The organism is Pseudomonas sp. SJZ078 (assembly GCF_007828255.1).
GTDB lineage: Bacteria > Pseudomonadota > Gammaproteobacteria > Pseudomonadales > Pseudomonadaceae > Aquipseudomonas.
In genome coordinates this window covers 57672-115342 of sequence record NZ_VIUG01000011.1, presented here as the reverse complement: position 1 = coordinate 115342, position 57671 = coordinate 57672, and the positions used below count along the sequence as shown (strand labels likewise).

39 protein-coding genes and 1 pseudogene (2 of these 40 cut by a window edge) are annotated in these 57671 nt (G+C 60.8%); 16 read left to right on the top strand and 24 right to left on the bottom strand.

Translation table 11 applies throughout. From position 1 onward, the window contains the following. From FBY02_RS12865 to glnE, 8 genes are all read right to left on the bottom strand, one after another. Nucleotides 1-835, bottom strand: partial view of a lipopolysaccharide kinase InaA family protein gene (locus tag FBY02_RS12865; RefSeq protein ID WP_144928068.1) — the 5' portion only. Its footprint begins 617 nt before the window's first position; 835 of the gene's 1452 nt are visible here — the first part of the coding sequence; it begins with the start codon at nt 833-835; the stop codon falls past the left edge of the window. Next, nucleotides 835-1587: a lipopolysaccharide kinase InaA family protein gene (locus FBY02_RS12860; protein WP_144928065.1), complete on the bottom strand. Its 753-nt coding sequence runs from the start codon at nt 1585-1587 to the stop codon at nt 835-837. Before FBY02_RS12860 ends, FBY02_RS12865 begins: the two co-directional genes overlap by 1 nt. Next, the gene (locus tag FBY02_RS12855) at nt 1584-2318 is read right to left on the bottom strand and encodes a lipopolysaccharide kinase InaA family protein (RefSeq protein WP_144928062.1); all 735 of its coding nucleotides are present in this window, start codon (nt 2316-2318) and stop codon (nt 1584-1586) included. Before FBY02_RS12855 ends, FBY02_RS12860 begins: the two co-directional genes overlap by 4 nt. Further along, complete coding sequence (gene rfaP, locus FBY02_RS12850; RefSeq protein ID WP_144928059.1) at nt 2318-3124, bottom strand: lipopolysaccharide core heptose(I) kinase RfaP; 807 nt, start codon at nt 3122-3124, stop codon at nt 2318-2320. The genes FBY02_RS12855 and rfaP overlap by 1 nt, the downstream gene beginning before the upstream one ends. Further along, nucleotides 3124-4245: a glycosyltransferase family 4 protein gene (locus tag FBY02_RS12845; RefSeq protein WP_055127181.1), complete on the bottom strand. Its 1122-nt coding sequence runs from the start codon at nt 4243-4245 to the stop codon at nt 3124-3126. The genes rfaP and FBY02_RS12845 overlap by 1 nt, the downstream gene beginning before the upstream one ends. Further along, on the bottom strand, nt 4245-5303 hold the full coding sequence (gene waaC, locus FBY02_RS12840) for a lipopolysaccharide heptosyltransferase I (protein ID WP_144928169.1): 1059 nt from the start codon (nt 5301-5303) through the stop codon (nt 4245-4247). The genes FBY02_RS12845 and waaC overlap by 1 nt, the downstream gene beginning before the upstream one ends. A 1-nt stretch (nt 5304) precedes the next feature. Then, complete coding sequence (gene waaF, locus FBY02_RS12835; RefSeq protein WP_144928056.1) at nt 5305-6339, bottom strand: lipopolysaccharide heptosyltransferase II; 1035 nt, start codon at nt 6337-6339, stop codon at nt 5305-5307. Between the two features lie 295 nt (nt 6340-6634). Further along, a complete protein-coding gene (gene glnE / locus FBY02_RS12825; RefSeq protein ID WP_144928050.1) occupies nt 6635-9574 on the bottom strand; it encodes a bifunctional [glutamate--ammonia ligase]-adenylyl-L-tyrosine phosphorylase/[glutamate--ammonia-ligase] adenylyltransferase in 2940 nt (979 codons plus the stop codon). Between the two features lie 383 nt (nt 9575-9957). On the opposite strand from glnE, the gene aceE reads away from it, so the two are divergent. The 5 genes from aceE (at nt 9958) to msrA (ending at nt 19522) form a co-directional block, all read left to right on the top strand. Further along, nucleotides 9958-12603 (top strand): pyruvate dehydrogenase (acetyl-transferring), homodimeric type, encoded by a 2646-nt coding sequence (gene aceE, locus FBY02_RS12820; RefSeq protein WP_144928048.1) that lies wholly within the window; start codon nt 9958-9960, stop codon nt 12601-12603. 11 nt (nt 12604-12614) lie between these two features. Further along, entirely contained in the window at nt 12615-14246 is a 1632-nt protein-coding gene (aceF, locus tag FBY02_RS12815; RefSeq protein ID WP_144928045.1) for a dihydrolipoyllysine-residue acetyltransferase, read from the top strand. Nucleotides 14247-14506: 260 nt separating this feature from the next. Beyond that, nucleotides 14507-15886: an alkaline phosphatase D family protein gene (locus tag FBY02_RS12810; RefSeq protein WP_144928042.1), complete on the top strand. Its 1380-nt coding sequence runs from the start codon at nt 14507-14509 to the stop codon at nt 15884-15886. A 193-nt stretch (nt 15887-16079) separates the two neighbouring features. Further along, nucleotides 16080-18773 carry a bifunctional diguanylate cyclase/phosphodiesterase gene (locus FBY02_RS12805; protein ID WP_144928039.1) on the top strand — a complete coding sequence of 898 codons (2694 nt, stop codon included), beginning with the start codon at nt 16080-16082 and terminating at the stop codon, nt 18771-18773. Between the two features lie 101 nt (nt 18774-18874). Then, nucleotides 18875-19522, top strand: coding sequence for a peptide-methionine (S)-S-oxide reductase MsrA (msrA, locus tag FBY02_RS12800; RefSeq protein WP_144928167.1), 648 nt, complete (start codon nt 18875-18877; stop codon nt 19520-19522). Between the two features lie 150 nt (nt 19523-19672). On the opposite strand, the gene FBY02_RS12795 is transcribed toward msrA, so the two are convergent. The 3 genes from FBY02_RS12795 to FBY02_RS12785 form a co-directional block, all read right to left on the bottom strand. Beyond that, nucleotides 19673-20512 (bottom strand): 23S rRNA (adenine(2030)-N(6))-methyltransferase RlmJ, encoded by an 840-nt coding sequence (locus FBY02_RS12795; RefSeq protein ID WP_055127175.1) that lies wholly within the window; start codon nt 20510-20512, stop codon nt 19673-19675. 84 nt (nt 20513-20596) lie between these two features. Next, complete coding sequence (locus tag FBY02_RS12790; RefSeq protein WP_178111841.1) at nt 20597-21328, bottom strand: DUF4123 domain-containing protein; 732 nt, start codon at nt 21326-21328, stop codon at nt 20597-20599. After that, a complete protein-coding gene (locus FBY02_RS12785; protein WP_144928037.1) occupies nt 21325-23382 on the bottom strand; it encodes a type VI secretion system tip protein VgrG in 2058 nt (685 codons plus the stop codon). Before FBY02_RS12785 ends, FBY02_RS12790 begins: the two co-directional genes overlap by 4 nt. 262 nt (nt 23383-23644) lie before the next feature. Between FBY02_RS12785 and FBY02_RS12780 the strand changes: the two genes are divergently transcribed. Continuing rightward, a complete protein-coding gene (locus FBY02_RS12780; protein ID WP_144928034.1) occupies nt 23645-24139 on the top strand; it encodes a DUF2165 family protein in 495 nt (164 codons plus the stop codon). A 146-nt stretch (nt 24140-24285) separates the two neighbouring features. On the opposite strand, the gene putP is transcribed toward FBY02_RS12780, so the two are convergent. After that, complete coding sequence (gene putP / locus FBY02_RS12775; protein ID WP_144928031.1) at nt 24286-25770, bottom strand: sodium/proline symporter PutP; 1485 nt, start codon at nt 25768-25770, stop codon at nt 24286-24288. A 457-nt stretch (nt 25771-26227) separates the two neighbouring features. Between putP and putA the strand changes: the two genes are divergently transcribed. Next, nucleotides 26228-30181 (top strand): trifunctional transcriptional regulator/proline dehydrogenase/L-glutamate gamma-semialdehyde dehydrogenase, encoded by a 3954-nt coding sequence (gene putA, locus FBY02_RS12770; RefSeq protein ID WP_144928028.1) that lies wholly within the window; start codon nt 26228-26230, stop codon nt 30179-30181. Between the two features lie 173 nt (nt 30182-30354). After that, nucleotides 30355-32157: an acyl-CoA dehydrogenase gene (locus FBY02_RS12765; protein WP_144928025.1), complete on the top strand. Its 1803-nt coding sequence runs from the start codon at nt 30355-30357 to the stop codon at nt 32155-32157. 165 nt (nt 32158-32322) lie between these two features. Here the strand turns inward: FBY02_RS12765 and FBY02_RS12755 are convergent, their stop codons facing one another. Continuing rightward, entirely contained in the window at nt 32323-32625 is a 303-nt protein-coding gene (locus tag FBY02_RS12755) for a cell division protein ZapA (protein WP_144928022.1), read from the bottom strand. Then, entirely contained in the window at nt 32622-32852 is a 231-nt protein-coding gene (locus tag FBY02_RS12750) for a hypothetical protein (protein ID WP_144928019.1), read from the bottom strand. Before FBY02_RS12750 ends, FBY02_RS12755 begins: the two co-directional genes overlap by 4 nt. A 257-nt stretch (nt 32853-33109) precedes the next feature. Between FBY02_RS12750 and FBY02_RS12745 the strand changes: the two genes are divergently transcribed. Further along, entirely contained in the window at nt 33110-34735 is a 1626-nt protein-coding gene (locus FBY02_RS12745) for a methyl-accepting chemotaxis protein (protein ID WP_144928016.1), read from the top strand. Nucleotides 34736-34885: 150 nt separating this feature from the next. On the opposite strand, the gene FBY02_RS12740 is transcribed toward FBY02_RS12745, so the two are convergent. From FBY02_RS12740 to FBY02_RS12715, 6 genes are all read right to left on the bottom strand, one after another. Next, on the bottom strand, nt 34886-35092 hold the full coding sequence (locus FBY02_RS12740) for a hypothetical protein (protein ID WP_306085249.1): 207 nt from the start codon (nt 35090-35092) through the stop codon (nt 34886-34888). A gap of 67 nt (nt 35093-35159) precedes the next feature. After that, nucleotides 35160-35501 (bottom strand): DUF6124 family protein, encoded by a 342-nt coding sequence (locus tag FBY02_RS12735; protein WP_144928013.1) that lies wholly within the window; start codon nt 35499-35501, stop codon nt 35160-35162. Nucleotides 35502-35914: 413 nt separating this feature from the next. Beyond that, complete coding sequence (locus FBY02_RS12730; protein ID WP_144928010.1) at nt 35915-36358, bottom strand: hypothetical protein; 444 nt, start codon at nt 36356-36358, stop codon at nt 35915-35917. A 192-nt stretch (nt 36359-36550) separates the two neighbouring features. Then, nucleotides 36551-37027: a hypothetical protein gene (locus tag FBY02_RS12725; protein WP_144928007.1), complete on the bottom strand. Its 477-nt coding sequence runs from the start codon at nt 37025-37027 to the stop codon at nt 36551-36553. Next, the gene (locus FBY02_RS12720) at nt 37020-44369 is read right to left on the bottom strand and encodes a DUF637 domain-containing protein (protein ID WP_144928004.1); all 7350 of its coding nucleotides are present in this window, start codon (nt 44367-44369) and stop codon (nt 37020-37022) included. Before FBY02_RS12720 ends, FBY02_RS12725 begins: the two co-directional genes overlap by 8 nt. Before the next feature lie 23 nt (nt 44370-44392). Further along, a complete protein-coding gene (locus FBY02_RS12715) occupies nt 44393-46099 on the bottom strand; it encodes a ShlB/FhaC/HecB family hemolysin secretion/activation protein (RefSeq protein WP_144928002.1) in 1707 nt (568 codons plus the stop codon). Nucleotides 46100-46400: 301 nt separating this feature from the next. Here FBY02_RS12715 and FBY02_RS12710 point away from each other — a divergent pair, with 301 nt between their 5' ends. From FBY02_RS12710 to selO, 3 genes are read left to right on the top strand one after another with little or no spacing between them, the layout of a single operon-like run. Further along, nucleotides 46401-48143 carry a potassium/proton antiporter gene (locus FBY02_RS12710; RefSeq protein WP_144927999.1) on the top strand — a complete coding sequence of 581 codons (1743 nt, stop codon included), beginning with the start codon at nt 46401-46403 and terminating at the stop codon, nt 48141-48143. Nucleotides 48144-48179: 36 nt separating this feature from the next. Continuing rightward, nucleotides 48180-51542, top strand: a complete 3363-nt coding sequence (mscK, locus tag FBY02_RS12705) for a mechanosensitive channel MscK (RefSeq protein ID WP_144927996.1) — start codon at nt 48180-48182, stop codon at nt 51540-51542. A 36-nt stretch (nt 51543-51578) separates the two neighbouring features. Further along, the gene (gene selO, locus FBY02_RS12700) at nt 51579-53042 is read left to right on the top strand and encodes a protein adenylyltransferase SelO (RefSeq protein WP_144927993.1); all 1464 of its coding nucleotides are present in this window, start codon (nt 51579-51581) and stop codon (nt 53040-53042) included. 18 nt (nt 53043-53060) lie between these two features. On the opposite strand, the gene FBY02_RS12695 is transcribed toward selO, so the two are convergent. The 3 genes and pseudogenes from FBY02_RS12695 to FBY02_RS12685 all read right to left on the bottom strand — a co-directional run bounded on the left by FBY02_RS12695 (nt 53061) and on the right by FBY02_RS12685 (nt 54199). Then, nucleotides 53061-53462, bottom strand: coding sequence for a type II toxin-antitoxin system HigA family antitoxin (locus tag FBY02_RS12695; protein ID WP_144927990.1), 402 nt, complete (start codon nt 53460-53462; stop codon nt 53061-53063). Then, nucleotides 53459-53753 (bottom strand): annotated as a pseudogene (locus FBY02_RS12690) (type II toxin-antitoxin system HigB family toxin). The gene FBY02_RS12695 and the pseudogene FBY02_RS12690 overlap by 4 nt, the downstream one beginning before the upstream one ends. Nucleotides 53754-53920: 167 nt before the next feature. Further along, complete coding sequence (locus FBY02_RS12685; protein WP_144927987.1) at nt 53921-54199, bottom strand: hypothetical protein; 279 nt, start codon at nt 54197-54199, stop codon at nt 53921-53923. Nucleotides 54200-54345: 146 nt separating this feature from the next. On the opposite strand from FBY02_RS12685, the gene trxC reads away from it, so the two are divergent. Further along, nucleotides 54346-54780, top strand: coding sequence for a thioredoxin TrxC (trxC, locus tag FBY02_RS12680; protein WP_144927984.1), 435 nt, complete (start codon nt 54346-54348; stop codon nt 54778-54780). A 119-nt stretch (nt 54781-54899) separates the two neighbouring features. Here trxC and FBY02_RS12675 read toward each other — a convergent pair whose 3' ends face one another. Next, nucleotides 54900-55670, bottom strand: coding sequence for a ParA family protein (locus tag FBY02_RS12675; protein ID WP_144927981.1), 771 nt, complete (start codon nt 55668-55670; stop codon nt 54900-54902). A gap of 347 nt (nt 55671-56017) precedes the next feature. Here FBY02_RS12675 and FBY02_RS12670 point away from each other — a divergent pair, with 347 nt between their 5' ends. The 3 genes in view from FBY02_RS12670 to FBY02_RS12660 are tightly spaced (each overlapping or abutting the next) and all read left to right on the top strand, a layout consistent with a single transcriptional unit that may run on beyond the window. Next, nucleotides 56018-56746, top strand: a complete 729-nt coding sequence (locus FBY02_RS12670) for a beta-ketoacyl synthase chain length factor (RefSeq protein ID WP_144927978.1) — start codon at nt 56018-56020, stop codon at nt 56744-56746. Then, on the top strand, nt 56722-57531 hold the full coding sequence (locus FBY02_RS12665) for a 1-acyl-sn-glycerol-3-phosphate acyltransferase (RefSeq protein WP_144927975.1): 810 nt from the start codon (nt 56722-56724) through the stop codon (nt 57529-57531). Before FBY02_RS12670 ends, FBY02_RS12665 begins: the two co-directional genes overlap by 25 nt. Beyond that, nucleotides 57512-57671: the 5' portion of a phosphopantetheine-binding protein gene (locus FBY02_RS12660; protein WP_024779865.1), read on the top strand. 98 nt of this gene lie beyond the right edge of the window; only the first 160 of its 258 coding nucleotides appear in the window; it begins with the start codon at nt 57512-57514; the stop codon falls past the right edge of the window. Before FBY02_RS12665 ends, FBY02_RS12660 begins: the two co-directional genes overlap by 20 nt.

The window sequence follows — 57671 nt, the reverse complement described above, 5'->3', positions numbered from 1 at the left end:
CCAGCACCGGCACCATGGCCGCTTCTTCGTCACGCCGGATCGCCCGCAAGCCGAACGGCCCACGTTGCACACTGAACAGGCTGCATTCGCGCCCGACCTTCTCCATGAAGTCCTTCAAACGCCAGGTGTGCACCTTGTCGATCTGCTTTTGCAGCGCCTCCATGGGCAGCGCGTGCTCGGAGTTGGCCAGCAGATAATGCACCAGCAACTCTTCGGTGAACGGGGCTATGGACTTGGGTAACTGGGCGAAAAACACCCCAAGATTTTCCAGCACTTTCTGTCGCGACAATGGTTGCCCCGGCGTCTCGGCACGGATGCCGGCACCGTCGATCAAATAGAGTTCACCGTCGTGGCGAAGCAGGTTGTCCAAGTGCAAGTCTTCCTGCCACAAGCCTTTGCCATGCAGTTGCGCGACGGCCCCCAAGGCCTCGGCCAGCACCGCCGTTTGCTCATCAGCCAGCAGAGGCAGGTGCTCAACCTGTTTCCAGGCATCTCCCAGGCTTTCGGCGCCTTCGAGAAACTCGAACAGCAACCAGCCGCCCTCGCCATCTTTCAGGCCGTCGGCCAACAACATCGGCGTCGTCAAACCCTGTTCCGCCAGCAGGCGCACGCCTTGCAGCTCGCGCTGGAAATGCCGGGCTGCCTTGCTACCGACCAGCAATTTGGCCAGCACCGGCCGACCACGCCAGATGCCCGCCCCGACATAGCGCTGCCCCGGCAACACCCGTAACAGCGACAGCAACTGCAATTGCGCCGGGCCGGCGGCGTCGGCCAGCTCCAGGCTCAATGGCAGGCTGGGGCTTCGGCCGGCATTTTTCAATTCGGACAAATGCATCAACGAGCTTCCTTGTGACTGCGCCGGGCGACCAGGCGGGTCAACCAGCGATCGACCAGAACGGCGTCCGGTGGCTGGTCCAGATAGATAGCCAACAACTGGCGAACCTCGCTTTCATTCCAGACTGACGCGCGACGCAGCAAAGGCTCAAGATCCTTGACCCTGTCGCGCTGACCGAACAGCAGCGGGCGGGTCTTCTCCAGGTCGATCAACTGCGCCTGATAACCCTTGGCAGTTGCTTGCAGAAAGATGTGCTTGGGGTAAAAGCAACCATGAACCTGATGCATGCCGTGCAGGCGCCGCGCCAATAGACCGCAGGCTTCCAGGACGGTAGAACGCTGTGCCACCGTCAGCTGCGGCCAGTCTTGCAACAGCGAGTCCAGGTCATCCCAGCCATCCAGGGCCCGCGTCAGCAGGATCGCCCGCACTTCGCCGTCGATCTTGCGCTGGCCGTAGAACACCGCTTGCAGGGCCGGAATCCCCAACTGGCGATAACGGCTGATGTTGCGAAACTCCCGGGAAAAACTCGGCTCACCGAAGGGGTGGGATAAGGTTCGCGTCAGGTAATTGCTCTGGCGCTTGAGGTAATAGCCCCGCCCTTCCAGTTCCAGCCGGAACACGCTGCTCCAGCCGTCTCCCGAGGTATTGGGTTCGTCCACCGCGTCCAGTTGCCGAGCCCACAAGGCGTCGAAACTGTCCAGCCCGTGGCGCTCCAGCAATGGCCGGTCTTCAGCGGCCAGGAAATCAGTCATTCACGTCCCTCGAAAAATCTCACCACGTGACGAATGCGTTTCTTGTCGCACGTATCGAGTCGGTCGCGCTGGCGGTATTGCAGGTAGAAACGCAGGCGCTGGGTGGCCGACAAGTGATACTTGGCGACTTTGTCCAGGCACGCCAGGTCCTTGGTGATGCGGTACTTGAGCCAGAAGCCACGCCAGAAATCACCGTTCGGGCAGTCGATCAGGAACAGCCGCGACTGGTCGTCGACCAGTAGATTTCGCCATTTCAGGTCGTTATGGGTGAAACGGTGTTCATGCATGGTCCGGGTGTAGCCGGCCAGTTGCCGACTCACTCCATCGACCCAGGCGCGGTCAGCCAGCCGCAGGTCGTGATGCTCGGCCAGGGCCGAGAGGTCTTCGGTATGGGGCAGTTCGCGGGTGATCAACGCTCCCCGTGCATAGGCCGCGCCGTGACGTTCCAGGCCCCATGCCACGACCTCGGCCGTGGGAATGCCCCACTTGGCGAAACGCTTGAGGTTCTGCCATTCGGACTTGACCCGCGGCTTGCCCAGGTAACGGCGCAAGCCTTTGCCAGCCCCGACGTAGCGCTTGACGTAATAGTTCACACCATTGCGCTGTACCCGGATCACCTCCGACAATGGGTCACGGGTCAGGCGCTCCCCTTGCAGGGCAAACACCGCGTCGAGACTGCCGAAATCCTGCGCCAGCTCGGCGTAGGCCGGTTCCAGTGTCCAGCCCGACATCAGAGCGCATCCCCGTATCGTTGTTTACGGGCATAGAGCTTGTTGGCCTTGGCTTCGAGCCAACTCAACAAGGTGGCCTCCTGCACCAGGATCCGGCGCAGCGGCTGCTGGAAATAGCCCTTCAGGAAGCGCAGCTTGTCGCGACGGGTCAGACCGATATCCAGTGCCGAGAAATACAGCGCAGCCAAGTCTTTGTTGCGCCAGCGGGTGGTGATGGCCGGACGGGTCTGGGCGCGGTGCAGGTCGATCACCGAGAGCTTGAAATCCTCTGGGGTCACCGGTTTGTCGGTGTGCAGCAGAAAATGGCAGATGTAGCAGTCGCGATGGTTGACCCCGGCGCGGTGCATCATGCCGGTCATGCGTGCTACTTCGGCGATCAGAGCCCGCTTGAGTGCCGGTTGCGGCGGATGCTTGACCCAGTCGATGCTGAAGTCTTCAAGGCTGATGGTCGGCGCCAGTTCTTCGGTGACGATGAAAGAATGCTGGTCCGCCGGATTCTGGCCCTTTTCGCCATACGCAACGGCGGTCATGGTCGGCACGCCGACTTCCTGCAGGCGCTGGATGGCTTTCCACTCCTGCCCCGCACCGAGGACAGGCAGCTTGGCGGTGACCAGGTTCTTGACGATCTCGCCCCAACCGATGCCCCGGTGGATCTTCACGAAAAAGCCGCGCCCGTCCACCTCCGTGCGCAAGGTGCGCCGGGCTTCCAGTTCACGATAGACCTCGCCCTTGAGCGCTTCGACTTCAGCGAACGCATCGCGCCCGGCCCAAAGGCTCTTGAACGGTTCGGCCAGCATCAATTTCATTACGGGTGCTCCGCCAATATCACATCGGCCGCGTGCTGCGGCATGCTGTAGAGGTCAGCCGTTTCAGCGAAGGCCAGACCATTGCGGCTCCAGGCCGCCCGCGCATCGGCATCCCCCAGCATTCGCTCCAGGTACTCGGTGAGCTGCGCCTGTTCGAACGGTTCGTCCAGCACCAGCCCACTGTCAGCCTCGGCAATGTAATGAGCGTACCCGCACACCGCGCTGACCAGGACCGGCAGCCCGGCCACCAGCGCTTCGAGCAGCACGGTGCCGGTATTCTCGTTGTACGCCGGATGGATCAACAGGTCGGCGCCCAGGAGGAACCGCGGGATATCGCTGCGCCCCTTGAGGAACCGCACGTTGTCACCGAGCCCCAACGCGGCGCTCTGCAATTGGAATACCTTGGGGTCATCCTGACCGATTACAAACAGCCGGGTACGTTTCTTCAGTTCGGCAGGCAGTGCGGCGAGCGCCTTCAGGCTGCGATCCACGCCCTTGGTCTTGAACCCGGAGCCGATCTGCACCAATAACAGATCGTCATCGGCCAGCTCGAACTCGGCACGGAACGCGGCACGGATCGCATCGGCATCGGCGGGTCGGCGACGGTCCTGGGCGATGCCCGGCGGCAACAGGTGGAAGCGCTCCAGCGGCGTGCCGTAATGCTTGATGAACAGCGGCTGCTGGACTTCGGAAATCATCAGCACGTCGGTCTTGGCATCCCTGGCGAACACCGCTCGCTCGTACTCGGCGAAATGCCGGTAGCGACCCCAGCGCCGATACAGGGAATTGCGCAGGGTCTGCGCCTTGTCCTCGAAACAACCGTCGGCGGCGTAATACACGTCCAGGCCAGGCATCTTGTTGAAGCCGATCAGACGGTCCACCGGGCGCTTGGCCAGGTCGGCTTCCATCCACGCACTGAGTTTCTCGTTGCGACGATGATTGAACAGCGCCTTGACCGGCGCCACCAGCACTTCGAAGCCCGGCGGGACGTCACCTTCCCAGATCAGCGTATAGACACGGATCTGATGACCACGCCGCTGGCATTCCAGGGCGATGCGCATGAAGTCACGCTGCAGGCCGCCGAAGGGAAAGTACTTATAAAGGACAAAAGCCAATTGCATCAGCGCGGCTCCTCAGCCAATAACGTGCTCAGGTGGCTGGCAACACGCTCGGGGTTCAGTCGCGTAAAGCACAAAGGCTGCTCGCGTTTCAGGTCAAACCGACGGGCATCTTCGGCGGTCGGCGGATAAGTGCATTGTTTCTGCATGCAGGGCGCGCAGGGGAAATCGCTGGCGAGATGGATCTGGCCCTTGCCATAGGCGCCGGTCAATACCGGGTTGGTGGGGCCGAGCAGCGAAATGGTCGGCACGTCCAGGGCGGCGGCCAGATGACCAAGGCCAGTGTCCACCGCCACACAGGCCTGGGCGCCGGCCAGCACCTTGCCCATCCCGCCCAGGTTCAGTTTGGGCAGCACCAGGGCGTTGCGCAGCCCTTTGGCGATACGTTCGGCCCGGGCTTTTTCCTGTGGGTTCCCCCACGGCAACTTCACTACCACGCCGAACTGGCCCATGCGCTCGGTGAGCTGGCGCCAATACAGCTCCGGCCAGTGCTTGGATTCCCAGGTCGTGCCATGCAGGAATACCACATAAGGATAGGCACGCGGCAACTCCACCAGACGATCGACATTCAAGCCATAGTTGCCCAGGCTCTGAGGCAAGTCGTAGCCCAGCGCCACGGCGAACAATTGTCGCACGCGCTCTACCGCATGCTGACCACGCGCCACCGCCAGGCGACGGGAATAGAAGCGCGCCGCCAGGGGTTCGCGAGCCGAATTCTTATCCAGGCCAGCCACCGGCGCCTTGACGTAGCGGGTCAGCCAGGCGCTTTTCAGCAAGCCCTGGGCATCGATCACCAGGTCATACCGTTCGGCACGCATGCTCTGTTTGAAGCGTCGCCACTCGCCGCTCTTGATGGTTTGCCAGAGGTGCTTGCGCCAGCGACGGATCGCCACCGGGATGACCTTGCCCACGGCCGGGTGCCAGGTCGGGATCTCGGCGAAACCTTCTTCCACCACCCAATCGAAGCGGATACCGGGAATCGCCCGCGCCGCGTCGGTCAACGCCGGCAGCGTGTGAACCACATCGCCCAGCGAAGAGGTCTTGATCAGCAATACCCGCAACTTACCGGACCTCCACGGGGGTGCCTTGCAAACGTGCCAGGGCATCGTTCACCAACGGCGGCATGAGCTGACGCAGGCAATTGTAATGACCGAAGCGGCAGGTACGGTCGAAGCACGGGCTACACTCGATGCCCAGGCGCACGACTTCGACCTTGTCGGCCAGCGGCGGCGTAAAGCCCGGCGAGGTGGAGCCGTAGACGGCCACCAACGGACGGTTCAGGGCCGCGGCCACGTGCATCAGCCCGGAATCGTTGGACACCACCGAATCGGCGCAGGACAACAGGTCGATAGCCTCCGCCAGGGAGGTGTCACCACTGAGGTTTACCGACTCTTCCCGCAGGCCCGGAATCAGCCGCGAGCGGATATCTTCGCCCACCGAGTGATCGTTTTTCGAACCGAACAACCAGACTTGCCAGCCTTCGCGGATCTTCGCTTCGGCCACCTGGGCGTAATGATCCGCCGGCCAACGCTTGGACTCACCGAACTCGGCACCGGGGCACAGTGCCAACACCGGGCGGTCCAGGCTCAGGCCGAACTTGGCCAGCGCCGCTTCGCGGGTCACCGGGTCAATCTGCAGATCGGGGCGTGGGTAGGGCTTGGGCAACTCGGCACCCGGCGCATAGGCCAGGGCCATGAAACGCTCGATCATCAGCGGATAGCGGTCTTTGTCCAGCGTGCGCACATCGTTGAGCAGGCCATAGCGGAACTCGCCGCGCCAGCCGGTACGCTTGGGGATGCCGGCGAAGAACGGCACCAATGCGGACTTCAACGAGTTGGGCAACAGGATCGCCTGGTCATATTGACCGGCCAAGGACTTGCCGATGCGTCGACGGGTCGCCAGCTCCAGCGCACCGTGACCGAGCGGAAAGCTCAAGGCTTTGCGTACTTGCGGCATGCGTTCCAGGATCGGCCGGCTCCACTCGGGCGCCAGGACGTCGATCTCGCATTGCGGGTGAAGCTGTTTCAGACACTGGAACAATGTCTGCGCCATCACCATGTCACCGACCCAACTGGGCCCAACGATCAGAATATTCATGTGCTTTCCAAAAACGATACGGGGAGGCCTACGCCTCCCCGCCTAAAACACTGCAACCCACTGTGGGAGCGGGCTTGCTCGCGAAAGGGCCATCACATCCAACATATGCGCTGCCTGACATTGCGCTATCGCGAGCAGGCTCGCTCCCACAAGGGCGCTTCATTCGTTCCAAACCCGGTGCTGCACCGCAAATCCAACTGTGGGAGCGAGCCTGCTCGCGATGAGGCCGGCACTCTCGACATCACTGCCGCCTGACACTCCGCTTTCGCGAGCAGGCTTGCTCCCACATCAATACTCAACTCAATCCCAGCTCACGCCAGATCCGCAGCACCTGTCGGCGCTCATCCACGAATTGATCGCCGGTGATCACCCCGGCCTCTTTTTGCAGGGCCTGGCGATGGGCGGCGGAGCGGTAGGCTTTATAAGCCTCGCGCAGCAGGGTGGCATCTTCGGGCGGCATCAGGCCAACCTCTTGCAACCCCTCCAGGATGCGGATGTTATCGGTGTAGCGCGCCAGCGAGGGGTGTTCCTCGGACCACGCCAGGGCCGCGTATTGCACCATAAATTCAATATCGACGATACCTCCCGCGTCCTGTTTGAGGTCGAAGGGCGCCGTGGCCTCGAAAGCGTTTGGTGCGGTCCCGGCGGCCGTGGCCTTGCTGCCAAGGTTGTCGCGCATCTTGGCCCGCATCTCACTGACCTCCTGGCGCAACGTTGGCAGGTCGCGTTTGCGTCCCAACACCTGGGCCCGGACTTTCTCGAAGGCCTGGCCCACATCCTGGCTACCCACCAACACTCGGGCCCGCACGAGCGCCTGGTGCTCCCAGGTCCAGGCTTCATTCTCCTGGTAGCGGGCAAATGCCCCAAGCGAACTGACCAGCAATCCCGACGCCCCCGACGGCCGCAGGCGCATGTCCACTTCATATAGCTGCCCGGAGTTGGTCTGGGCCGTCAGCAAATGGATGATCCGTTGGCCGAGCCGGGTAAAGAACTGCGCGCCGTCGATGGGTTTTGGCCCGTCGGTTTCCGCTTGGGGGTCGCCGTCATGGATGAACACCAGGTCCAGGTCGGAACCATGCCCCAATTCCAGGCCGCCGACTTTTCCATAACCGACAATAATGAAGCCCGGATCGCACAGGCTGCCGTTCGTGCGCAACGGTACGCCATGCTTGGCCGCCGTCTGGCGCCAGGCCAGGGCCAGGACTTGTTCGAGGATCGCCTCGGCCAGCCAGGTCAGGTAATCGCTGACCTTCATCAGCGGCAGGCTGCCGGCGATTTCCGACGCGGCCACCCGCAGCCGGTGCGCCAGTTTGAAATGCCGCAGGGCTTCCATCTGCTGCTCCAGGTCATCCTCCGGAATGCGCGTCAGGCGTTCGCGCAACTCCGCCGCCAGCTCTGGCGCCAAGGGCGGCTTGAATAAACGGCCTTCATTGAGCAACTCGTCCAGCAGCAAGGGGAAACGGGTGATCTGCTCAGCGATCCACGGGCTTGCCGCGCACAGCGTCAGCAAGCGCCGCAGGGCGCCGGGGTTTTCCGTCAGCAGCACCAGATAGGCCGAGCGACGGGCCACCGCCTCCACCAGGGGCAATACCCGCTCTAGCACCAGGTCTGGGTCGGCATGCTCCACCGCCTGGGCCAGCAGGCGCGGAATGAATGCATCCAGGCGCTCACGCCCCAGACGCTGCATGGCGCGCAGTTGCGGGCTGGTACGCAGCACGGCCAGCGCCTTCAGCGCCTTGGGCGCATCGACGAAACCACCCTCCTGCAACTGGCGGCACGCGGCCTCTTCATCCTGGCTGTCTTCCCACAACGGCAGCCATTCGCCGCCCACCACCACTTCGCTTTCGCCGCCCTCTTCCTCATCCGGATCGGCGATGACCTGGCCAAAATGCCAGGCCACCCGTCCACGCCAATACATCAATTGCTCGTGGAACGCCGCCCAGTCGGCAAAGCCCAGCATGAATGCAATGCGCGCCTGGTCCTGGGGACTGTCCGGCAGCATCTGGGTCTGGCGATCGGCAATGGCCTGGATTGCATGTTCGGTATAACGCAGGAATTCATAGCCCTGGCGCAGCTCGTCGATCACCTTGGCGGGCAGATAACCCTGGCCTTCCAGGGTGCCCAGTACTTTCAGCAGTGGCCGCTGTTGCAGGCTCAGGTCACGCCCGCCATGGATCAACTGGAATGCCTGGGCGATGAACTCCACTTCACGGATACCGCCCGCCCCCAGCTTGATATTGTCGGCCATGCCTTTGCGCCGCACTTCCTGCTGGATCAGCTGTTTCATGGTGCGCAGCGCTTCGATCGCGGAAAAATCCAGGTAACGGCGATAAACGAACGGACGCAACATATCGAGCAACTGTGCACCCGCCACCTGGTCGCCCGCCACCACCCGCGCCTTGATCATCGCGTAGCGTTCCCAGTCGCGCCCCTGGTCCTGATAATACTGCTCCAGGGCATTGAAGCTCAGCACCAGCGCACCGGCCGAGCCATAGGGACGCAGGCGCATGTCGACGCGGAACACGAAACCGTCGACGGTCATGGGATCCAGGGCCTTGATCAGGCGCTGGCCAACGCGGATGAAGAACTCCTGATTATCCAGAGGTCGCTTCACACCAACGGTTTCACCGCCCTCGGGGTAGGCGAAAATCAGGTCGATGTCCGAAGACAGGTTCAACTCCACCGCGCCCAGCTTGCCCATGCCCAGGATGACCATGTGCTGCGCGGCGCCGCTGCGCCGGCCGGTGGGCGTGCCGAATTGTTGGCTAAGACGCAGGTACAGCCATTGGTAGGCCTGGTCGATGCAGGTATCGGCCATGTCCGAAAGATCGCGACAGGTCTGGACGAGATCGGCCTTGCGGTTCAGGTCGCGCCAGATGATCCGCACCTGCTGGCGGGTCCGCTGGCGGCGCAGAACTCGCCCCAATTCATCCTCGCTCTCGGCGGCCTGCACCGCAGCGCCGATCTGCGCGCACATTTCGCCGGCGGTCAGGCTGCGGTCCAGTTCGCCACTGCGCACCAGTTCCAGTAGCATCGAAGGGTCGCGCAGGCTCTGCTCGATGACAAAATCACTGGCGGCCGCGACGCGATGGAACTCCTTCCAGCGCTCAGGCGTCCAGGCGCAAAGGCCGAGGTCGTCGTCCAGCAAGGCAACCGCCGCACGGAACGACTGCTCGGCACGGCTGACCAATGACTGGAGAATGGCCGGTATTTCGGCAAGCAGGGGCAGGCTCATGGTCTATCCTTGATCGGCGCGGGAAAGGCTGGATGTAGTGTTTTTTCAAAAGCCACTACCTGATTGACTGTCGAACAAAGATGATAAATAGCTGAAAATCTGATTTTATTGGCAGCCGACATCAAGTTTTTACCTGTTCGAGTTAGCAAAAGACCAACAGTAACGATTATTCTCACAACGGAACGAGAGGCTAAAAGCCTTTCATGTGTAGTTTTACTACTCGTCTATACATCCGAAAGGCTGAAACAGCCGACGATTTGTAGTAAAACTACACGCCGCCGAAACAACCTTCGGCAATCCAAGAATTTTATACCGTCTGCCCACAAGGCCAGTCGCAAACTCAGGCAACCGATTCTGGTAGCCTTTCCGCCCTGGAGCAAGCCATGCAAGACCTCGATCCCGTCGAAACCCAGGAATGGCTGGACGCCCTGGAATCGGTTCTCGACAAAGAAGGCGAAGACCGTGCTCATTATCTGATGACCCGTATGGGCGAACTCGCAACCCGCAGCGGTTCGCAACTGCCCTACGCCATCACCACGCCGTACCGCAACACGATCCCTGTTACCCACGAAGCACGCATGCCTGGCGACCTGTTCATGGAACGCCGCATTCGCTCGCTGGTACGCTGGAACGCGTTGGCCATGGTCATGCGCACCAACCTGAAAGATTCTGACCTGGGCGGTCACATCTCCAGTTTCGCTTCCAGCGCGACGCTGTATGACATCGGCTTCAACTACTTCTTCCAGGCCCCGACCGACGAACACGGCGGCGACCTGATCTACTTCCAGGGTCACGCATCGCCAGGCGTCTACGCCCGTGCGTTCATGGAAGGTCGTATCTCCGAAGATCAGATGAACAATTTCCGCCAGGAAGTGGACGGCAACGGCCTGTCTTCGTACCCGCACCCTTGGCTGATGCCTGACTTCTGGCAGTTCCCAACTGTTTCGATGGGCCTGGGCCCGATCCAGGCGATCTACCAGGCGCGCTTCATGAAGTACCTGGAAGCCCGCGGCTTCATCCAGCCGGGCAAGCAGAAAGTCTGGTGTTTCATGGGCGACGGCGAGTGCGACGAGCCGGAATCCCTGGGGGCGATCTCCCTGGCCGGCCGCGAGAAGCTGGACAACCTGATTTTCGTCATCAACTGCAACCTGCAGCGCCTCGACGGCCCGGTTCGCGGCAACGGCAAGATCATCCAGGAACTCGAAGGCGTGTTCCGTGGCGCCCAGTGGAACGTCAACAAAGTCATCTGGGGCCGTTTCTGGGACCCACTGCTGGCCAAGGACGTCGACGGTATCCTGCAACGTCGCATGGACGAAGTCATCGACGGCGAATACCAGAACTACAAGGCCAAGGACGGCGCGTTCGTCCGCGAGCACTTCTTCAACACGCCTGAACTCAAGGCCATGGTTGCCGATCTGTCCGACGACGAGATCTGGAAACTCAACCGTGGCGGCCACGACCCGTACAAGGTCTACGCGGCGTACCACCAGGCGGTCAACCACAAGGAACAGCCGACCGTCATCCTGGCCAAGACCATCAAGGGTTATGGCACCGGTGCCGGCGAAGCGAAGAACACCGCGCACAACACCAAGAAAGTCGATGTCGACAGCCTGAAGCTGTTCCGCGATCGCTTCGACATTCCGGTGAAAGACAGCGAGCTGGAAAACCTGCCGTTCTTCAAGCCCGAGGAAGGCAGTGCCGAGGCCCGTTACCTGGCCGAGCGCCGTGCCGCACTGGGCGGTTTCGTACCGCAGCGTCGCGCCAAGAGCTTCAGCGTTCCGACCCCGCCACTGGAAACCCTCAAGGCGATCCTGGACGGCTCGGGCGACCGTGAAATCTCCACCACCATGGCTTTCGTGCGGATCCTCGCGCAATTGGTCAAGGACAAGGAAATCGGCCAGCGCATCGTCCCGATCATCCCGGACGAAGCCCGTACCTTCGGTATGGAAGGCATGTTCCGCCAACTGGGCATCTACTCGTCCGTGGGCCAGCTCTACGAGCCAGTCGATAAAGACCAGGTGATGTTCTACCGCGAAGACAAGAAAGGCCAGATCCTCGAAGAAGGCATCAACGAAGCGGGCGCCATGAGCTCCTTCATTGCCGCCGGTACTTCGTACTCCAGCCACAACCAGCCGATGCTGCCGTTCTACATCTTCTACTCGATGTTCGGCTTCCAGCGTATCGGCGACCTGGCCTGGGCCGCTGGCGACAGCCGTACCCGTGGCTTCCTGATCGGCGGCACCGCCGGCCGGACCACGCTGAACGGCGAAGGCCTGCAGCACGAAGACGGTCACAGCCACATGCTGGCCGGGACCATCCCGAACTGCCGCACCTACGATCCGACCTACGGCTACGAGCTGGCGGTGATCATCCAGGACGGCATGAAGAAGATGACCGAAGAGCAACAGGACGTCTTCTACTACATCACCGTGATGAACGAGTCCTACCAGCAGCCAGCCATGCCGGCCGGTGTAGAGGCGGGCATTGTCAAGGGTATGTACCTGCTCGAGGAAGACACCCGCGAAGCCGCTCACCACGTCCAGCTGATGGGCTCCGGCACCATCCTGCGCGAAGTGCGTGAAGCGGCGAAGATCCTGCGTGAAGAGTTCAACATCGGCGCCGATGTCTGGAGCGTGACCAGCTTCAACGAACTGCGTCGCGACGGCCTGGCCGTAGAGCGCAGCAACCGTCTGCACCCTGGCCAGAAGCCGAAACTGAGCTATGTCGAAGAGTGCCTGAACGGCCGTAAAGGTCCGGTCATCGCCTCCACCGACTACATGAAGCTGTTTGCCGAGCAGATCCGCCAGTGGGTTCCATCCAAGGAATTCAAGGTGCTGGGCACTGACGGTTTCGGCCGTAGCGACAGCCGCAAGAAGCTGCGTCACTTCTTCGAAGTCGACCGTAAGTTCGTTGTGTTGGCAGCCCTGGAAGCCCTGGCTGACCGTGGCGATATCGAACCAAAAGTGGTGGCAGAGGCCATCGCCAAGTTCGGCATCGATCCGGAAAAACGCAACCCACTGGACTGCTGAGGAGAATTTCCGTGAGCGAACTCATTCGCGTACCTGACATCGGCAGCGGTGAAGGTGAAGTAATTGAACTGTTTGTGAAGGTCGGCGACCGTATCGAAGCCGACCAGAGCATCCTGACGCTTGAGTCGGACAAGGCCAGCATGGAAGTGCCTGCGCCGAAGGCCGGCGTCATCAAGAGCCTGAAAGTGAAGCTGGGCGATCGCCTGAAAGAAGGCGACGAATTGCTGGAGCTGGAAGTCGAAGGCGCCGCTGCGGCGCCTGAAGCAGCGGCTCCTGCGGCTGCCCCGGCGCCGGCTGAAAAGCCTGCTGCCGCCCCGGCTGCCGAAGCCGCTCCGGTTCCGGCCGCTGCGCCTGCCGCCACCGTCCAGGACATCCATGTCCCGGACATCGGTTCGTCAGGCAAGGCCAAGATCATCGAAGTGCTGGTCAAGACCGGCGACACCGTCGAAGCCGACCAGTCGCTGATCACCCTGGAATCCGACAAGGCCAGCATGGAAATCCCGTCGCCGGCCGCCGGCGTGGTGGAAAGCGTCGAGATCAAGCTGGAAGACGAAGTCGGCACCGGTGACCTGATCCTGAAGCTGAAAGTGGCTGGCGCCGCCGCGCCTGCCGCGCCAGCTCCTGCTGCTGCACCAGCCAAGGCTGAAGCCGCGCCGGCTCCGGCTGCCGCGCCTGCCGCCAAGGCCGAGGCCGCTCCAGCCCCTGCCGCCGCACCGGCACCAAGCGGTGCCAAGGTCCACGCCGGCCCTGCGGTACGTCAGTTGGCCCGCGAGTTCGGCGTCGAGCTGTCCGCCGTCAGCCCGAGTGGCCCACACGGTCGCGTGCTGAAGGAAGATGTGCAGGCCTACGTCAAGGCCATGATGCAGAAGGCCAAGAACGCACCGGCCGAAGGCGCTACCGGCGGCGCGGGCATCCCGCCGATCCCGGCGGTGGACTTCAGCCGTTTCGGCGAAACCGAAGAAGTGGCCATGACTCGCCTGATGCAGATCGGCGCGTCGAGCCTGCACCGCAGCTGGCTGAACATTCCGCACGTAACGCAGTTCGACCAGGCCGACATCACCGAGCTGGAAGCCTTCCGCGTCGCGCAGAAAGCCGTAGCCGAGAAGGCCGGCGTGAAGCTGACCGTGCTGCCGTTGCTGCTCAAGGCCTGTGCGCACCTGCTCAAGGAGTTGCCGGACTTCAACAGCTCCCTGGCGCCAAGCGGCAAGGCGGTGATCCGCAAGAAATACGTGCACATCGGCTTTGCCGTCGACACCCCGGAAGGCCTGCTGGTACCGGTCATCCGCAACGTCGACCAGAAGAGCCTGCTGCAACTGGCTGGCGAAGCCGCTGCCTTGGCCGAAAAAGCCCGGAACAAGAAGCTCACCGCCGACGACATGCAGGGTGCCTGCTTCACCATCTCCAGCCTTGGCCACATTGGTGGCACCGGCTTCACGCCGATCGTCAACGCGCCGGAAGTGGCGATCCTGGGTGTTTCCAAGGCCACCATCCAGCCGGTCTGGGACGGTAAAGCCTTCCAGCCCAAGCTGATGCTGCCGCTGTCGCTGTCCTACGATCACCGCGTGATCAACGGTGCCGCCGCAGCACGCTTCACCAAGCGTCTGAGTGACTTGCTGGGCGACATTCGCACCATCCTGCTGTAAACCGGATGGCCCTCCTTACGGAGGGCCGACCGAACCGCTGTTTTCCGAGCCACGCTCGTACCTCAACCCCGCCAATGGCGGGGCTTTTTTTTGCCTGCCATCCGACAACCCCTCGCCACAGGATTGAAGTCCTACGCCAAGCGAAGTCGTTTCCCACAATCTCCGTCCCCTCCCCTCTGAATCTTCATCGCGCCTCGGGCCTTAGCATGGCTCTGGGGCAACAGCTCCAGGCTTCGCTGAATTTTCGAATGGACTCGAACATGTTCAAACCTACCGTCGGCCCGATTGTCGGCCACACCACGACCGATCACGCACGCATTTTCCTGCGCGGCGACAAAGACCCCAGGCTTGCGGTATTCGCCGGACTTCGCTACAGGCGCCAGGGGGACACGCGATGGACGAATGAGCATCTCATCCAGTTGCATGCCCATCGCGACATGACCGATGTGATCATTTTAAGAAACCTGCAAGCCGGCACCGTCTATGAATACCAGGCCGGCTGGTTCACCGCGCCTCACACAACCACCCCGGAACCGTTGCAGCAATGGCCCGGGGACATCCATCGGTTGCGCACCCCGTCGGCGGAAACCGGCACTTCACACGCTTATATCGTGGGTTCTTGCCGATATCTGCGAATCACCGCCGGCGTCCCTACAGCCCCCGAACTCGGCGACCGTACGTTCGCCGGCATCCAGCGCATCGTCGATCAGGCCAATCCGCCAATCAGCGGTCTAGTGATGGCGGGGGACCAGGTTTATCTCGACGACTTGAACATTGTGGCCCCGGACCGAACCTACAAAGACATCCTGTTCAAGTACCGCACGGTCTTTTCCCAGCCCCACATCAGCGGGTTGATGTCCTCCGTACCGACCTACATGATCCTCGACGACCATGAGATCGAAGACAACTGGCCGGCCAACAGACAAGTCGATGACGACATCCTCTACGCCAACGCCATGAGCGCTTACGAACTCTATCAAGCCAGTCATAGTCCGGCCCGCGAACTCTCAAGCGACGGCGTATTGAACAGGTCGCTGCCGCATTACTGGTATCAGTTCGCTCACGGCGACATCGAATGGTTCGTCACTGACAGCCGGACACGACGCAACGTGTCGGTGGCCGACCGGCGCATCCTGGATATCGAGCAGGAGCGGTCGCTGCTCGAATGGCTGGTGAACAGCACCGCCCGGGTCAAATTCATCGTCACCAGCGTCATGTTCTACCCCGACCGCGCATTCGATGATGGCGACGCCTGGCAGGCCTTCCCGCAACAGCGCCTGCGACTGCTGGAGTGCATTCGTCGCCATGGGGTAAAGAACGTGATCTTCGTATCCGGTGACGTTCATGGCTCCATGACCAGCCGACTCTGTCACAGCCAGGACTCCGACTTCCAGGTGCATGCCATCGTTGCCTCGCCGTTTTGCAACAGCGCACTGCTGCCTTATGCCAGCGCGTCGGATTTTATTTTCAAGCCACCCATGGCCCGGACCGAAAACGGTGACTATCACTATGAGCTGACCAGCACAGTGATCAGCCAGGACAACTTCGCACACCTGCATGTCGCGAGCCAGAGCCTTCACGTGACCTTTCACGACCGCGACGGGTATCCTCTGCAGGTGGTTGATATCCCGTTGCGCTGACGAACGGTAGCCTCCGCCAAGCCCTCTAATCGGCTGGCGACTGGAGAAATCCGCTTGTCGGTCGATAACGTTTATAGCACTTAGCCTTCATCTCTCTTGTCAGCCAGTGTCGCAATGATGCAACCTTGCGGCAATCCTTGATAACGAGGGGCGTCAGCCCGGCGCGATCAGCATTCTCGAAGCGAGTTTCCCCATGAAAAGCCAACCCGATGCCGCCAGCCGTATGGCGGCCGAGGTAGTGACGCAATTACCGGTGCCCTCGCGGCTCGGTATGCTGCGTTTCGAGCGGCTGAATGAAGCGAGCTGGGCTCTGCTGTTCCTCGACCCCAATTGCGAACGCTACTTCGGTCTGCCGGCGGTGGAGCTTTGCTCGTTGGTCAGTTCACCCTATGCCAGCCTGATGGAGCCTGAGGCGCGCTACCAGCTGCATGACGCCATCCAAGAGCAACTGGCCCAGGCCCCGCATTACCTGATCCGCTATACGCTTCACACCGCCAAGGGCCCCATGAACCTGCTGGAAATGGGTGAAGCGTACAAACAGCACAACCGCCACTTGCTGCGCGGCTACCTGCTGGCGGTGGACAACCTGCTGCAAAACGAGCCATCGATGCCGGCCCTGGATCTGGAAACCCAGAACTCGCGCCTGCAAATCGCTCTGGAGCTGAACCAGCGCGCCCAGCAGGAGCAGCTTCAGCATCTGGACCGGGTGCGCGCCCAGCAAGACCTCATCCTGCTGCTGACCCGCCAGCGCTACAGCGCCAATAATTCCTTGCTGGAAGCTGCCGAACTGATCACCCGTAGCGCCTGCGATATCTACCAGATCGATTGCGCCAGCATCTGGAATCTGGAGGACGGCAAGCTGGTGCCGATCTCCGCCTATAACCGCGCTTCCCAGGAATACTTCCGGCCGGACGTGATCGACGCCAATGAGTATCCCGACTACATGGAAGCGCTGCAGACCTGCCGCGCCATCGACGCCCATAACGCGATACGCGACCCACGTACCCGGGAAATGGCTGAAAGCCTGCGCGCCCGCAACGTCAACGCCATGCTCGATGCCAGCGTGCGGATCGACGGCCAGGTAGTGGGCGTGTTATGCCTGGAGCAGGTAGGCGCTACCCGTGCCTGGCAGTCGGACGAGATCGCCTTTGCCGGCGAACTGGCGGACCAGTTCGCCCAGGTCATCAACAACCACAATCGACGCATCGCCACCAGCGCCCTGCACTTGTTCCAGCGTGCCGTGGAGCAGAGCGCCAATGCGTTCCTGCTGGTCAACTGCGACGGTGTGGTGGAATACGTCAACCCGAGCTTCACCGCCATCACCCAATACACTACCGAGGAAGTCCACGGCCAGCGCCTCTCCGAATTACCGGCCCTGGAAAACCTCAGTGAGCTGCTGTTCGACGCGCCCTCGGCCCTGGCCCAGAGCAATAGCTGGCAAGGCGAGTTCAAGAGTCGGCGTAAGAACCTGGAACCCTACTGGGGCCAACTGTCGATCTCCAAGGTCTATGGCGACAACCGCGAGCTGACCCACTACATCGGTATCTACGAAGACGTCACCCAGACCAAGCTGGCCCAGCAGCGTATCGAACGCCTGGCCTACACCGACAACCTGACCAACCTGGGCAACCGCCCGGCGTTCATTCGCAACCTCGATGAACGCTTCGCCCGGGACAGCGACTCGCCCATCAGCCTGCTGCTGGTGGACATCGACAACTTCAAACGCATCAACGACAGCCTCGGCCACCAGACCGGCGACAAACTGCTGATCAGCCTGGCCCGGCGCCTGCGCAACAGCCTGAGCCCCAGCGGCAGTCTGGCGCGTTTCGCCAGTAACGAATTCGCCGTGCTGTTGGATGACACCGACCTGGAAGCCGGGCAACAGGTCGCCAGCCAGTTGCTGATGACGCTCGACAAACCGATGTTCGTCGATAACCAACTGATCAGCGTGACCGGCTCGGTGGGCCTGGCCTGTGCCCCGCTGCATGGCCGCGATCCCCAGACCCTGATGCGCAACGCCGGGCTCGCCCTGCACAAGGCCAAGGCCAACGGCAAGCATCAGGTCCAGGTCTTCACCGAAGCACTGAACGCTGAGGCCAGCTACAAGCTGTTCGTGGAAAACAACCTGCGCCGCGCTCTGACCCAGAACGAGCTCGACGTGTTCTACCAGCCCAAGCTGTGCCTGCGCAGCGGTCGCCTGCTGGGCATGGAAGCGCTGCTGCGCTGGAACCATCCGGAGAAAGGCATGATCCGGCCGGACCAGTTCATCAGCGTGGCCGAGGAAACCGGCCTGATCATCCCCATCGGCAAGTGGATCGCCCGCCAGGCCTGCCGCATGAGCAAGCAGTTGACCGCCGCCGGCCTGGGCAACCTGCAAGTGGCGATCAATCTGTCGCCCAAGCAGTTCTCCGACCCGGACCTGGTGGCCTCGATCGCCAGCATCCTCAAGGAAGAACAACTGCCCTCACGGCTGCTGGAACTGGAGCTGACCGAAGGCCTGCTGCTGGAAGCCACCGAAGACACCCACTTGCAGCTCGACCAGCTCAAGCGCCTGGGCCTGACCCTGGCCATGGACGACTTCGGCACCGGCTATTCATCCCTGAGCTACCTGAAGAAATTCCCGATCGACATCATCAAGATCGATCGCAGCTTCATCCATGAGATCCCGGACAACCAGGACGACATGGAAATCACCTCCGCGGTGATCGCCATGGCCCACAACCTGAAACTCAAGGTAGTGGCCGAGGGGGTCGAGACCGCCCAGCAACTGGCGTTCCTGCGCCGCCATCGCTGCGATGTCGGCCAGGGCTACCTGTTCGACCGGCCTATTCCCGGCTCGGAGCTCATCGAGAAGCTCAAACGCTACCCGCGCGGTCCGCTCGTGTAGCTCAAGCTTCAAGCTTCAAGCTTCAAGCAAACGATGGCACACTCTCACCACCTGTAGCTTGCAGCTTGCGACTTGCAGCTGCCTCCCCAAGAGGACTGATGATGGTCTTGCGCTCGGAAATTCTGGTGAACAAAAACGTGCTCCCTACTCAAGAACAAGCTTTGCCTGGCCGTGAAACCCCAATGACCGTGCCGGAAAAGCACTTCGTCCTCGACGCGCCGCTGCTGGGCCCGTTCGCCATGGACGTGGATTTTGCGATCTTCGGCCTGGGCTGCTTCTGGGGCGCCGAGCGCAGATTCTGGCAGCGCGAAGGCGTGGTCAGTACCGCCGTGGGCTACGCGGGCGGCTTCACGCCGAATCCGACCTATGAAGAGGTCTGCTCGGGCCTGACCGGCCACAGTGAAGTGGTGCTGGTGGTCTACGAACCGGCAAAGGTCAGTTATGAAGCACTGCTGAAGATGTTCTGGGAATTGCACAACCCGACCCAGGGAATGCGCCAGGGCAACGACATCGGCACTCAATATCGCTCGGTGATCTATGCCACCAACCCTGATCAACTGGCTGCCGCCAAGCACAGCAAGGACATCTTCCAGGCGGAGTTGACCAAGGCCGGCAAAGGCACCATCACCACCGAAATCGAAGAAGCCCCAACGTTCTACTTCGCCGAGGCATATCACCAGCAATACCTGGCGAAAAACCCTGAAGGGTATTGCGGAATCGGCGGCACGGGCGTGACTTGCCCGATCTGATTTACAGATTCTAAAAGCTTCGCGAGCAAGCCCGCTCCCACATGGGTTTTATGTCTGATCGTATTCTCGTGATCAACACCAACCTATTGTGGGGGCGGGCTTGCTCGCCAATGCGCCCATCCAGACACTTTCAATGCATCCGATCGCCGATCAACGCTCGGCAATCAACCAATCCATCTGCCAACCACCCTGGGTCTGCCCGAGTTTTTTCGACAGCCACGGCAGCAATTCACGCAATTCCTCCTCCAGCCCCCACGGCGGGTTGGCAATCGCCAGGCCGGAGCCGTTCAGGCTGTCGGGAGTGGCGAGTGGATGCACCAGTAATTCCACTCGCAACAGTTTTGGCGCGCCCGTGCCGGCCAGGTCCTGGTAAAAGCGACGCAGCATTCGCTGATCCTTCACCGGGTACCAGATCGCGGCCACTGTCTGACGCATCCGGCCAATGGCCTCCTTGAGAGAGGCGGCGCAACGTTGCATTTCGTCGAGTTTTTCGAAGGGCGGATCGATCAACATCAAGCCGCGCTTTTCCGCCACCGGGAGCAAAGCGCGGGGCACATGCCAACCTTCGCCCAGATGCACCGCCACACGGCGATCACCCTTCATGTTGTCCTTGAGCAGCACACCGTCCTCAGGGTGCTTTTCATTGAGCAAGACCCGATCCTGTGGGCGCGTCAGACGCCGCGCCAGCTCCGGTGAGCCCGGGTAATAGCGCAACTGTCCGTCCGGGTTCATCTCGTGCAACACTTTCATGTAGTCGGCGGTCAGCGGCGGCAGATCGTCTTGCCCCCATAAGCGTGCGATGCCTTCCAGGTATTCACCGGTACGATTGGCCTGGTCGCCCTGCAAGTCATACAACCCGATGCCCGCATGGGTATCGAGGTAAGCGAAGGGCTGTTCCTTGCGCGCCATCAGCGCGATAAGGCGGGTCAAGGTCAGGTGTTTGAACACATCGGCGTGATTGCCGGCGTGGAAGGCGTGGCGATAGTTCATGGCGGCTCCTGCGAAGGGCGACGAGTTTACCTCGAAGCACGTCGAACGTCAGGGTTTCGCAGCCGAGCGGGCGAAGACCTCCGCTCAGCCGAGCTCTTGCATCAGATACCCATGCAACTGCCCTTTTACCCCATGAACCGTTCCATGTACCTCAAGAAAATGTGCAACCTTGCGCCGCAGGATGCGCTCATCGGCGCGCTCGGACAGCTGCGGATGCTCCTCGTCCAACCACCTGAGCAGGTTATCCAGCAGGCAGTCCGTCGTGCCGCCCGCCAACGCTTTCACCAACGCGGCCGGCACCTCCCACCAGGGGAAAGTGGGTGGCGGTCGCTGGGCATTTCCCACGATCTCCAGGGCCCGACCGTTGATAAGACAACGACTGATGACCGGCAGCAACTGTCCGGCATCGACGTCATCGGACTGCAGCATGGGCTGCATGAAACGCCCATCCCAGAAACGGAAAAAAGCCGATTGGCCGCCCGGCAACAGCACCTGGGTGAGCCCACGCAGATGCTCGACGAGCACCTCCTGGCCGACCGCAGAGACCGCCAGCCAACCCCAATCGAGCGAATCGGTCGTCGCGACCCATTGAAGAAACTCACTGTCGACAGAGACTGCGCCTACATAGGGCATGACGGGCTCCCAGTCAGCGTAAGGCGTGCCCGCCCAGATCGGACTGGGCACCAACGCCATCGAGCGCCTCCAGGCCGCCAGTGGCTTTGCGCTGCTGACATTGCTGAAGATGGCGAAAAGCCGCTCGGATGCTTGCAACGGGTGCTCCCCAAGCCAGGCCTGAGGCGACTGTCTCGTACTCATGGGCGCCCTTGGATATCAGTGGGTTTGGAAAACCTGGGCAACGGTGCACAGCTGCCGTCCTTGCACCGCTCACATTCTTCACAGAACGGCGCCGAGCCTTGCAGGCTGAGGATCTGCGCCAACGACAGTGGAGCGGCCACGGCAGCGACAAGTTTCTCGGGATGACCCGGCGAGCCCGGCGTCGCGCGGATCACCGCCATCGGCCCGCCGCCGACCTCGATGGGCACGCTACTGAATATCCCGCCCGCGCCGATGCTGATCCAGTGTCCACCTGCCTGGACGGTCGCACTGGCGCCGCCATCCAACACGATCTGCTGACCAGCGCTGACATGGAAATGCTGGCTGGCACTGAGCGCCTGGCTGGTCACGCGAATGTGCCGTTCGCCAGTCACCATCAAGTGATCGTCCTGCCGTACTTCGACCTGGCGCCGCCCATGGGTGATACGCAACTCTTCGGCCTTGAGCTCATGCCGTGCCGTGCCGGAGACGACAACGCTGCGCTCGTGATCAACCTGCACGCGCTGGTCATGGAGCACATGCTGGGTCCAGTTTCGCTGGGCCCGCAGATAAATCTCCTCAGCCCCCTTGCGATCCTCGATGCGCAGCTCGTTATAACCGCCCCCGCCGGGGCTGCTCTGGCTGCGCAATATGCTGCGGGTCTTATCCGCGGGCAGATCCAGCGGCAACGGGTTCGCACCGTTGGGCAAGCAACCTACCACCAGTGGTTTGTCCACATCGCCATCCATGAAGCCCACCAGGACTTCCATGCCGACCCGGGGAATCATCACACTGCCATATCGATCATGGGCCCAGCCGGTGGCTACCCGCAGCCAACAACTGGAATGCTCGTCACCCTCGCCGTCGCGATCCCAGATCATCTGTACCTTGACTCGTCCGAACTCGTCGCAATGAATTTCGCTGTCGACAGGTCCGCTCACCACCGCAGGCTGATAACCGTGGGCGGCAGGTTTCTCATGAAGCATCGGCGGACGAAAGAAAACGTCCCACGGCGTCGCCACAAAGGTATTGCTATAGCCTTGGAACTCATCCTCGCCATCCGTGACCGTATCCTCCAGCACTTGCGGTTGGCGGCCGCGATGGGTGATCCGTGTCAGGAGCCACAGGTCGTTCCACTGCTCCCGCGGGTGCCCATCGATTTGCATGAAGTGCCCACTGACCAGGGCGCATTGGTCGCTGCGCCCTTCGGCCAGACGGAAATCTGCTCCATGACGCTCCAGGGCGCGCCGGGTCAGGTGCCGACCATGCTCGCGGTCGGAAAACAGGCCGGGGTAGCGATAGTCCTCCAGCACCGGCTGCTGCTGGCTGTCGAGGCTGGTTTGCAAGGGCAGGCTGGGGTTACGGAAATCGTAGTCGCACAGTGTCACAACGCTGGTCCGGGTCTGGAGTCGAACAGCCAGCCGCTTGATCGCCGGTTCCCCGGCGGCCATGCCACTGCCTGGCAGATACCGCGTCGACTCGGGCAAACGGGGAAACACCGTCTGATCGTCACCAAAGACCAGCAGGTGGCCGTCAGGACTGTGGCGGAAGTGGTAATGAATACCGACCTCGGCACAGATGCGCTCGATGAATGCCAGATCGCTTTCACCGTATTGCACACAGTACTCCCGTTCGGGATATTGTCCGCCGAGGTTGAACTGAAACGCATCGCCCTGGACGCCATGGTCCTTCAAGACCCGCGCAATGATCGACGGCACACTCAAGTGCTGGAAAATCCGCCGGTTGATACGGTGACGCAAGTACGCCAGGCGCGGCACCAGGCTGATCTGGTAACGGGTCAGGCGCTTGCCCGAATCGCCCTGGGCTACGCTGTAGACCTGACCGTGGACGCCACGCCCCTGCTGATCGAAAGCCAGGTAGGCCTGGCGATGCAGCAGCGATTCCAACGCCAGGTCCGCTCGTTCACTCACCAGTTCCAGATCAAAGCGAAAGGGTTGACTGATGGTTTCCTGGCCCCTGAACTCAAGCACCTTGAGCTCATTCGGCGCGCTGTCGAGCGTCAGGGTGAAACGCGGTTGGTTGGCAGGCGAGAACATCCGATGTAACTCAGCAGAATGAAAGGCGGGGGATTCTGCATGAGTCCCACGGAGAGTTGATGGGATGTCATGAAAAACAGATTTCCCTTACAAGCAGGGGGATAGAAGCTGCAAAAGCGCGCTGTATTTTCCGATAGACACTTTCTGCGTCACGACCAGCCGTCGCACGAATGAATCAGTGGTTTCTTACACCAAGACGGCCGTCGGTACTTCACGTGGGCGTGATAACGTTCCGTTGTCGCAAAAAGCAAAGGACGCCCCCATGACGGCACGTTACGCAAAAATCGCAATGATCCTGGCACTCGCCGCGTTCGCCTTTCTGACCGTGTTCAACAATGTCACGGACTACCGCTCCAATTTCAATTTCGTCCAGCACGTGCTGAGCATGGATACCACTTTCCCGGACAACGCCGCCCGTTACCGCGCCATCACCCAGCCATGGCTGTGGCACGGCGCCTACTGGCTGATCATCCTCGGCGAAGCGATCACGGCCGGGCTGCTGGGTTATGGTGCCCTGGAGTTGTGGTTGGCACGCCGAGCCGATGCCAGGGTTTTCGCGCAAGCCAAACGCTGGGGCATCGCCGGCCTGACGGTGGGATTCTTCGTCTGGTTCTTTGGTTTCATGGTCATCGGTGGCGAATGGTTTCTGATGTGGCAATCGGAAATCTGGAATGGCCAGGATGCCGCGTTCAGGTTCTACATGGCGCTACTGGGCGTTTTGATCTTTCTCAATCAACCCGATGCAGATCCGCACTGACCCGTCGCTATCGCGAGCAGGCTCGCTCCCACAAGGATTGGCGATGTCCCCAGGAGATCACGCATAAAAAAACGGCCCGTCTCCATTGGCGACGGGCCGTTTCTCGATACAGCCTTCAGCGAGCCATCAGTGCTCGCCGAACAGACTTACTGATTCAGGCGGAAATCTTTTTCGGCTGCTTCGAAGCGCTGCAGCATACCGGCGGTAGGCGTGCCGATCTTGCTGACAACATAGATGGCCAGGCTAGCGAAGATGAAGCCCGGGATGATTTCGTATAGACCCAGCAGCTCGAAGTGCTTCCAGACGATTACGGTAATCGCACCCACCAGGATGCCCGCCAGTGCGCCGTTACGGGTCATGTTTTTCCAGATGACGGAGATCAGGACCACAGGACCGAATGCGGCACCGAAACCGGCCCAGGCGTAGCTCACCAGACCCAGTACACGGTTGCTCGGGTTGGCAGCCAGGGCAATGGCGACCAACGCCACCAGCAGCACCATGGCACGGCCGACCCAGACCAGTTCCAGCTGGGAAGCATTCTTGCGCAGGAAGGTTTTGTAGAAGTCTTCGGTCAGGGCGCTGGAGCACACCAACAACTGGCAGCTCAGGGTACTCATCACGGCGGCCAGGATGGCCGACAGCAGTACACCGGCAATCCATGGGTTGAAGAGGATCTTCGCCAACTCGATGAACACGCGCTCAGGGTTCTCGCTCACAGGGCCGGCCACATCCGGATGTGCAGAGAAGTACGCGATGCCGAAGAAGCCGACGGCCACGGTGCCGCCCAGGCACAGGATCATCCAGGTCATGGAGATACGACGGGCCTTGGCGATGGACTTGACCGAATCAGCGGCCATGAAGCGCGCCAGGATGTGCGGCTGGCCGAAGTAGCCCAGGCCCCAGCCCATCAGCGAGATGATGCCGATGAAGGTGGTGTTCTTCAGCATGTCGAACGACGTCGGGTCTTTTGCCTCGATGGCCAGGAACGTGGTGTCCACGCCGCCGGTGGCCAGCAATACGATGATCGGTGTCAGGATCAGCGCGAAGATCATCAGGGTGGCTTGTACCGTATCGGTCCAGCTCACAGCCAGGAAACCACCCACGAAGGTGTAGGCGATGGTCGCTGCGGCACCGGCCCACAATGCGGTCTCGTAGGACATGCCGAAGGTGCTTTCGAACAGGCGGGCACCGGCCACGATGCCGGAGGCGCAATAGATGGTGAAGAATACCAGGATCACCACTGCAGAGATGATGCGCAGCAGGCCGCTCTTGTCTTCGAAACGACTGGCGAAGTAATCCGGCAGCGTCAGCGCGTCGCCGTTATGCTCGGTCTGTACCCGCAGGCGACCGGCGACGAACAGCCAGTTCAGGTAGGCGCCGATGACCAGGCCGATGGCGATCCAGCTTTCCGACAGGCCGGACATATAGATGGCACCGGGCAAACCCATCAACAACCAGCCACTCATGTCCGAGGCACCGGCGGACAATGCGGTCACAACGCTGCCCAGGCTGCGGCCGCCCAGGATGTAATCGGAAAGGTTGTTGGTGGAGCGATAAGCCATCAGGCCGATCAGGACCATGGCTGCGATGTAGATCACGAAGGTGATCAGGGTTGGATTACTAACACTCATGAGTTACGCCCTGGCTTTGTTTTTATGTAGCGGTGGCAGAGAAAGCGTCGACGACGAAGACGTGTAGCGACGATTTGCAGGCCCGCGAATGTATGACTGATGTTTCCCCAGGAAAGCCATCAGCCGATGCCCCTCGGCTTGAACCGGTTGCACCTTGGCCGCGAATGCTATTCAACAAACGAAATAAGGTGCAACCAGTTTCGCTCAAATCAGTTGCACCTGATCGGTTTTCTCAAAAAAAGTGGTTTTTTGCTCCCTTTTAGTGCAGTTAATCAGGTCCGGCTAGAAGCCAAAGCACTAAGGCAGTGCAAGGTAGACATGCCGAGGTTTTATTCCTGACGAGCTGTCTGATATTTCGTCAAAAAAAGGGTTGCACCCGGTTGCACCTCAATCAGCTCGCAGCTAATCTTGCGCCAGCTGATGCCACGCCGTACGTGGTAAACATGAGGATAAAAATATGGCTACCACCACCCTTGGGGTCAAACTCGATGACCCGACCCGCGAACGCCTGAAGGCGGCCGCGACCTCGATTGATCGCACACCTCACTGGCTGATCAAGCAGGCAATTTTCAATTACCTGGAAAAACTCGAGGGTGGTGCAACCCTGACCGAGCTGAACGGCTCGATCCGCGCAGAGGGCGACGACGCTGGCGATGTCCAGGTCGACCACGCCCACCAATGTTTCCTGGAATTTGCCGAGAGCATCTTGCCGCAATCGGTCCTGCGCGCCTCCATCACCGCCGCTTACCGTCGCCCCGAGCCGGAAGTGGTGCCAATGCTGATCGAACAGGCTCGCCTGCCGGCCGAAATGGCCGAAGCCACCAACAAGCTGGCGGCGTCGATTGCAGAGAAACTGCGCAATCAGAAGAGTGCCGGTGGTCGTGCCGGTATAGTCCAGGGCCTGTTGCAGGAGTTCTCCCTGTCCTCCCAGGAAGGCGTGGCACTGATGTGTCTGGCCGAAGCACTGTTGCGCATCCCGGACAAAGGCACACGTGATGCGCTGATCCGCGACAAGATCAGCACCGGCAACTGGCAGCCGCATCTGGGCAACAGCCCGTCACTGTTCGTCAATGCCGCGACCTGGGGCCTGCTGCTGACCGGCAAACTGGTCGCCACCCACAACGAAGCCGGCCTGACTTCGTCCCTGAGCCGTATTATTGGCAAAAGCGGCGAGCCGATGATCCGCAAGGGCGTCGACATGGCCATGCGCCTGATGGGCGAGCAGTTCGTCACCGGCGAAACCATCGCCGAAGCCCTGGCCAACGCCAGCAAATTCGAATCCAAGGGTTTCCGCTATTCCTATGACATGCTGGGTGAAGCCGCACTCACCGAGCATGACGCCCAGAAATACCTGGCCTCGTACGAACAAGCCATTCATTCCATCGGCAAGGCTTCCCATGGCCGTGGGATCTATGAAGGCCCTGGCATCTCCATCAAGCTTTCGGCCCTGCACCCGCGTTACAGCCGCGCCCAGTACGAACGCGTCATGGACGAGTTGTACCCACGCCTGCTGTCGCTGACCCTGCTGGCCAAGCAATACGACATCGGCCTGAACATCGACGCCGAAGAGGCCGACCGTCTCGAACTGTCCCTGGATCTGCTGGAGCGCCTGTGCTTCGAGCCGAAGCTGACCGGTTGGAACGGCATTGGCTTCGTGATCCAGGCCTACCAGAAGCGCTGCCCGTATGTGATCGACTACGTCATCGACCTGGCCCGCCGCAGCCGTCATCGCCTGATGATTCGCCTGGTAAAAGGTGCCTATTGGGACAGCGAGATCAAGCGTGCCCAGGTCGAGGGCCTGGAAGGTTATCCGGTGTATACCCGCAAGGTGTACACCGACGTTTCCTACATCGCTTGCGCGCGCAAGCTGCTGTCGGTACCGGAAGTCATCTACCCGCAGTTCGCCACACACAACGCCCATACGCTGTCGGCCATCTATCACATCGCCGGTCAGAACTATTACCCAGGGCAGTACGAATTCCAGTGCCTGCACGGCATGGGTGAACCTCTGTACGAACAGGTTGTAGGCAAGGTTTCCGAAGGCAAGCTGAACCGTCCGTGCCGCGTGTACGCCCCGGTCGGTACCCACGAGACGCTGCTGGCCTACCTGGTCCGTCGCTTGCTGGAAAACGGCGCCAACACCTCGTTCGTCAACCGCATCGCCGACCAGTCGATTTCCATTCAGGAACTGGTAGCTGACCCGGTTGCCAGCATCGAGCAGATGGCGACCCTGGAAGGCGGTTTCGGCCTGCCGCACCCACGCATTCCGCTACCGCGTGACCTGTACGGCAGCGAACGCGCCAACTCCAGCGGCATCGACATGGCCAACGAACATCGCCTGGCCTCGCTGTCCTGCGCTCTGCTGGCGACAGCCCACAACGACTGGAAAGCCGCACCGATTCTCGGTTGCGCCGCCAGTGAAGAAACCCCGACGCAGGTTTTGAACCCCTCCGACCACCGCGATGTGGTCGGCCAGGTGCAGGAAGCCACGGTCGAGGACGTCGACAACGCCATCCAGTGCGCCCTCAACGCCGCACCGATCTGGCAAGCCACGCCACCGGCGGAACGCGCCGCAATCCTCGAGCGTGCCGCGGACCTGATGGAAGGCGAGATCCAACCACTGATGGGCCTGCTGGCCCGGGAAGCCGGCAAGACCTTCGCCAACGCCATCGCCGAGGTCCGCGAAGCGGTGGATTTCCTGCGCTACTACGCGGTACAGGCACGCAACGACTTCAGCAACGATGCCCACCGCCCACTGGGCCCTGTGGTCTGCATCAGCCCGTGGAACTTCCCCCTGGCGATCTTCAGCGGCCAGGTTGCCGCCGCGTTGGCTGCCGGTAACCCGGTACTGGCCAAACCGGCTGAACAAACGCCGCTGGTTGCCGCCCAAGCCGTACGCCTGATGCTCGAAGCCGGCATCCCGGAAGGCGTGCTGCAGCTGCTACCGGGCCGTGGCGAAACCGTCGGTGCCCGACTGGTGGGCGACGAGCGGGTCAAGGGTGTGATGTTCACCGGGTCCACCGAAGTCGCCCGTTTGCTGCAACGCAACATCGCCGGTCGCCTGGACAACCAGGGTCGCCCGATCCCGCTGATCGCCGAAACCGGCGGTCAGAACGCCATGATCGTCGACTCGTCAGCCCTGACCGAACAAGTCGTGATCGACGTGGTGTCGTCGGCCTTCGACAGCGCCGGTCAGCGTTGCTCGGCCTTGCGGGTCCTGTGCTTGCAGGAAGACTCCGCAGACCGCGTCATCGAAATGCTCAAGGGTGCCATGGCCGAATCGCGCCTCGGCAATCCTGAGCGCCTGTCCGTCGACATCGGTCCGGTGATCGATGCCGAAGCCAAGGCTGGCATCGAGAAGCACATCCAGGCCATGCGCGACAAAGGTCGCACCGTGTACCAGATGGCAATCGCCGACAGCGACGAGTGCAAGCGCGGCACCTTCGTGATGCCAACCCTTATCGAGCTGGAAAGCTTCGATGAACTGCAACGCGAGATTTTTGGTCCGGTGCTGCACGTGGTGCGCTACAAGCGCAAGGAACTGGATCAGTTGATCAATCAGATCAATGCCTCCGGCTACGGCCTGACCCTGGGCGTGCATACCCGCATCGACGAAACCATCGCCAAGGTGATCGACAACGTCCATGCCGGTAACGTGTATGTGAATCGCAACATTGTCGGTGCCGTGGTCGGTGTACAGCCGTTCGGTGGCGAAGGCCTGTCAGGCACTGGTCCGAAAGCCGGTGGTCCGCTTTACCTGTACCGTCTGCTGTCGACACGTCCTACCGATGCGATCCAGCAATCCTTCGTCCGTAGCGACGCTGTCAGCACTCCGGACATGCGCTTGCGTGAAGCCATGAGTAAGCCGCTGACCGCCCTGCAAGCCTGGGCCGACAGTCAGAAACTCGCCGAGCTGAGTACCTTGTGCGTGCAGTTCGCAGCCCAGTCGCAAAGCGGTATCACCCGCCAGCTGACCGGCCCGACCGGGGAACGCAACAGCTACGCCATCCTGCCCCGCGAGCACATACTCTGTCTGGCCGACGTGGAAGGCGATCTGCTGACGCAACTGGCTGCCGTACTGGCCGTGGGTGGCTCGGCCGTGTGGCCGGAAACCGACACGAGCAAGGCCCTGTTCGCACGTTTGCCGAAGGACATTCAGGCGCGCATCCAGCGCGTTTCCGACTGGACCAAGGACGATGTGGTGTACGACGCGGTCCTGCATCACGGCGACTCGGATCAACTGCGCAGCGTTTGCCAGCAAGTGGCCAAACGTGCCGGCGCCATCGTCGGGGTCCATGGCCTGTCCCAGGGCGAAACCGGCATTGCACTGGAACGCCTGGTGATCGAGCGGGCGTTGAGCGTCAACACCGCTGCGGCGGGCGGTAACGCCAGTCTGATGACCATCGGTTAAACGCAGCTGCGGGTTTCAAGCGGCAAGCGGCAAGTAAGAGCCAAGACAATCCTGCTCTTACTTGAAGCTTGCCGCTTGAAGCTTGTGCTGCTCTATCACCCCCATCAATCATCCTGTTCAGCCTCTATTCCCGGCTCTAGACTCGGCCCCATTCCAAAGAAAGGTAGGCCGCCATGTCCGAGACGTTGCTCAGTTCCCGCAATCTGGCTTTCGAGCTGTATGAAGTCCTCGATGCCGAGGGCCTGACCCAGCGCGAGCGGTTCGCCGAGCACAATCGCGAAACTTTCGATGCGGCCATCGGTACAGCCCGTAGCATCGCCGAGAAATACTTCGCGCCGCACAACCGCAAGAACGATGAAAACGAGCCCCGTTATGAGAACGGCGAGGCGATCCTGATTCCAGAAGTGAAGCCGGCCGTGGATGCCTTCCTGGAGGCTGGTTTTCTCAACGCAGCGCGCAGCTTCGAGGCCGGCGGCATGCAACTGCCGACGTTGTTGTCCCAAGCCTGCTTCGCCCATTTTCAATCCGCCAATGCCGCGTCGACTTCCTATCCGTTCCTGACCATGGGCGCGGCGAACCTGATCGAAAGCTTTGGCGACGAGGAGCAGAAACGCCGCTTCCTGCAGCCGATGATCGAGGGTCGCTTCTTCGGCACCATGGCCCTGACCGAACCCCATGCGGGCTCTTCGCTAGCGGATATCCGTACACGTGCAGAGCCGGCGTCCGACGGCACCTATCGACTCAAGGGCAACAAGATCTTCATTTCCGGAGGCGATCATCCGCTGTCGGAAAACATCGTGCACATGGTCCTGGCAAAACTGCCGGACGCTCCGCCAGGCGTGAAGGGCATCTCGCTGTTTATCGTGCCCAAGTTCCTGGTCAACGACAACGGCAGCCTCGGCCAGCGCAACGACGTGCTCCTGGCCGGGTTGTTCCACAAGATGGGCTGGCGCGGGACCACGTCCACGGCGCTGAACTTCGGCGACAACGGTGAATGTGTCGGTTACCTCGTGGGGAAACCGCACCACGGGTTGAGCTACATGTTCCAGATGATGAACGAGGCGCGGATCGGTGTCGGGATGGGCGCGGTAATGCTGGGATACGCCGGCTATCTGTATTCCCTCGACTACGCCCGCGAACGCCCACAGGGCCGGGTACCCGACAGCAAGGACCCGACCACCGCTCCCGTGGCGATCATCCAGCATGCCGACGTACGCCGCATGCTGCTGACCCAGAAGGCCTATGTTGAAGGCTCGTTCGACCTGGGCCTGTACGCGGCGCGGCTGTTCGACGACACCACCACCCTTGAAAGCGAAGCCGAGCGTCGACGGGCCCATGAACTGCTGGACCTGCTGACCCCGATCGTCAAATCCTGGCCCTCGGAGTTCTGCCTGAAGGCCAACGAACTGGCGATCCAGATACTCGGCGGGCATGGCTACACCCGCGAGTACCCGGTCGAGCAGTATTACCGCGACAACCGCCTGAATCCGATCCACGAAGGCACCCACGGCATCCAGTCCCTGGACCTGCTGGGACGCAAACTGGCGCAGAACGGCGGCGCCGGGCTCAAGCAATTGATCCGCCTGGTGGCCGATACCACCGAACGCGCCCAGGCGCATGCATCATTGACGGACCTGCGTCAGCCATTGGAGGCCCTGGTAGCGCGCCTGCAATCAGTCACTCTGGGTCTACTGACCGACCTGGCCCAAGGCAAGGTCAACAGCAGCCTCGCCAACTCGGCCCTGTACCTCAAGGTGTTTGGGCATATGGTGATCGGCTGGCGCTGGTTGGAACAGGCCATTCGCGCCGAGGAGGGCCTGGCCAGGGGCAATCTCGCGGACAGCGACTTCTACAAAGGCAAGCTGCAAGCGGCGAGGTATTTCCTGACGTGGGAAATACCGGGTTGTCATCATGAGCTGGCACTGCTCGAAGCACGGGACGGTACGTGTCTTGAAATGCGGGATGAGTGGTTCTGATCCGGGTTTTGTAGCGTGGCGCAAATCGCTTGAACACTGATTGAGCGGTCACCCAAATCCACTGTGGGAGCGGGCTTGCTCGCGAAGACGGCACTACATTCAGCACTGAAGCAAGCTGATCCACCGTCTTCGCGAGCAAGCCCGCTCCCACAGGTCATCATCCATTCAGGCCTGCTGAATCGTCTTGGAAATGACATCGACGGTGGCGCTGACCTGCTCCTGATAACGGTCGAGCTCCGCCTGATGCTGCTTCTGCAGTTCTATCTGCTGTGAGCACAGGTTCATTGCCGCCAATACCAACAGACGATCACCGATCAGCGTCGGGTATTTTCTCTTGGTGTCGGCCAGGGCAGCCTTGAGCATCGCAGCGGCGTCCAGCAGGGCCTGTTCCTGCCCGGCCGGAGCCTTGATCGAATAGTCTTCTCCCAGGATCGAGATCACCGTCACCCCATCGGCGCCGTGCCTCATGCGCTGACAGGACCGGTGCTGGCCCGCTCGATCAATGCCTGGATACGGGCGGCGGTAGTGCCGTGGAGTTCTTCCTGCTCCATCAGGCTCAGTTGCAGGCTTTCGTTTTCATCCTTGGCCCTGGCAAGTTCCGCGCTCAGGGTTTCGTTCAGGCCGGTGAGATGACGATTCTGTTGCACCAGGTCATTGACCAGTTGCTCCAGCTGGCTGAGGGATGCTTCCAACATATTGATTTCCAGGCTTTTTCAGGGGGCGCGTACGATAAAGAAAAGTCACTGCCGATGCCATGGTTTGCAGGACGACGGTGCTTCGCTGGCGAGTTGTAGAGACTACGAATGGGGAATCTGGTTCCTGCCCTTCGTCGCACCGACGATGTGACTGTGCGACAAAAGCACGCAGCAGCCTCAAGACTTCCACCCCATGACCGATAATTCAGTGACACCAGCCACAGCCCGCACGGACGCGCTTCTTCCCGGTACCCTCCATGTCCCTACGTAATATGAATATCGCGCCGCGGGCGTTCCTGGGGTTTGCCCTGATCGGTGCCCTGATGCTGGCGCTTGGGGTGTTCGCCCTGACCCAGATGAGCAAAATCCGCAGCTCCGGCGAAAACATCGTCGAGAACAGCGTGCCCAGCATCCAGGCCCTGGACGAGTTCACCCAGCTCACCCTGCGCCTGCGCGTATTGTCCTATCGCTTGCTGGTCAACCGCGAGCCGGATATCCAAAAGAAAACCTTTGAGCTGTTCGAACAACGCAACCAGCAGATCCGCACGGCCCAGACCGCCTATGAAAAACTCATCAGCGCCCCTGAAGAACGGGCTGCTTATGACCAGTACGTGCAACTGCTGGGTCAGTATCGTCAGCTCGAAGAGCGGATGAAGACGCTGTCACGCAACAATCAGATCGATGAATTGCGCACACTGCTCAACACTGAGCTGCTGAGCAATTCCGACGCCATCAATGTCGTCATCAACCGCTTGATGGAGATCAACAATCAGCAAGCCGAAGCGCTCAACCAAGGCGCTACGCAACAGTACTCGACCGCTTTCAATTGGGTCGTCGTTCTGCTGGTCATCGCCACCGGCCTGACCTTGCTGTTCGCCTGGCTGCTGACCAACAGCATCACCCGCCCGATTGGCAGCGCCCTGAACGCCGCCGAAGAAATAGCCAAGGGCAACCTGACCCGGCCGATCACCGTGGATGGCAATGACGAAGCCGGTCGCCTGTTGCGGGCAATGGCGACCATGCAGGAAAAACTGCGCGACACCCTGCAGCGGATCTCCGGCTCGGCGACCCAACTGGCTTCCGCCGCCGAAGAGCTCAACAGCGTCACCGACGAAAGCGCCCGTGGCCTGACCCTGCAGAACAACGAAATCGAACAGGCCGCCACCGCGGTCAATGAAATGACCAGCGCCGTGGAAGAAGTGGCGCGCAATGCGGTCAGCACCTCCGAAGCCTCGAAGAACGCTACTTCCTCCGCTGGCGACGGTCGGGACCTGGTGCAGGAAACCGTCAGCGCCATCGAACGCATGAGCGCCGACGTGCAAGGCACTGCCACGCTGATTGGCAACCTGGCGGATGAATCACGCGACATCGGTAAGGTGCTGGATGTGATCCGCGGCCTGGCGGACCAGACCAACCTGCTGGCCCTGAACGCCGCCATCGAAGCCGCCCGTGCCGGCGAAGCCGGTCGCGGCTTTGCCGTGGTGGCGGACGAAGTACGCGCCCTGGCCCATCGCACCCAGCAGTCGACCAGCGAGATCGAACGGATGATCGGCAGCATCCAGAGCGGCACGGAGCAGGCCGTGAACTCGATGCGCAACAGCACCGAACGCGCCGAGTCGACCTTGAACATCGCCCGCGGCGCCGGTCTGTCCCTGGACACCATCAACACCGCCATCGTCGAGATCAACGAACGCAACCTGGTGATCGCCAGCGCCGCCGAAGAACAGGCCCAAGTGGCCCGCGAAGTGGACCGCAACCTGGTGAACATCCGCGACCTGTCGGTGCAATCGGCCACCGGCGCCAACCAGACCAGCGCCGCCAGTGCCGAACTGTCGCGCCTGGCGGTGGACTTGAACAGCATGGTGGGGCGGTTCAGCCTCTGATCCTCGGGCATTAAATGCCTCGCTCCGTGCCCACCCTCTCGGGTCACGGAGCGCTCCCTCATCGGCCTTAGACGACTAGATCATTGGACCGGCTGTGCAACTGCTTCAGCAGGTTCAGTTGTCGTGCCAGCCGGTTCTAAATTTCCAGTTTCAGTCCAACTCGGCAACCACGGCCATGGCGGCCGGATCATACAGGCCAGCGGCGACCCGCACGCCGTCCAGCGAAGCTTCGCTGGTGTCGAGCAGGTCGCGGTAAAGCGAAACCCGCGTGGCGATGTCATCCGGTGCGGCAGCGAGTCGGGCCATCAGGGCGTTGCGGTTGGCAGTCGGCGCGGTCCAGGAATCCGAAGGGAACATGCGGCGTATGCTGTCGCAAAAAACGGGTTTGATCGACACCCATCGATCAAACCCGAACACCTTCGTTTTACCTGGGATCGACCACGTCCAGCGCCCGGTTCGCCAGGAGCTGGCCCAGTTCAATCAACTGTCGCAGGCCCAAGGCAAAATGCCGCCGGGAACCGTCCAGCTCGAACGCCAGATCCCCGGCCATGACGTTGGCGGAGGCCAGGGTTTCGCTGAGGTTGGCCAACAGGCTCTCTGCATCCACGCCTTGGACGATGGTGAACAGTTGGTCTGGGGCCGGTTGCTTATCGGGTGGATTGGGTTTGGGGTTCAGGTAAGAATTGATGACGCGTTCGGCGTTGGCATCGGCGGCGATGTCCAGGTGCAGCGGTGGGACGGGTGGGTCTGGGATGAGTTTGTCCATGGGTACTCCTAACGTCAGTTGGAGCCGCCACGGCTCGCGACTAAACGAGGTGGGGTGGCGGCTGTACGCAGGTTAGTCGACCGGGACGTTAGGAAACCGGCGCACCCGAAAGTGCCCTGCGCACAGCCACCATAAAATCAGCGGCAACACGTAGCCTGACTTTAAGGAGAACCTTGCGCCTAACGATTACCGAGCGACTAAACCCGACCGCTGAATGGGCAGCGGAAAACACAGGCTAGACACCGAAATCAGCAGGCGCAAGAGGTTGGGATTTTCTAGGAAATGTCCTGCAAGTCAATGGGAAAGGTCCCTATACAAAGTGTTTCGCTTTGTACTCGTCGCCCATTTTCATAGGATCCTTTGCCGTGTTTTGCACTGCCCCGGCCGAGGGCGGCCGCATCAAGGTAGGAAAATCAATGAGCCCCCTGCCCGGTCGATTCAGATGGAGTGGACATGACGGCCGGCTCGATTACCTTGGCGGAACGCCCTGTATCAATGTCTCGTATCTCGTAATACCACCATTTCAACGAAGAGGTACCATAAAGGCCATAGGTGTGACCTCCGACCAGGTCAACGGTCATTTCAACGGGTCGTGAGTATTCGGTTCCAATAGCACGGTTAACGGAAATTTTATGCCTTCCCGCTCCGAGTCGATACTCGGTTTGGCGGGCTATCCAATAGAGCGATGTATCGTCATCGATCTTGGCTATCGACAGTGCCTTGTCGAACTGCCGAATTATCGCAACCTCATCCCAGGGCTTTCCTTCTGCGCTTTTATGCTCGTAATGAATGCACCCCGTCAGCGAGAAGCAGAACAGAGTCATTGCTATAAAACGTAAGACGACAGCGTATTTCATCAATATCCCTCCATGATTTAACCAAAATCTGCTAACTCTCGCGGCCTACAAAATAAATTCCGGACTACCCCCAAAAAGAAACAGACTTATTCACAAACAAGCACAACAAATATTCGCCTCTTTCCCTAATAAAAAATCTGTCCTCTTTCTGTTTTCTCCACCAGTGCCTCTCTTAGCCTAATCTCATACAAGTCATTCAAAAAGCAGCCCCTGAGCCCCATAGTCTTGGGCAGAATCAACCAATAAAATTGAATCCTCATACTTCTCAAGATCACTTCCGACCCAAGACTGGCCCTCTCGCAAAAAATGAAACTTTACAACCGAGCCAAATTCATCACTTGAAATTATCGATTGAAATACTCCCTCATATCCTCTTCGCGCCCACTCTCCCAACACCGAACGAACGAAAAGTACCGCATTAAGAAGATAATCCGAATCTGCAAAGTCATCTATATGAATTGAATTTACAAAACATTCCCATCCGGTGCGATCCAAAAAGTTAGACTCTACGGCATTGGTGCTTTTACTAGCTAGGGCAGCGAGAAAAAAACAGCCATCCTTCTGAATAATACCCTGCGCGATAATATCAGCCAAAGCAGCAGGAAGCTGGCGTTCAACCCGATCAATGCCATCCAGGTCATTTTTCATCTTTTCGTTCATCTTAATCATGATTTGCCCCTAAATATTTTGACATCCCTTTTTCGATAGCCTGCGAAAATCTCGAATTTTTCAAAAGTTGATTTACCGATTTTGGCGCATCAGGAAATGATTTGGTTTCAGGATCATAAAGATATTTATTTCCTTTATTATCCTGATAGTGGAGTTGTCCTGGACGCTGGCCAGGATTAGGATTTTCTACATCCAAACGCTCTTTACCATCCCCTTTCCAGATTGTCTTACTTGCAGTTTGGACACCTTGTGCGCCCAGCATTCCATTTTTGTTATCGCTTCCTACAACCCCAACCTTAACCCCGGTTGTACCACCCTTCCCCCCAGCCGTCGACGCGAACAACCCCCGATCCGGACTCAATCCATTCGACGCAAGCTCGGCCAGTAATGCAGCACCATCGCCGTTTTCGGTGCGCGTATGCTCGATAATGCCGGTATTGATGGCCCGCTCGTTACTCCGCGTGATTTCCCAAAGTGCTGCCGAGCGATCGAACCCCGAGCTTCTGCCGTCATGCAGCAATTTTTCATTGGCCGGAATCTCATCCGCCAGTTGCTTCGTAATCTGCCCACAGCCCACCGGATTCTGCTGGCAGTACTGCCCAAACTCCCGGTTCCGGGCTGTGTCGAGGTTGTTGTAAAAATCCCGGATGGATTGGCAATCAGCTGGCGATTTGCAGGTGTTGAGCTTCTGCTCTCTCTCCACCAGTTCCGCATGGAACAGGTAGTTGAACGTGGTCGCTTTCTCGGCAATCTTCGAGCCGGTATTCAGATCACCGTCTACCGCGGCCGCGGCCAATAGGCCCGTCAGTTGCGACAACATCAACTGCAGATGTTTGTTTTTATCCGCCACTTTGGCCATGCCGGGAATCAGCGCTTCATTCAAACCGGCGGCTACCGCGCCGGTCTTGAAGTCGCTGCCCGTCAGCTCAGCCAGCAGGCCACCCATGATCGCGTGGGCAACAATTTTCTCAGGGCCGCCATCCGGGAACTTGATGGTATCGCCCACCCAGTTGAATCCGGTCGCCATCGCCACATTGCCGGCTTCTCCCAGCAGGGCAGCATTGAAGTTGCTGCCAAAGCTGCCACCGCCAATCGCGGTGGAAATGCCGCTGGAGATTACCGCTCGCCCCGTCGTGCGGATGGCCGTGTCAGTCGCGTTACTCCAGCGGAAGATGTCCTTGGAGGAGTTACTGGCGCTCGATGCCGAGCCTGCGGAACCCGCTGAGCCGGTCGACGGCTCGACGCCTTGAGTGGTAGTGCTGGCGCTGTCGGCGCTGGTAAACCAGTTCTCGTCGGCATAATCCAAAGCACCGGCGGTAAATCCGGCAATGGCCGCATTCTTCAGGCTGTCGGCACTAACGGTTTCCTTCAGTGCCAGTCCCAGGTTGCCTTTATTATCGATGGTGCTGGTGACTGCCGTGGTGCTCAGGCTGGCCGCGACAGCCAGGTTGCCGCCCGTAAGTCCGAAGCCGGCGGGCCCCATGATGAACGACATCAGGATTGCAATGGCAATCTTGGCGCCCGCGCCCAAACCCGAGTTCTGGTATTTGAAGCTGTCGTGGATTTCCTTCACCTGGCGCCAGTCGATATCGCCACGCGCCTCGGCCTGTTTCATCCAGGCCAGGCCCGGTTCAGCCTTCACCATCGCGTCGATGGTCTGGCTGACACTCTGTTTATCGACTTGCTTGACGTCGATACGCAGGCCGTCAACGGCCTTGATGACCAACTGCCCTTGGGCGACGAGCTCGCTCTGGCGCAAGGTCTCATCGGTGCGTCCCTCGCCTTTCATCTTGTACCAGGCAAGGTCACCTTTGCTCTTGGTGTGGCTTTCGTCGTGGTAATTCTTGACCCCCTCGAAGATGATCCGCCCACCACTGTCGAGGGTCAGATCATTGCCACTTTGCAGCTTCGCCACCTGGTAGGTCTGATCCCCACCGCTGATCAGTTTCAGGTTGCCCCCGGCCTTGATCTCGCTGCCGATATGAGTGATCTGCGTCACCTCATCTCGCCTTGCGGCGTTACTCCCCCAGCTCCCCTTCTTTTTCATGTTATACAACGAGTAATCCCGATTCTGCTCAGCCAGCAGACTTATCTGCTTAGCCGCAACCAGGTACGCCTCGTCACCCGCCGTAATCTTGCTCGCTATCACCGACAGGTTGTTGCGCGCAGCAATCGCTACATCCCCGCCCGCATTGAGGGTGGTCGCCTGCTGCTGGACATGGTCTTCTTCCTTGTTGATCTTCTTGCCACTGCGCTTGTAACGGTATTCGCTGGAGGTCTCGTTCGCGGCGGCAATCAGCGATACGTCGTTACCGGTGAGGTTGATATCGCCCTTGGCTTCCAGATGGCTGGCGACGACGGTCAGGTTGTTGCCCGCGTCGGCATTCAGGTCGCCGCCGGCCTTGATTTCACTGGCATGCTGCACGGTCTGGCGCTGTTCCCAGAAGTGGCGCTTGTCCTTGCGCATCGAGCCACTTTCTTCGCGAGCCGCGGAGATGACGATGTCTTTTCCGGCGCTCAGTTCGATGTCGTTGCCCGCCGTCATCGCGCCGCCCACATTCAGCAAATCGCCCGCAGCCCGCACGGTGAGGTTGTTGCCGGCCTCGATGCGTGCAGCATTGTCGACGACCGAGGTTTTCGAACTGAAGCCCGTGCCGCTGCTCTCAACGGTGGTGATGGTGCGGTCGTTGCGAATATCCCCGCTCAACGTCGACAGTTCGACGTCCTTGCCCTTGAGAATGCCGCCCTGGATGTTGACCAGGTCTTTGCCGGCAACCAGTTTGAGGCGCTCGCCGGCTTCGGCCAGGCGCGTGTTGACCAGGTTGTTCCCGGCCGCTGCCGAGAGGTTTTCGCTGGCCCGCAGCGTGCCGAAGTTCTTCAGGTCGGTGCCTGCGATCAGCGTGAGGTTCTTGCCCTGGATCAGCGCGCCGTCCGCCGTCAGCCGGTTGTTGGCCTGGGCCAGGTAAAGCACCGGCACCAGGACGTGCTCACCCTTGACCACCTGGTCTTCCATCCAGACGATGTCGTGGGTCAGTGCAGCAACCTGTTGTGAGGTGAGGGTCACGCCAACGGCCAGGTTCAACTGATCCTTGCTGGCGATGGCATTGTTCATCAGGTACTTGAACATGCCTTCGTCGCTGGTCTGCCCGGCGATGAAGCGCTGGCCGGTGCGGGCAAGCACCGCTTGTTGAATCAGGCGTTGTTCATACAGGCCATCGCCCAGGCGTTTCCAGCTGGTATCGGGGTCATAGCCCAGGTTGCGCAGCAGGTAATCCGAACTCATGAACCGCTTGAGGTCGGTGAGCGCTGGATTGGTCTCGATCAAGTACTTGGGACCGACGATGACCCGGCTCGCATCCGATCCCTGGACGGTCGCACGGCTCTGGTCATGGCCGTTTTGCGCCGCAGCGCCGCTATCAACGACACGGAACAGGCCGTTATCGCCCGTCGGCAAGGAGAACCCGGGCATGCTGGTCGGGTTCACCTGTTGCTGCGCGAGGTCCGGCGGTAATTGCGGATTGAGCACCACCACCGCAGGCTGCGTGGAGGTGGCGACATCCGTCGCCGCTGTTCTGGCCGCCCCCGCCGATGGCGCCTGGAACTGCACGAGGCTGCTATTTTCCAGTTTCTGGGTGGCCTGGATGTCGATGTTGCCCCCCGATTGAACGACCGCCGGCGCCATCGGCGCACCCGGTGTCACGGTGGTGATATCACCCACCTGACGGAAGCTGTTGAGTGCATCGACAGGGACTTCCTTCGGGTTGGCCTGGGCGTTATACGGGAAGATGTATCTCGCCCGGAAACGCTCGTCGGTTCCGTCGGTCACCCTGCCGGTGTTCCAGGTCCGCGTCCTGACGCTGGAGCCGGCAGCAGCGCCGACGTTGGCAAAGTTGTCCGCCTTGATCAGCAGGTCGGCACCCGAGGCCATCACGCTGTAGTTGTTGGAGACTGAGGAGCCGTCAATGGTCAGCTTGCCGCCACTCATCAGCGTGGCGCTGGCCGAATCCTGGAGCACTACGCTCTTGTAGGTTTCAGTGGCGACATAATCGACGTTGTGGTGATCGCCACCACAGTCATAACACGTGACGCTGATGGAGCCCGACACCAGCTCATCGGTGGTGCTGAAGACGTCCTTGCGATTGATCAGGACGTTGCTGCGCAGCGACATGTCCTTTGCCGACTCGAGGGTGCCGGAGATGTTCTCGAGCAACTCACTGCGAGCGACGCCATCTCGCGCCGCGACGTCCAGCGCTCCAAGGCTGTAGACGTCGCCAAAAGCGTTGGTGAAGGTGTTGAAGCGCAGCGCCATGTCCGCGCCGCTGAAGATCAAGCCGCGATCGTTGCGCGCCTCGTTGGCGCTCAACTCGACAGCTTCGGCGCCGCCGAGCGTGCCGGTGTTGGTCAGACGGGTCGCGGCCAGGGAGAATTTGCCGCCCCCGGTGATTCGCCCGCCGTTGGTCACCACTCCCAGGCTGGTGATGCGGGTGTCGCCACCGCCGGCCAGGCGCGAACCGCTGGACAGATCGACGCTGGCCGCGCTCAGGTCAAACCGACCGAAGCCACTGGCCTGACTGTTTCCGGTACCGACATAGGCCCCACTCAATCGTAGATCCAGGTCACCGTCGCTGCTGATGATGCCCGCGTTGTTCCAGGTGCCGCCCGTGGCCAGGATGCTTTGAACGGCGCTCAACTTACCGCTGCCGGATTGATTGAGTTGACCGACCTTCAGGTCCAGCACATCGGCCTGGATATCCGAACTGTTGTCCCAACGCGCCGCGTCGACGGTCAGGGTGCCCGAGGTCGTCAGGCTGCCACCGACGTTGCTGAATCGGGCGATGTCCACGTCCAAAGTGCCGGTGCCCACATGCCGGACATTGCCGTCAGCGTTCTGGAATGCCGCCATCTGCAAGGACAGGTCCTGGGTGGCCGCCTCGATGGTGCCGCGCTGGTTGTCCAACAATTGGGTAATCGTCAGGGTCGCGGAGCCCTGGGTGCCTACCGAACGCAGCTTGCCGCCCTGGTTGTCGATCGACGCAACGCCGATCAGCAGGCCATTGGCACCCTCCACCAGGCCGCGCTGGTTGATCAATGCGCCGGTAAGGCCGAAATCAATGGTGTCTCCAGCCGCTCGTCCATCGCTGTTGTCCAGGTCGCGGGCGCGTACCATGAGTGCCTGCTTGGCCAGCAGGTCACCGTTGCGGTTTTCGAGCGTGACGGTGGAGACCTCAGCGGTCCCGGACAAGGCCGCCACTTGCCCGCCATTGTTGAGCACCGCCTGCTTCGCATCGAGCTCGACAGACTGTGCCTGAATCAATCCGGCATCGCCGCCTGCGCTGAGCGATTCGCCGTTGTCCAGCACCTTGTCGAGCGTGACTTTCAGCCAGCCCTCGACGCTGGCCAGCACGCCGCCACGGTTATCGAGATTGAGAGCCTCGACCTCCACGTTCCCGGCCTGGGTGATGGCGCTGCCGTCCTGGTTGACGAAGTCGCCGGAGACATCAACCTTCAAGCCCCCCTGGCTGAGCAGGCTGCCGTTGCTGTTATCGACGCTACCGCCGCTGATTGTCAGCCCTTGCTCGGTGCTGATGATCGCTTTACCGGTATTGAGCAATTGGTGGTTGGCCGTCAGGCTCATGGCCTTGACCGAGGCGATATAACCCTCGTCCGTGTTGCTGATGCTGTCGGCGGTCAGGGTGAGTTTTCCCTGGCTGATCAACTTGCCGTTCTGCTGGTTGAAGCTTTTCAGCGTGGCGACGAGGTCTCCCTGGCTGGTGACTTGTCCGCCGCTGTTTTCAACATCATTGCCTTCAAGGGTCAGCGCGGCGTCGGAAGCAATTTTGCCAAGGCTGTTATCGAGGCGTTTCGCGTCGATCTTCAGCGTGCTTTTGCCACTGATGGCGCCGTCACTGTTCTTTAGCGTCCCGGCGACCAGGGTCTGTTCGCGGTCACTGGCGATGATGCCTTTGTCACGGTTATCCAGCGTTCCGGTCGCTGTCGCTTTCAGCTCGCCCTGGCTGACCAGGGTGCCGGCGCGGTTGTCGATATCCTGACCCTTGACGGTCAGGGTTTTCGCCGCAGAGAGCGTGCCGCCTCGGTTGTCGAGGGTCTGCGTGGTCGTGGCTTTCAAGTCGCGACTGGCGACCACGCTTTGCCCACGGTTGTCGATGCTGGCCGCCGTGAGCACCACGTCGCCGACCTGGTTGCGGGTGTTGTCCGCATTGACCCCGGCTTCGATGACCCCCAGGTTGTTGAGCTGACCGTCGGTGGTCAGCGTGACACCGTCACGTGCGGCAATGGCGCGTCGATTGTTGATGTCGCCCTGGGTGGTCGCCTGGACATGGCGGCCCGCATAGATGGTGTCCTGAGCGTCCAGACTCTTGGCGTTGATCTCGACGGCGCCCGCTGCCGTGGTTTGCGCCAGACTCAAATGTCCATTGGCATCGAGCTGAATGTCGCCACCGCTGGCGATCATCTTGCCGTCCAGCTTCACCCCGACACCAGCCTCGGTCCCCACCAGCTTGATTGACCCGGCGTACATGCCGCCCAGGGCCGAGGAGTCGATCGCCAGTTGCGGCTTGGGACTGCCGTCATCGGCGCGTGCAGTGGCCTTGAGGGTGGCGGCATCGACGTCGTTGCGACCGGCGACGATGGTTAGGTTTTTCGCCTGGATCTCGGCGTTGATCTTGGCGCTGCGGGTGATGATCTCGAAGCTGTCGATGTTGTTGGCGTTGAGACCCGCGCCTTCGATGGCCACGCTGCCCTGGTCCACCTGGTAGCGGCTCAACCGACCATTTTCGATCACCGGTTTGCCGGTGGTCAGGGTCGCCTTGGGCGTGTTGATGAAGCCGCAGCCGTTGCAGGTGATGCCGTAGGGGTTGGCGACGATGACATGGGCCGACTGCCCCGCCACTTCGGTGTAGCCCCGTAGCTGGCTCGGGCTGCCGCCGTTAACTTCATTGAGAATGACCTGGGCGGCCGTCCCCTTGAGGTTCGGGTTGCCAAGGATGATCCCGCCCAGTTGGGTGGATTGGGTCGGGTTGGTGGCATTGTTGAGGATCACGCCGTTGCTACCGACGTTGTAGTCCTTGAACTGGTTGTGGGACAGACCGTTGCCGTTGGGCTTGGCAATGTTGACGATCGGCACGCCATTGCCTGCCTGGCCGAGGCTGGTGCCCGGCGCACTGACGACGATGCCGCCAGCCTGGGCCCACATAGGCTGCCAGAACATGACGTTGGCCAACAGGAATGCCAGGCCGCGCTTGGGCATGCCCCAGAACCGGTCGCGGGTTTTCAGGGTGGCGGAAGGCTGGCGGGCCAGGAACGCGTATTGGCGGTCGTCCATGATCAGGTCTCGTTGCAACAGAATTAAATGGATAGATCAACGCGGAAATAGATCGGCGCTTCACGCTCGGTCAGGGCATCCGGGCGTTCCAGGGAGTGGGCGAAGGTGACGCTGGCGGTGAGGTGCTGGCCGCGGGCGAACAGCTCCAGCGAGTTGCTCGACATGCGCCCGTGCTGATCGCCGTTGTAGCGGGTCCCGCTGATCACGCCCTGGTCATAGCCCAGGCTGGTGCCGTATTCGGCAAATACCGGACGCAGCCATTCCAGGGTCACCGGGCGGCTCCAGCGCAAGTCGTTGCGCCAGTAGCCACCGTTGTCGCCGGCCAACGACTGGTCCTTGTAGCCACGAATCGAAGACTCTCCGCCCAGGCTCATGCGCTGCGGGCTGAACAGCACGTCTTCGCTGCGCTGGCCGGTCATCAAGCTGCTGAAGCTGAAAGACTCGTCCCACAGTTTGAACGGTTGCAAATAGCTGAGCGTGGCGGTGTATTTGCGATAGCGGGCGTCAGCCTGGCCGGGTGCCGGGTCGTGGTTGGCCTGGGCATCGAAGGCGCCGATGCCTTGCTGCATGCCCAGGTCGAGGTTGACGAAGGCACTGCCGACCCGACGGCCGTGGTTGATACCGAACTGCGCTTCGCTCAGGCGATTGCTGCTCAGGGCCAGTTTGCTGTCTTCGATGAAGTTGTTGCTGCGCAGGTAGGCCAGACCGGTGTTGAGGGAAGTCTTGCTCATGGCGTCGCGATAGATGACACGCTCGATCCGCAACTGATGGTTCTGGCTGTCGCCGCTTTGCTTGAAGTTGAAACCGTTGGCCGCGATCTGCGAGCGGTACTCGCTCTGGCTGTAGGTGTAGCTGACGTTCCACCAGCCAAACGGCAGGTTGTAATAGAGCATGGCGTTGCGCGAGGTGTGCTGGTGATCGCTCATCGCGTCATGACCGCCGCGCAACATCAACTGATCGGCCAGGCCCAGCGGGCTGTCCCATTCGAAACGGGTGCCCCATTGCTGCTCGCCAGTGCTGCGCTGGCCGTCGTTGCTCCGGTACAGCCCGGCGCGCCAGGGCTTCTGCGGGGTATTTTTGACCAGCACTTCACTGCCGCCGACGTTCTGGCCGGGGGTCAGCTCCATCTGCGCCTGGTTCGATGGCAAGCGATTGAGCTGGTCCACCATCTGCTCGATTTCCCGCAGGTTGACCAGCTCGCCGGTCTTGCCGGGAAACGCCATCGCCAACTCACGCGCCGACAGTTGGCTGCTCTCGGCACCCTTCAAGCCTTCCAGCCGTCCCTCGACCACCAGCACCTGCAGATGACCGCCCGACAGGTCCTGCTGCGGCAAGTAGGCACGGCTGGTGACCAGGCCTTTTTCGATGTAGTGATCGGTGATGACCTTGAGCAATTCATTGAGCTGGGGCACGCCCAGGCATTGGCCGATGTAAGGCTGGAGCAAACGCTCGCGCTCACCGGCCGAAAGACTGTCGGCGCCCTTGAGTTCGATGGTCTTGATGGGGAAGCAACGGGTATCGGCCGGAGCGGTTGGCTGGGTCGGTTTCGCCTCTTGGCCCGGCAGGTCCTTGAGCTCTTCCAGACGGCGGCGCTGCTCTTCGAGCAAACGGTTCTGGCGCTCGCGGATCAGGTCGGTTTCACCGGGGGTAGGAGCGGCATGGGTCGAAGCAAGCGGAGACAGGCACAGCAAAGCCAGGCACAACCTCGCCCAATGGGCGGGTGTAAACATGTTCGATCCCTCGAAAATGACATCCAAAAAGCGGCGCGATGTTAGGTAGCCATCTTTTTTTCGTCAATTGAATATTTGAGCGCTGAGGATATTGTTGGGATCGCCTTTTCAAAATCAGGCGCCTCCGGTACGAAGGTAAGAAAGGTTTCTGTGCAGGGCCGGAAGCTTCCTGCAAAACGGTCAGAGAAGCCGCAGTCCAAACCTTTTTTGACAGCATCGCATTTCAACAGGTTAGAATCGCTGGCACGCAGACTGCATGGCCGGTTTGTGCCCGTCTTTCAGTTTTCCCGGAGTACTGCCTTTGACTGCGACGACCATCAACAGCCTGTTCTTGATCGGCGCGTTGCTGGTGGGTGCGAGCATCCTGGTCAGTTCTCTTTCTTCCCGACTGGGCATCCCGATCCTGGTGATCATCCTGGCCGTGGGCATGGTTGCCGGCGTCGATGGGGCCGGTATTCTTTTCGACAACTACGCCACGGCCTATCTGGTCGGTAACCTCGCGCTGGCCGTCATTCTGTTGGACGGTGGCCTGCGTACGCGGGTCTCGAGTTTCCGGGTGGCCTTGTGGCCGGCGCTGTCGCTGGCGACGGTCGGGGTGTTGATCACCACCGGGTTGACCGGCCTGGCGGCGGCGTGGCTGTTCAACCTGAACCTGATCCAGGGCCTGCTGATCGGCGCCATCGTCGGCTCGACCGATGCCGCGGCGGTGTTCTCGCTGTTGGGCGGCAAAGGCCTGAACGAGCGGGTCAGCGCCAGCCTCGAGATCGAGTCCGGCAGCAACGACCCCATGGCGGTGTTCCTGACTGTGACCCTGATCGGCATGCTCGCCAGCGGCCAGACCGACCTGGAATGGAACCTGGTGGGGCATCTGGTGCGTGAGTTCGGCATCGGTGCGGTGCTCGGCCTGGGCGGCGGCTGGCTGATGTTGCAACTGGTCAACCGGATCAACCTGGCCAACGGCCTCTACCCGATTCTCGTCATCAGTGGCGGCCTGGCCGTGTTCGCCCTGACCAACGCCCTGCACGGCAGCGGCTTCCTGGCGGTGTACCTGTGCGGCCTGGTCATCGGCAATCGCCCGGTGCGCAGCCGCCACGGCATCCTGCACATGCTCGACGGCATGGCCTGGTTGGCGCAGATCGGCATGTTCCTGGTGCTGGGGCTGCTGGTGACGCCCCATGACCTGTTGCCGATCGCCTTGCCCGCCCTGGGCCTGGCGTTGTGGATGATCCTGTTCGCACGGCCGCTGTCGGTCATCGTCGGCCTGCTGCCCTTCAAGGCCTTCCATGGTCGCGAGAAAGCCTTCATCTCCTGGGTCGGGCTGCGTGGCGCGGTGCCGATCATCCTGGCGGTGTTCCCACTGATGGCCGGCCTGCCCCACGCCCAGCTCTATTTCAACCTGGCGTTCTTTATCGTGCTGGTGTCGTTACTGGTCCAGGGCACGAGCCTGCCCTGGGTCGCCAAGTTGCTGCATGTCACGGTCCCGCCGGAGCCCTTGCCGATTTCACGGGCGGCGCTGGAGGTTCATGTCACCAGCGAGTGGGAGCTGTTCATCTATCGCCTCGGGGCGGAAAAATGGTGCATCGGCTCGCCCCTGCGGGACCTGAAAATGCCCGATGGCACACGTATCGCAGCGCTGTTTCGTGGCCAGCAACTGCTCCATCCGTCGGGTAGTACGGTGTTGGAAACCGACGATCTGCTCTGTGTAATCGGTCATGAACATGACCTGCCGGCCCTGGGAAAACTCTTCAGCCAGGCGCCACAAAGGGGCCTGGATCTGCGCTTCTTCGGCGACTTCGTACTCGAAGGAGACGCCCAACTGGCCGCGGTTGCCGCCCTGTACGGGCTGAAGCTGGACGGCATCGATCCGGACTTGTCCCTGGGCCGTTTCATTGCCCAGAAAGTCGGTGGCGCGCCGGTGGTCGGTGACCAGGTGGAGTGGAACAACACCTTGTGGACCGTCGCGGCCATGGACGGGAACAAGATCGGCAAAGTGGGCGTCAGATTCCCCGAAGGAAGTCGCCCGGGTCCCGGCTTGTTCCTCTAAACTGCTCCCATTCTTTAATCTGCTCGTCCGGTCTCTATGCCTACCCTGCGCTCTTTCTTCGCCATCGCCCTGCTGGGCCTGAGTCTTTCCGTCTCCACGCTGCACGCAGCCGAACCGCCCACGAGCGACTCGGTGCAGGCCAGCCTGGACAAGATTGCCGACCGCAAGCTGCCAGAAGCCGACCAGAAAGCCTTGCAAGCCATATTGCAGGACACCCTGGCCCAGCTCGCCAGCAAGGCTGACTACGAACGCAAGCTGCTCGCCCTCAAGCAACAGTTGGCCAGCGCACCGAAGCAGAACATCGAAAACCAGCGTGAACTGGCGCGGCTCAAGAACACCGCAGTGGTCCCCGTGGCACAGCGCTATGCCAACCTGCCGATTCCCCAGCTCGAGCAAATGTTGACGGAGCGCTCCACTCAGCAGGGCGACCTGCAAAAAGCCCTCGCCGATGCCAACAGCCTGATCATCACCGCCCAGACCCGCCCCGAGCGCGCCCAGGCGGAAATCGCCAGCAGCCAGACCCGCATCCAGCAGATCAATAGCATCCTCAAGGCAGGCAGGGACGCCGGCAAGCCCCTGAGCGCCGAACAACGCGATCAGCTCAACGCCGAACTGGCGGCCCTCAACGCGCTGATTCCGTTGCGCCGCCAGGAACTGGCCGGCAACAGCCAGCTGCAGGACCTGGGCAACGGCCAACACGACCTGTTGATGGAAAAGATCGCTCGCATGGAGCAGGAAATCCAGGACTTGCAGAACCTGATCAACCAGAAGCGCCTGGCCCAGTCCCAGGAGACGGTGACCCAGCAGTCCATCGAAGCCCAGAAGGCCGGCGGCAGCAGCCTGTTGGCAACCGAAAGCGCGACCAACCTGAAGCTCTCCGACTATCTGCTCAAGAGTACCGACCGCCTCAACGAGGTGACCCAGCAAAACCTGCAGACCAAGCAGTTGCTGGACAGCGTCACCCAGACCGACGCGGCCCTGGATGAGCAGATCAGCGTGCTCAAAGGCAGCCTGTTGCTCTCCAAGATCCTCTACAAGCAGCGCCAGACCCTGCCACGCCTGAAGCTGGACCAGAACCTCGCCGACCAGATCGCCGACATCCGCCTGTACCAGTTCGAAGTCAGCCAGCAACGGGAGCTGCTGAACAATCCGAGCGCCTACGTGGACAACCTGTTGGCGTCCCAGCCGTCGGAGCAAGTCACGCCGCAGCTGCGCAAGACCCTGCTGGACCTGGCCCTGACCCGCGTCGACCTGCTGGAACGCCTGAGCCGCGAATTGAGCGCGGTGCTCAACGAATCGATCACCCTGCAGCTCAACCAAAAACAACTGCTCAGCACCGCGCAAAACCTCCGGGCGACACTCGAAGAGCAGATGTTCTGGATCCCCAGCAACAAACCGCTGGATTTCGAATGGATGCGTGGCGTGCCGGCTCGCCTGGAAAAGCAGGTCGACTCGCTGCCCTGGACTTCGAGCCTCAGCGAACTGGCCGACGGCCTGACACAGCGACCGCTGCTGTTCCTGCCCCTGGCCTTGCTGATCGGCGCGCTGCTGTGGCGGCGCAAGCACCTCTACGCCCGGTTGAACAAGGTTCACCAGGACGTGGGGCACTTCAAGCGCGACAGCCAGTGGCACACACCCCAGGCGATCCTGATCAACATCCTGCTGGCGATGCCGGTCGCCCTGGGGCTGGCCCTGTGCGGCTTTGCCTTGCAAATCGATGCCCGCGGCCAGAACGCCAACCTCGGCGCAGCCCTGTTGCAGATCGGCCAGGCCTGGCTGGTGTTCTATACCGCCTATCGCATCCTGGCACCCGGCGGCGTGGCCGAGTTGCACTTCCGCTGGGAAAAACCGCAGGTCGAATTCCTCCAGGGTTGGATCCGTCGGCTCGGGCTGGTGGTGCTGGCGCTGGTAGCTGTGGTGGCGGTGGCCGAGTTGCAGCCTTCGACACTGGCCGATGACGTATTGGGCATGCCCGTGGTCCTGACCTGCTATGCCTTGATGGCCTGGTTGCTCAGCCGTCTGTTGCTCAGCAGCCCGACACACCGCAACGCCTCCCTGTTCCGCAAAGCCGTCGGGGTGATCTTCACCGCACTGCCCATCGCGCTGTTCGTCGCGGTGTGCTTCGGCTACTACTACACCGCGCTGAAGCTCAGCGACCGGCTGATCAATACCCTGTACCTGTTGATGTTCTGGCTGGTGATCGAGGCCACCTTCGTACGTGGTCTGTCGGTAGCGGCCCGACGGCTGGCCTACCAGCGTGCCCTGGCCAAGCGCCAGGCGGCCAAAGAGGCCGGCGATGGCGAAGCCGTGGTTGAGGAGCCGTCCCTGGACATCGAGAAGGTCAACGAGCAGTCCCTGCGCCTGATCCGCCTGGCCCTGCTGGGCGGCTTCATCGCCGCGCTGTACTGGGTCTGGTCGGACCTGATCAGCGTGTTCTCGTACCTGGACAACATCACCCTCTACGAGTACACCAGCGGCACCGGCGTCAACATGAGCATGGTACCCATCAGCATCGGCGACTTGCTCGGCGCGCTGATCATCATCGGCATCACCTTCGCCCTGGCGCGCAACCTGCCCGGCCTGCTGGAAGTGTTCGTGCTGTCGAAGCTGAACCTGGCCCAGGGCAGCGCCTACGCCACCACCACACTGCTGTCCTACGTGATCGCCGGCGTCGGTTTCGTCACCACCTTGTCTACCCTGGGCGTGAGCTGGGACAAATTGCAATGGTTGGTGGCCGCGCTATCGGTGGGCCTGGGCTTCGGCATGCAGGAGATCTTCGCCAACTTCATTTCCGGGATCATGATCCTGTTCGAGCGCCCGGTACGGATCGGCGACACCATCACCATCGGCAACCTGTCGGGCACGGTCAGCAAGATCCGCATCCGCGCGACCACCATCACCGACTTCGACCGCAAGGACATTATCGTCCCGAACAAAACCTTCATTACCGGTCAGCTGATCAACTGGTCGTTGACCGACACGGTCACCCGGGTCACCCTGAAACTGGGCGTGGACTACGGCTCGGACCTGGATCGTGTCCGGGAACTGCTGCTCAAGGCTGCCCGGGACAACCCGCGGGTATTGAAGGAACCTGAACCGATCGTGTACTTCCTGAATTTCGGCGAGAGTACCCTGGACCACGAGTTGCGCATGCATGTGCGCGATCTCGGCGACCGTAACCCGGTGCTGGACGAGATCAACCGCTTCATCAACCGTGAGTTCAAGAAGGAGCACATCAACATCTCCTTCCGGCAGATGGAAATCTACCTGAAGAACCTCAACGGCCAGGAATACAAGCTGGTGCCCGCCGAGCCCGACAAGAAAACCATCACGCCCGTGCCCTCGACCGTAGCCAGCATCAAGCCGGTGCCAGAGCCGCCGCAAGACACACTCGACTGATGCGCGGTGCCACCGGGCATCGCGCCGGAGACGGCCATGAAAACGCTGGAAACCTTGTCCTTCGATAACCGCTTCGCCCGCCTGGGCGACGGTTTTTCCGCCCATGTGCTGCCCGAACCCATCGACAACCCACGACTGGTCGTCGCCAGCCCCGCCGCCATGGCTCTGCTGGATCTGGATCCGGCCGAAGCCCAGGCACCGCTGTTTGCCGAGCTGTTCGGCGGGCATAAGCTGTGGGCCGAAACCGAGCCTCGGGCGATGGTGTATTCCGGGCATCAGTTCGGCCACTACAACCCGCAACTGGGTGATGGCCGAGGCTTGCTGCTGGGCGAGGTGTACAACGAAGCCGGCGAACACTGGGACCTTCACCTCAAGGGCGCGGGCCAGACGCCGTTCTCACGGATGGGCGACGGGCGAGCAGTGTTGCGCTCCTCGATCCGTGAATTCCTGGCATCCGAAGCACTGCACGCCCTGGGCATCCCCACCACCCGCGCCTTGTGCGTGATCGGCTCGGACACCCCGGTATGGCGTGAAAAGCAGGAGCGCGCCGCCATGGTGCTGCGCCTGGCGCCGAGCCATGTGCGTTTCGGTCATTTCGAGTATTTTTACTACACCAAGAAACCCGAATTGCATGCCGCGCTCGCCGAACACGTGCTGAACCTGCACTTTGCCGAATGCCGTGAACAGCCGGAACCGTACCTGGCGATGTTCCGCGAAATCGTCGAACGCAACGCCGAGCTCATTGCGAAATGGCAAGCCTATGGTTTCTGCCATGGCGTGATGAACACCGACAACATGTCGATCCTGGGCATCACCTTCGACTTCGGGCCGTTTGCCTTCCTCGATGACTTCGACGCCCATTTCATCTGCAACCATTCCGATGACCAGGGCCGGTATTCCTTCAGTAACCAGGTACCCATCGGCCAGTGGAACCTCAGCGCCCTGGCCCAGGCCCTGACGCCGTTCATCAGCGTCGAAGCCCTGCGCGAGACCCTGGGCTTGTACCTGCCGCTTTACCAGGCCCACTACCTGGACCTGATGCGCCGTCGCCTCGGCCTGACCACCGCCGAGGACGATGACCAGAAACTGGTGGAGCGCCTGCTGCAACTGATGCAGAACAGCGGCGTCGACTACAGCCTGTTCTTCCGCCGGCTGGGTGATCAAACGCCTGAACAGGCCGTCGCTACACTGCGTGATGACTTCGTCGACCTCATGGGTTTCGACGCCTGGGGCGCACTTTATATCGCCCGCGTCGGCCGTGAAGGCAGTATCGATCAGGAGCAGCGCCGTACCCGTATGCATGCGGTTAATCCGCTGTACGTGCTGCGCAACTATCTGGCACAGAACGCCATCGATGCCGCCGAGTCAGGCGACTACGAAGAGGTCCGCCGCCTGCACAAGGTCCTGAGCCACCCGTTCGAAGAGCAACCGGGCATGGACAGCTACGCGCAACGGCCGCCGGAGTGGGGCAAGCATCTGGAGATCAGTTGCTCGTCCTGAATACCCGTGTCGAGACCTTCAGATGAAGGTCTCGACCGATACGCCAAAATGCTCGGCCAACCAGCGGACCTGCCTCAAATTGAGCTGACGCTTGCCACCCAATATTTCCGAAACCACCGATTGCGTACCTACACCCGGCAAATCACTTTGGCTCATGCCGTGCTCACGCATCAGATAACGAAGTGCCTCGACGCCGCTTGCTTTAGGCATCGGTCGATGTTGATGGTCCCATGCCTCAATCCATTCTCCAATGATGTCCACCAGGCTCATCAATGGATGCGCCTCATCGTCACCTACCCGCTCCAATAACTCATCAAGAGCACCGGCCAGCCGATCGTAGTCCTCTTCGTCCCTGGGTTTGCGCAGCAGAGGCGACACAAACTCCCAATGGGCAGCCACTTGTTCTATCAGTGCACTCATCCCCTCTCCTCCTTCCACTTGCCTCTGTCATATTCCTGATGATCCAGCACACATTTGATATATAAGCGGAGGTCGATATCGAACCACAGCGATCAGGCGCAACTTGTTCCCACCAATATCGAGTACATGCAGCGGGCCGACTTTATCGGTGGCGGGAAAAATGGCTTTCATCGCTGCGAAGTCCGACGGATTGTTGCGCTTGATCAGTCGATACCATTGGTCCAGGGCACCGGCCGAGCGCGGCCACTTCTCCTTTGCTTCCCAAATGCGCTTCTCAGTAATCACATGCATGCAACGTCCTTATCGCATTTTGCTATGGAGGAGTTAAACACAGATTCGGCATATCGCAAATTGCGATACAGATGAAAAGACAGACGGCTAGGCTGCCGTCCTACAGCCTAGCCGTCTGGAAGTTGAGGCTTCGCTTAAAAGATGTGAACGGATATGAAGAAACCCACTCAGCCGACCTTATCGTTCCCCTGCTCAGGCGTCTCGATTCCCGGCTCTGCCTCGGTGGCATCCTTGTCAGTTGGTTTGACCGGCGTTTTTTTCTCGGGGTAGCCGGGCAGGCTGCGGGCGTCTTCCGGGGTCAGTTCGTCTCGTTCGTGGCGGCGATCGATTGCATAGGCGGGAGCGGCATTCGGGTCTTCGTCGCGACCGGCGGTGCCGAGCACCCAGCCGTCGTCGTTGGGGTTGTCCTGCGGTGCGCGCGTGACAGGTTCTCGAGGATGGCTCATGGGACCTCCTTGGGTTACAAACGGATGCGTTGTGGTTTTTTGAGGCCATCGAAGGGCGTCAGTGCGGCGCATCTGATGAATGGCAGCCTTGATAAACCGCCTCGCAGACACCAGATCAGCGTCATGACTGTCTTCTGGAGCCCACCATGCCTGAGCTGATGCTGATTCCCTGCCCCCAATGCAACGGGCTCAATCGCCTACCTGCAGACCGTTTGGACGACCAGCCCAAGTGCGGGCGCTGCAAGGCCCCGGTGCTACTGGACAAACCGTTCGAACTCAAGCAGGGCGACTATGCCAGCCAAGTCAAGGGCGACCTGCCGTTGCTGGTGGATGTCTGGGCGGACTGGTGCGGACCCTGCAAATCCTTTGCGCCGGTGTTCGAACAGGCCGCCACGCAACTGACCGGCAAATGCCGCCTGGCCAAACTCGACAGCGAAGCCAATCAGCAGTTGTCGGCGCAATTGGGCATTCGCTCGATTCCCAGCCTGATCCTGTTCAGGAATGGCAAGGAGGTCGCACGGCAAAGCGGGGCGTTGCCCTTGCCGCAGTTGATGAACTGGTTGCGCAGCCAGGGCATTTGAAACCACTTCACTGTGGGAGCGAGCCTGCTCGCGATGCGCAGGCACATTCAACATCGAGGCGCCTGTCAGCCCGCTATCGCGAGCAGGCTCGCTCCCACAGGGACGGCAGCGGCTGTTGATCAGGCGTTTTCCAGCAACCCGTGCAACTCCACGAACTGCTGGGTCAGCTTGTGCCGTGCGTCCAGGTGAATCAGCGGCAAGCTTGCCTGGTGGGATTCACGCATGCGCACCGAACTGCTCAGGTACACCGGCAGTACCGGCAAGCCCTCGGCGATCAGTTCGTCGAGCATTTGTTGCGGAAGGCTGGCCCGGGCCTGGAACTGATTGACGACGATGCCTTCGATCTCCAGGCCATCATTATGGTCCTCCTTGAGTTCTTCGATTTCCGCCAACAGGCCATACAAGGCCTGGCGGGAAAAGCTGTCGCAATCGAAAGGAATCAAGACGCGATCTGCAGCAATCAACGCCGAAACCGCGTAAAAATTCAGCGCCGGGGGCGTATCCAGGTAAATCCGGTCGTAATCATCGTCCAACTCTTCGAGCAATTTGCGCAGTTTGTTGATCTTGTGCTTCGCCTCAAGCTTGGGCTGCAAATCCGTCAGCTCGGCGGTGGCGGTGATGACATGCAGGTTATCGAATGGCGTTTCGTAGATATCGACCCTGTTCTTTTTTGAAAAGGGTCCGGACGATAAGGTCTGCTTGAAGAAGTCGGCAATGCCCATGGGGATATCGTCGCCGGTGAGGCCGGTCAGGTATTGGGTGGAATTGGCCTGTGCATCCAGGTCTACCAGCAACGTGCGATACCCTTCGCTGGCGCTGACCGCCGCCAGATTGCAGGCGATGCTGGACTTGCCCACGCCACCTTTCTGATTGAATACCACGCGCCGCATGTCAAAACCTCCGTGTATCAAAGATCCCCGAGTGTAGTAGGCGATGACACCGCTTCGCTACCTCAGCGTGGATGGACTACAGCGTTAGTGGCTTTTTCTGGTCAATAAGCGTCAATCCGCCCGAAGGATGACGGAAGCATCTGACAGACAGGCTCGACATAATCGCGACAATAAGACGTCCGAGCCGGGACGAACCCACCGTCAGGTTTTCCCGCTTATATGTAACCATTGTTTGCTACAAGCCAACGGCACCGGGATAATGCGCGCCATTTGGGTCGCAAGACCATGCTGGGTTGGGCGCGGGTCAAACCACTGAACCGTGACAATAAGAAGCCCGCAGGGGTGGGATGAATCTTTTGATCAATTTCAATATCGCCCAATGGCGCGCATGGGCCCCTGGGCTCGAAAGCGTGGACGACTGGCAGGCGTGGAGCCGACAGCCGGTGATATTGCCCGTCAACGACGCCGCTCCTGATGTTTCGTTCCTGCCGCCCATGCAGCGCCGTCGTCTCAGCCGCCTGGCGCGGATGGCCTTCAGTGTCGGCTGGCCCCTGGCCGAAGGCCGGCCGGACCTGCCGCTGGTCTTTATTTCCCGCCACGGGGAAACCCCGCGCACATTCGAGATTCTCAAGGACCTGGCAGCCGACCAACCGCTGTCGCCCACCCAGTTCAGCCTGTCGGTGCACAACGCAGTGATCGGCCTTTGGTCGATCATGCGCAACGAAACCAGCGAGATGACCGCGCTGGCCGCCACAGGCGATGGACTGGAACATGGCATGCTGGAAGCCGCCGCGCTGTTGAATGAAGGTGCGCCGGCGGTGCTGCTGGTCATCACCGAGGAACAACCGCCCAAGGTCTATGAACCTTGGGTCGACGACGTGCCGTTTCCCTATGCGATAGGGCTGCTGCTGACCCGCGGCGACGATTGGCAACTGGCCTTGTCCACCCCGCAGGTTCAACCGTCGGGCAGCGACTGGCCCCATGCCCTGGATCTGCTGCGTACGCTGCTGAACAACGAAACCACCTGCCAACATGCCTGGAAGAATCGTGTATGGACCTGGCAACGCAACCGGTGACAAGCAAGCACCGCGACGCCTATTACTGGCGCCTGTTCGCGACCGCGGCAAGCTTCGCCCTGTTCGGGCTGGGCGGGCTGTGCCTGCGGTTGCTGGTGTTTCCGCTGCTGGCCTGGTGGCCCGGCGATCCCGAGGCCCATCGGCAACGGGCCCGGCGCACGGTTGGGCGGCTGTTCTGGTTCTTCATCCGGTTCATGGCCCGCACCGGCGTGCTCACCTATCAGATCCACGGCGCAGAAAGACTTGGCCGGCCCGGACAAATGATCATCGCCAATCATCCGTCGCTGATCGACGTGGTCTTTCTGATCGGATTGGTGCGCGATGCCAACTGCGTGGTCAAGCAAAGCCTCTGGGACAACCCCTTCACCCGCGGCCCGTTGCGCTCGACCCAATACATCAGCAACGACGGCAGCATGGACATGCTCGACGCCGCCAGCGACGCCCTGAAAGATGGCCAGGCCCTGATCGTGTTCCCCGAGGGGACGCGCACCCAGCCAGGCCAGGCGCCGGCCTTTCATCGGGGCGCCGCGGCCATTGCCCTGCGGGGTGCGAAAATCCTCACGCCCGTGACCATCAAGGTCAGCCCGACCACCCTGACCAAGGCCGAACCCTGGTACCGCATTCCCCAGCGACGCGTGCACTTCAGTTTCCATGTGGGAGCCGATATAGATCCAGGATCGTTCGCCACGCTCGGCCCACCGCCCCTTGCTTCGCGCAGGCTCAACGACTTTTTGCATCACTATTTCATCAAGGAGCTCGCCGAAGATGAGCGATCTGCACCGTGACATCAAACAGCTGATCATCGACGCCCTCGGCCTGGAGGATATCGAGGTCGACGACATCGGTGACCACCAGACTCTGTTCGGCGAAGGCCTGGGCCTGGATTCTGTCGACGCCCTGGAGCTTGGCCTGGCCATTCAGAAAC

What these genes read in the sequence shown, in the direction of transcription:
- trxC (WP_144927984.1), top strand. Translation starts at nt 54,346, where the DNA reads ATGCCTGAGCTGATGCTGATTCCCTGCCCCCAATGCAACGGGCTCAAT.
- FBY02_RS12720 (WP_144928004.1), bottom strand. Translation starts at nt 44,369, where the DNA reads ATGGACGACCGCCAATACGCGTTCCTGGCCCGCCAGCCTTCCGCCACC.
- glnE (WP_144928050.1), bottom strand. Translation starts at nt 9,574, where the DNA reads ATGAGCCTGCCCCTGCTTGCCGAAATACCGGCCATTCTCCAGTCATTG.
- aceE (WP_144928048.1), top strand. Translation starts at nt 9,958, where the DNA reads ATGCAAGACCTCGATCCCGTCGAAACCCAGGAATGGCTGGACGCCCTG.
- FBY02_RS12845 (WP_055127181.1), bottom strand. Translation starts at nt 4,245, where the DNA reads ATGCAATTGGCTTTTGTCCTTTATAAGTACTTTCCCTTCGGCGGCCTG.
- FBY02_RS12810 (WP_144928042.1), top strand. Translation starts at nt 14,507, where the DNA reads ATGTTCAAACCTACCGTCGGCCCGATTGTCGGCCACACCACGACCGAT.
- FBY02_RS12670 (WP_144927978.1), top strand. Translation starts at nt 56,018, where the DNA reads ATGAATCTTTTGATCAATTTCAATATCGCCCAATGGCGCGCATGGGCC.
- FBY02_RS12805 (WP_144928039.1), top strand. Translation starts at nt 16,080, where the DNA reads ATGAAAAGCCAACCCGATGCCGCCAGCCGTATGGCGGCCGAGGTAGTG.
- FBY02_RS12750 (WP_144928019.1), bottom strand. Translation starts at nt 32,852, where the DNA reads ATGTTGGAAGCATCCCTCAGCCAGCTGGAGCAACTGGTCAATGACCTG.
- FBY02_RS12685 (WP_144927987.1), bottom strand. Translation starts at nt 54,199, where the DNA reads ATGAGCCATCCTCGAGAACCTGTCACGCGCGCACCGCAGGACAACCCC.
- FBY02_RS12785 (WP_144928037.1), bottom strand. Translation starts at nt 23,382, where the DNA reads ATGTTCTCGCCTGCCAACCAACCGCGTTTCACCCTGACGCTCGACAGC.
- FBY02_RS12675 (WP_144927981.1), bottom strand. Translation starts at nt 55,670, where the DNA reads ATGCGGCGCGTGGTATTCAATCAGAAAGGTGGCGTGGGCAAGTCCAGC.
- waaF (WP_144928056.1), bottom strand. Translation starts at nt 6,339, where the DNA reads ATGAATATTCTGATCGTTGGGCCCAGTTGGGTCGGTGACATGGTGATG.
- FBY02_RS12695 (WP_144927990.1), bottom strand. Translation starts at nt 53,462, where the DNA reads ATGAGTGCACTGATAGAACAAGTGGCTGCCCATTGGGAGTTTGTGTCG.
- msrA (WP_144928167.1), top strand. Translation starts at nt 18,875, where the DNA reads ATGGTCTTGCGCTCGGAAATTCTGGTGAACAAAAACGTGCTCCCTACT.
- FBY02_RS12745 (WP_144928016.1), top strand. Translation starts at nt 33,110, where the DNA reads ATGTCCCTACGTAATATGAATATCGCGCCGCGGGCGTTCCTGGGGTTT.
- rfaP (WP_144928059.1), bottom strand. Translation starts at nt 3,124, where the DNA reads ATGAAATTGATGCTGGCCGAACCGTTCAAGAGCCTTTGGGCCGGGCGC.
- FBY02_RS12755 (WP_144928022.1), bottom strand. Translation starts at nt 32,625, where the DNA reads ATGAGGCACGGCGCCGATGGGGTGACGGTGATCTCGATCCTGGGAGAA.
- FBY02_RS12730 (WP_144928010.1), bottom strand. Translation starts at nt 36,358, where the DNA reads ATGAAATACGCTGTCGTCTTACGTTTTATAGCAATGACTCTGTTCTGC.
- putP (WP_144928031.1), bottom strand. Translation starts at nt 25,770, where the DNA reads ATGAGTGTTAGTAATCCAACCCTGATCACCTTCGTGATCTACATCGCA.
- mscK (WP_144927996.1), top strand. Translation starts at nt 48,180, where the DNA reads ATGCCTACCCTGCGCTCTTTCTTCGCCATCGCCCTGCTGGGCCTGAGT.
- FBY02_RS12665 (WP_144927975.1), top strand. Translation starts at nt 56,722, where the DNA reads ATGGACCTGGCAACGCAACCGGTGACAAGCAAGCACCGCGACGCCTAT.
- FBY02_RS12735 (WP_144928013.1), bottom strand. Translation starts at nt 35,501, where the DNA reads ATGGACAAACTCATCCCAGACCCACCCGTCCCACCGCTGCACCTGGAC.
- FBY02_RS12740 (WP_306085249.1), bottom strand. Translation starts at nt 35,092, where the DNA reads ATGTTCCCTTCGGATTCCTGGACCGCGCCGACTGCCAACCGCAACGCC.
- FBY02_RS12725 (WP_144928007.1), bottom strand. Translation starts at nt 37,027, where the DNA reads ATGATTAAGATGAACGAAAAGATGAAAAATGACCTGGATGGCATTGAT.
- selO (WP_144927993.1), top strand. Translation starts at nt 51,579, where the DNA reads ATGAAAACGCTGGAAACCTTGTCCTTCGATAACCGCTTCGCCCGCCTG.
- FBY02_RS12790 (WP_178111841.1), bottom strand. Translation starts at nt 21,328, where the DNA reads ATGAGTACGAGACAGTCGCCTCAGGCCTGGCTTGGGGAGCACCCGTTG.
- FBY02_RS12860 (WP_144928065.1), bottom strand. Translation starts at nt 1,587, where the DNA reads ATGACTGATTTCCTGGCCGCTGAAGACCGGCCATTGCTGGAGCGCCAC.
- FBY02_RS12780 (WP_144928034.1), top strand. Translation starts at nt 23,645, where the DNA reads ATGACGGCACGTTACGCAAAAATCGCAATGATCCTGGCACTCGCCGCG.
- putA (WP_144928028.1), top strand. Translation starts at nt 26,228, where the DNA reads ATGGCTACCACCACCCTTGGGGTCAAACTCGATGACCCGACCCGCGAA.
- FBY02_RS12715 (WP_144928002.1), bottom strand. Translation starts at nt 46,099, where the DNA reads ATGTTTACACCCGCCCATTGGGCGAGGTTGTGCCTGGCTTTGCTGTGC.
- FBY02_RS12795 (WP_055127175.1), bottom strand. Translation starts at nt 20,512, where the DNA reads ATGAACTATCGCCACGCCTTCCACGCCGGCAATCACGCCGATGTGTTC.
- FBY02_RS12855 (WP_144928062.1), bottom strand. Translation starts at nt 2,318, where the DNA reads ATGTCGGGCTGGACACTGGAACCGGCCTACGCCGAGCTGGCGCAGGAT.
- FBY02_RS12765 (WP_144928025.1), top strand. Translation starts at nt 30,355, where the DNA reads ATGTCCGAGACGTTGCTCAGTTCCCGCAATCTGGCTTTCGAGCTGTAT.